The sequence below is a fragment of the Ignavibacteriales bacterium genome (assembly GCA_020635255.1).
Classification (GTDB): Bacteria; Bacteroidota; Ignavibacteria; order Tepidaquicellales; family Tepidaquicellaceae; genus JAEYVS01.
The window spans coordinates 1-57,671 of record JACKAC010000003.1 but is presented as its reverse complement, the minus strand read 5'-3'; the positions used below and the strand labels follow the sequence as shown (position 1 = coordinate 57,671).

Below are 57,671 nucleotides of genomic sequence, written 5' to 3'. Positions count from 1 at the left end.
GCTTTTCCAAAAATGATGTAAAGGCATTCGATGATTTTATAAGGTCGCCCTATTTTAATAAGAAATCTTCTGTTATCAGGCTGTGGGAGATTCTAAGAGATCTGTTTCCGGATTTTCCCGACGAGGAACTTAGGAGAGAGAAACTATATAAGAAATTGTTTCCCGGGAAAGAATATAATTATGGTACAATCAAGAACCTTATTTTTGATATTTCCAAGCTTGCTGAAAAATTTCTAGAGATGGAATTTTATAATAACGATGACTACTTCAATTACTATTATCAGCTTGGTGGCCTTTTGCGTAAAGGACAGATGAGACTTTACAAATCAAGAAGCGCAGAGATCGAAAAAAAACTAATGAATCAGGATGAATTTGATGGTGAAAATTATGACAAACTCTTTAATTTAAAATGGTTCAAGCTAGAGTATATATTTTCTAATATTACCAATGATGACAGTAAAGAAGAAGTCTATGCCATATCAAAGTATTTGATTTATGACTTTGTGGTTAAACTGGTCAAATCTTTTATAAATATTAAAGGGATCGAACTGGAGTTTAACTTTAAAAACGAGAATGCTGAAATTATCAGGTTCTTTGAAAACATAGATCTGGATGGGTTTATTAACAGGGTCGATGGAATTTCAAATAAAGATATTAAAATTCTTTCGATCTATTATAAGCTATATAAGTCGGTATCAAATCCGAGTGATATAAATCTTTATTTCGAACTCAAAGATTCTTTTATAAAAAATGTAAATTTGTTTTCGATAGATGAAAGGAGAGTTTTATATTCGGGATTGAGAATAGCCTTAATATTTGTATCATTCAAAAATGATATCGCCTATGATAATGAAATATTTTTTATTTATAAAGCGATGCTCGAGGATAATTCAATCTTAAATTATTATGGAAATATAGAGCTGATTGTATTTGCAAATTACATTTCATATGCGACACGATCCAATGATGCAGGATTCATAAAATTCTTTTTAGAGAAGTATCTTGATAAAATACCTTCTGAACACAGAGAGAACCTAAAATTATTCGGAGAAGCAAATATATCTTATTTGAATAAGGATTATTCAAGCTCCCTGGAAAATCTTTTAAAGGTTAACGAAAATATATTGGGTATTAAACGGGCTGTAAAAAATCTTGAGATGATCATTCATTACGAGCGTGATGATTATGATTCTTTTCTGTATTCGGTTGATTCCTATAAGCATTACATCTCAAGGAATAAAAAGATCACATCCGATATGAAAGAAAATATTATGAGAACCATACACTACCTGAGCTCAATGTTTAAGCTAAAAGATAATCCAGATGAGTATGAAAGATCGAAGCTATTGGAGCAAGTTAAGAATGATCGGGTACCGATAAAAGGATGGATAATCGAAAAGCTATCTGAATACAAATAGAATTCAGAACATGGCTGGCAGGTGAACTAAATAGTTTATAGAGTTTATTATTACTAAATTTATGAAAAGGAAAATTTGATAGACCTCAAACAAATACTTGCGGCACCCGGAGAGAAGATCTCTTTAAAGGATTATAAAACAGGGTATTGTGGTGATTATAAGGATAAGGATGAGGCTAAGGATAAGCTCGAGGATGACATTAAAAAGCTTCAGAAACTGCAATACCGTCTATATGCAGAGAATAGGCATGCATTACTGATCGTGCTTCAAGCGCCGGACGCGGCGGGAAAAGACGGAGCGATACGTCACGTGATGTCGGGCATCAATCCGCAGGGTACACAGGTTTTCAGTTTTAAGCAGCCGTCGCAAGAGGAGCTGGACCATGATTTTCTATGGCGGTGCACAAAGGCTCTGCCGGAGAGAGGACGTATAGGGATATTTAACCGCTCACATTATGAGGAGGTGCTGGTCGTGAAAGTTCATCCGGAGTATTTGATGAGCCAGAACCTTCCGGGGATCACTTCGGTAAGTGATATACCGCCGGGTTTCTGGAAGAGCAGGTACGAGCAGATAAATAACTGGGAAAAACATCTTAGCGATAACGGAACAGTAGTTGTGAAATTTTTTCTTCATTTATCAAAAGAGGAGCAGAAGGAGAGATTTCTCGCGCGCATAGATGACGAGGATAAGAACTGGAAATTTTCGAAAGCAGATATGTCGGAGCGCGGATACTGGGATGATTATATTAAAGCGTACGAGGATATGCTCAGCTACACATCTACTGAGTGGGCGCCATGGTATATAATCCCTGCTGATAAGAAGTGGTTTTCGCGCACGGCGATAGGTGACATTGTTGTAAGGACCCTCGAGAAAATCAATCCGCAGATACCCGAGGTAAGCGAGGCAGACAGAGCAAAGCTGATGGAGATCAAAAAGACTCTCGAAGAAGAGTAAACCCTTATGGGAAACCAGGCCTTATATATTCTTACAGTTTTTTTTGGATTTTTCGCAATGATGAATCCGATAGGAAGTACACCAATCTTTATAAGCCTTACCAAAGGCATGAGCGCCGGTGACAGGAAGACAATTGCACTCCGCGCCCTTCTAATAGCATTTATAATAGTAGTTGTGTTTATACTTGTAGGTAAGTTTATTTTTCAGCTGTTCGGTATTACACTTCCTGCATTCAGGATCACCGGAGGGATATTGTTATTTATTTCCGGGATGAAGATGCTTCTCAGTGATAATCCCGACCCGGAAGTAAAGGGTATCAATGAAACGGATATGAAGACAAAGACACGGATTGCCGTGTCTCCGCTTGGTATTCCCATTCTTGCCGGTCCGGGAACCTTAGCGGCGGCAATGAACTTTGTTTCCGACGGGTCGCCAATGTCACTTGCAATAACGTCGGGAATCTTTCTTTTATTGTGTATTTTGACTTACCTGCTTTTTATATCAGGTCAGAAGCTGGTTAATTTTCTCGGTGAGAATGTCATACAGGTCATCAGCCGTTTAATGGGATTGATATTATCAGTCATTGGGACAGAGATGATCATAAGCGGTATCAGGTCTGCTATCGAACTGCATTAGTTATTTTACCAGCACCATTCTTTTCGTCTCATTAAATTCACCCGCTTCCAGTCTGTAAAAATATACCCCGCTGGGATAACCCGATCCGTCGAAACTGTATTCATAAACACCCGGCTGTAACTCTTCATCGAAAAGAACCGCTACTTCCTGCCCGAGCGAATTATAAACTGTCAGCTTTGCCTGTTTTTCATTACCGGGTATCTCGAAACGTATCTTTGTGGAGGGATTGAACGGGTTTGGATAGTTTTGATGTAACGCAAATGACACCGGTATCTCGGAGGAGATGGGATCGATGTTGACGGTACTGGCGTTAAGTGTGCGTAATGTATAATCGCCCGATCCTGTCCAGCCGGTATCCTGATTTAAGAAGTATAGATAATTTAATTGCTTGCTAGTATCAACTGATTGAGCATCCCATAAATTGCCACCGTTCGATGTCCAGTATATTTTTCCTTTAGAAGTGGATACAAACCCTATATCACTGGAGGTGAAAAATACATCTCTGAAAAATTCTGTGGCTGACGAAGGACTTAACTGTATTTCCCAGTTTACCCCTCCGTCTGAAGATTTATAAACGCTATTTGAGTATAGTAAAAGAATCCACATGTTATTCTCATTAAAAAAACAGGCCTTCCCAGTTTCAAGTGTGGGGAATAAAGTTGAATTTATTTTAGACCAGTTAATGCCTCCATTTGTAGTTTTCATTATTTCGATCGGATATCCCGCGGAATTATTATATCTTTTCTGAATACCGACCCCTTGTGTTTCATTAAAAAATTTTACCGAGGAAAATTTTATAGGCTGATCCACATTATCAATGCTTTCATATATCGGAATCCAGTTTTGACCGGAGTTTGTTGTCTTTGATAGCATATAATTAAACTTCAAAGCCTGACCGGAAAGCCTACTATAAGTTGTTACAACAAAACCGGTCTGATTATTTATAAAATAAATTTCATCGTGTACTACTTGTTGCCTGCCAACCGGATAATTTATTGCCTGAGCAAGCCAATTATTTCCTCTATTTGTTGTTCTATATAGTTTGTAATCTTCAGCAATCCAACCCGTATCATTATTAGCGAAGAACATTGCCTGATATTCATTTGTATTTAAGGATTTTAACATCCAGTCCATTCCTGAATTTGTTGTTTGAAAAACTCCATCCGGAGTGGCCTGCCAGCCATTTAAGAAATCTGTAAATTGAACAATGTTTGAATACCCGTAATCTGAATTTAGTAATTGCCAAGTTGGCTGGGAAAATGTTAGTTTAGGAAGTAGAACAACAACTGATAAAATTAATATGATTTTGGTAGATTTTCTCATTGTATTTATTTTGGTAGTTAATGTAATATTAGTATTTTTTGACTGATATATCAACAGCAAATAAGCCATTAAGCGGTTTGTATTATTTATACCTGTTTTACCTTTCATCTTTTTCATTTCCTTCTATCTTATTTATAGTTAACAACTTAATCGAAGGAAAAAATACGTGAAAAAAACCCTACTAATTGCAATATTTTGCATCATGGGAGTGAATGTGAATGCGCAGTGGGTATTCGTAAATCCTACTCCGCAGGTAAACGATGTATATGACCTTGCCGTACCGACAGCAGGCAACGTAATAGGAGTGACAAACTGGATAAGCGACATACTTATTTCGACCAGCGGGGGAGCCGGCTGGAATATTGTTTCATTGAACATCGACCGCAATCTCCGCGCTTTATCATTTCTTAATCCATCGACGGGATATGGTGTCGGCGGCGGACCGGATACAAAGCCATGGAAAACCACTAACGGGGGGCTTAACTGGGCCGAACTGACTTCAGCAATAGATACAACAAAATACGATGTAGCTTTTTCCGATGTGAATACCGGCTGGGCTGTCGGATTTAATTCTTTCATCATTAAAACAACCGATGGAGGCGCAAGCTGGATCTCTCAAAGCGCTCAGTATATAATTACAAAAACACTGCGCGGAGCAGCCGCACCAATAGCGAATAATATTTATGCTGTAGGTAATGACAATTGTATCTTAAAGTCAACGAATGGCGGAAGTAATTTTCTTCTATCTTCTTCTCCGCTAACTCCGCAGACAGATGATTTTTACGACATCAAATTCAAGGACGCAACAGTCGGCTGGATAGTAGGACAGCGCCAGAGAATATTAAAAACTTTTAACGGAGGTGTAAGCTGGGATTCGGTTTACGGGAATAATTCCGGCTCGGTAACATTATATTGTATAGACGGTTTTGGGAATACTACACTTGCTTGCGGAACGGGCGGAACAATGCTTCGCTCGACGGATGCAGGCACAACCTGGACTCCCGGTACGATATCTGGATTTTCGGGGACACTTTACACGGTGAGATTTGAGTCGGCAATGGTGGTATATGCCGGAGGAGATGACGGGTGGATGTTTAGGTCAGTGGATGGCGGACTCACATGGTCACCGCTAACTACATATTATACGACCGACCTCCTCGACGGCGCGAACTTTGCGGATAATAACACAGGATACTTTGTCGGAAATAACGGAATAGTAATAAAGACAACCAATGCGGGGGCAAGTTTCGTTACGCAGACCACACCGGGCGGAACGCTGGAGCTGAATAATGTCAGCGCGCCGTCCACAACGACCGCGTATATAGCAGGCGATGCAGGCAGAATATTTAAGACGACCAATGGTGGAACCAACTGGACCGAATTAACTACAGGTTCGACACAGGACCTCCTCGGGATAGATTTTGTAAATGATAATACCGGTTATGCGGCTGGACAGTCCGGCGCAGTTTTAAAAACGACAAACGGCGGGGTAAATTGGACGAATATGCCCGTTCCGGGAGGAGAATTGCTATGGGATATAGATTTTGTGGACGGGGATCACGGCTGGACCGTAGGAGTAGGCGAGGTAATTTACGGAACGACGAACGGCGGCGCTAATTGGTCGTTACAATTTAACGGGTCGCAGCTGGGATGTTACGCGGTGAGTTTCGTTAACACAATGACGGGATATGCAAGCGGTTCGAGCGGATACACATATAAAACGATAAACGGCGGAAATACATGGACACCGACGCCGCAACTTGGTAATACTATTTGGGCAATGGAATTTTACGATGCTGATCACGGCGTGGCAATCGGTTCGAGCGGGTATCCATACAGGACCACCAACGGCGGTACAAGCTGGATAGGCGATCCGAGAAGAACAATTAACACGATGTACGCAGTAGCATTTACTCCAAACGGTACTTGCTTTATAGGCGGAAGCCTCGGCATAGTATTAAAGGGAAATAATTCGCTAGTTAATATTACTCATGAACCGGGAAGTTTGCCGGAGAGGTACTTACTTCAACAGAATTATCCGAATCCGTTTAACCCAACGACAAAGATAAGGTACGAATTACCTGTTAATGGGAATGTTAAGCTGACGGTTTATGACATTAGCGGCAGGGAGGTTAACTCTCTTATTAACGGTTACCAAAATGCCGGAGTATATAGCTTAGAATTTAATGGAAGCGGTTTATCGAGCGGAGTCTATTTTTATAAATTGGAAACACAGGAGTTTACTCAGACCAAGAAAATGATATTGGTAAAATAGTGAGCTTTGAAGTTTATGTTTTGAAGAATTTTGTTTTCGTTAAGAGGTAAATATTTTATAAATTTGGGTAATTAAAGATTTTTTTAAAAAAAAATTAGTAAAAATGAAAAAATGGCTTATAGTTTCTTTGCTGGTTATGCTGGCATCAAGTCAAGGATTTTCACAAGGGTTTAACAGTGTATTTAGCCCGGATGGAAATTATGTTATGGCAGTCGGGGATGGCGGACTTGTATTTGTTTCAACAAATGCAGGCGCAAGCTGGGGACATTTTAATTTGAATATGTCAAATGATCTTACAGATGTTTTTATAGTTGGAAATAAATGCTATATCACGAATTCTGCGGGTAATATTGTGCAGGGTGATATTACTACAAATTCATATTCACAGTTTTTAGCGGGCGGATTACAGTGGAATTCGGTTACATTCGTCGATGGAAATAACGGATATGTTTGCGGTATCAGCGGAAGTGTCCGGAAAACCACAAACGGCGGGAACAGCTGGACGATAAGCAATAATGGGGTTTCACCCAGCGATGTTTTGAATTCCATAAGTTTTAAGGATGCAAATAATGGTGTGGCAGTAGGCGATAACGGAAAGATATATATTACCAGTGACGGCGGCGCTAATTGGACTTCACAATCCTCTGGTACGACCTATAATCTCAGAGATGTGAAATATTTTTCAGGAGGAATAATCGCTGTGGGTGAATACGGAACGTTACTTGTTAAGACAGGAGCAGGCGCATTTACATCGGTAAACTCCAGAGTGATCTCCGATATAATGGGTATAAGCGGAAGCGACATGAACAGCGCGCATCTATGCGGGGGCGGCGGGTTTATAAGGAACAATATGGGCGGAAGCTCATTATTCCTCAACTTTGAGAAGAATCCTATGAATGCAAATCTTACCTCCATTCATTATTATGATGCAAACACAGGATATGCCGTGAGCAGTCTAAACAAAGCAATAATTAAGACGACCGACGGAGGTGCAAGCTGGGCATTAACCGGCGGAACTACCGTTACATATCAATGGCAGACAACATTGACAGCAAGTAACGGTATAGGAAACGGGTTTTACTATGCTCCACCGGATTACCAAAATCCTGAGAGACGTGATCAGGTGTTTATATGCCAGGGTACAAAAGTTTACCGCAGTTATGATAAGGGAGCTACATGGACGAATATTGCTACTGTTTCGCTTGGCTCGAGGGCACACTCTTTTTATGTTAATCCACTGGACACAAATCAGATGATAGCATCAATGGACCAATCCGGCGGAAGAATAATGAGGAGTACCGATTACGGTCAGACCTGGACACAGACATGGACGGGAAATCTCACTTCATATGGTATGCCACTGGAGATGGATCCGAATGACCCAAACCATATGGTACTCGGACCGGATAACAGTCAGCTGTTAAAGTCAACAAATTTTGGTCTTAACTGGACAACATTGAGCTCAACAGTATTTGTTAGCCCGTGTGACATTACAATTCATCATGGAAATCCGAATCTGATGCTACTTGGAGACAGCGGACCCTCTAAGCTATGGAAATCAACAGATGGTGGTCTTAATTGGTCTTTAAAGAATTCACAAGGAACATCAGAAGTACCCATGATAGGAATAAGCCAGCTGGATACAAACCTGTCCTTTCATACAGTGTGGAGCACCGGAGGAGTTTTCCGGAGTATGGACCAGGGTGATAATTATTCAAATGTCACCTCCACAGGAAGTGCATGGGGGTGTGATATTGCAAGAGATGACCCGACCGCATTCTCTTTTGTGACGTATGGCAGATCGGGATACCTAACAAATAATACGGGCGCAAATTTCGATTTTGTTGGATCGATAGGAAGCGCTAATGCCGGGGTGCTATTCCTGAATAAAGGTGAAGTGCTAGCACAGGGTACAAGCGCATTATATAAACTCCAGATCACTTATAATGTAAACTCGACCCAGATCACAGTGACAGGAGTTACGCCCTCAGCAGGTAATATACCGGACAATTACAGACTCTCACAAAATTATCCAAACCCGTTCAACCCGTCTACGGTGATAAGCTTTGATCTTCCAAAGAGCGGAAATGTAAAGTTAAGCGTATTCGATGTGAGAGGGGTAGAAGTAGCAACGCTTGTTAACGGACAACAGAATGCAGGTTCATATAATGTTGAATTCGACGGAAGTAGGCTTTCATCGGGGGTTTATTATTACAGGCTCGAAACAGCCGGGCTGATCGAAACTAAAAAGATGATATTAGTGAAATAAGAGGAAATTTAATAATTGCAGAAAAGCGGGCAATTAGATTTGTCCGCTTTTTTTTATGCTTTTTATTTATAGTTCTCCACTGATAGATTTGTATAACCAAATTATACATATTCTATTATGGAAACGAACAAAGAAAAAAAAGCAGGGTTTTTTGAGACGACTGCCAGAAAAATCACAAAACTCAGCGGTTCAACAGGCGCTTTCGTAACGGCTTTTCTGGTGATAATAATATGGCTGAGTACCGGTCCTATTTTCAAATTTTCGGATACATGGCAACTCATCATCAATACAGGCACGACGATAGTAACTTTTTTAATGGTTTTTTTAATACAGAGAGCGGCAAATAAGGATTCTCTGGCAATACAGCTAAAGCTGAATGAGTTGGTAGCCGCGCATGAAGGTGCGAGTAACAGGCTGGTAAATGTGGAAGATCTTTCCGAGAATGAATTGAATTTGCTCCATAATTTTTATGTATACCTTGCAGAACTGTCGAAAAATGAAAGGAGTTTAACTAAGTCTCATTCGATAGATGAAGCAAAGAAAAGACATTATATTAAACATAAATACGAACCAGATGGAAATAATCCCGACGGGCATTGAGCAACCATATTGTGATTATTTGACAAGAAGCATTTTTTTTGATAAGAGTATATTCCCGGCTTTTAGCGTGTAAAAATATACTCCGCTCGGCAGCCCTGATGCGTCAAGGGTATATTCGTAAGTTCCGCCCTGGAAGCGGTTATTTACAAGTGTGAGTATTTTCTTTCCTTCGATGTCGTAAACAGATAAGTTTACCTCAACATTATTAGGGAGATCAAATTTTATGTTAGTGGACGGGTTAAATGGGTTCGGATAGTTTTGGTATAAATGAAATTTATCAGGTATATTAGTTAAAGGGTCTGTATTTGTTATAGCGCCACCTCCGTCTGTTGTTTTTAAGATCGTTCCATTATCACCTACCGCGTAACCGGTATTATCATTTAAATAGAAGAACGTTGAGTTAAGGTCTTTGGTGGTCCCACTCTGCTGGAAGCCCCATGTTATTCCATAGTCAGTAGTCTTTAAGATAGTACCGCTGTCCCCTACACAATAGAGTCTGCTTGTGTTATTAACCGAGTATTCGACTGAATTAAGATTGTTAGCGGTATGGCTATTTTGTGTGTACCAGTTGGTCCCCGAGTTTGTACTTCTTAATATCAAGCCATTGTCACCTACAACAATGTCGATACCTCCAAATAAAGGAGTTCCTTTAAGGTTGTTCGTTACTCCACTTGCTGCCAAGGTCCAATTTGCCCCGGAACTAACACCCCTAAGGATAGTTCCGTCTTCACCGGCCGCATATCCGCCAAAGGTAGCACAAATGGTGTAAAGATTTTTTGTAGTTGGAGAGGAGATTGGAGTCCAGGATAATCCAGTGTTGATACTTTTTAGTATTATACCGCTATCCCCGGCAATCAAAAAGTTGAACTCTGTGATATCATGAAGGTCTCTTGTTGTAGTGGAAGGGATCAACGTCCAGTTCTGCCCGTTGTTTGATGTTCTGAGGATCGTTCCATTTTGTCCAACCGACATTACCGATCCTGACCCTTCCATAAAAATAATGGCATAAAGATCGTTTGTCGTTCCTGAGTTTTGTATGACCCAATTAATCCCGCCATTTGAAGTGTGGATGATCGTTCCATTGTCTCCGCAAGCCCACGCTAAATCCTCACTGCCATGATGGAAATTTACTCCATTGAGATTAACGGATGTAGGGCCAGTCTGATGTACCCATCCTGCAAAAAGGGGGGAATGAATAAATGAAAATATTAAAATAAAATAAAATTTTATTTGCCTGCTCGTTCCCATTTAATTAAAAATTCACATACTCGTTTAAACATTCAAGCAAAATAATAGTTGAATCGTAGGTTTCAAAGATAAAAAAACCCTCAAAAAGAGGGCTTAAAATAATTACCAGATCACAACCCGTTCGGACTCTTCACGATACATAGGATCTCCCGGTTTAATATTAAACACATCGAAGAACGCTTCCATGTTGGAGGGCGGTACAATAGCCCTGTATAAGCCGGGTGAATGGGGATCCGTATTTATTCTCAGGCGGAGCTCCTGGTCAGTTATATTCTGTCTCCATATTTGAGCCCATGAAATAAAGAACCTCTGTTGAGGGGTGAAGCCATCAAGCATTTCAATTGTTTTTGCTTCCTCTGTATTCATGAATGCAAGATAGGCAAGCTTTAAACCGCCAAGGTCAGCGATGTTTTCACCAAGTGTAAGTTTACCCTCTAGGTGAACATCGTCAATTACAACATAACTGCTGTATTGATTGGCAAGTTTATCGGCGCGCTGGGTATATTTTTGAGCATCTTCCTCTGTCCACCAGTCACGGAGATTACCTTCCCAATCGTATTTTCTGCCCTGGTCATCAAACCCGTGTGTTATCTCATGTCCGATCACAGTTCCAATACCTCCATAATTTATAGCGTCATCGAAATTTTCCGAAAAAAACGGCGGTTGTAAGATCCCCGCTGGGAATACTATTTCATTTCTGGATGCATTATAGGAAGCATTTACAGTCTGTGGATTCATAAACCATTCATCCTCAACGGGCTTTCCTATTCTGTCTTTATTTCTATTAAAATAAAATATGCTTGCCCTCATTGAATTATTGAACAATGAGCTTCTGTCAACCTCAAGCTTTGAATAATCTCTCCATTTGTCTGGGTAACCGATTTTTGGTTTAAATGCGGCAAGTTTCTTTTGAGCCTCTTGCTTTGTTGCATCGCTCATCCATTCAAGTTCATTTATCCTCTTGCTTAATACTTCCTTTATATTATTAACCATTTCAAGCACACGCTCTTTTGCGGCAGGGCTAAAAGATCTCTTTACAAATTCCTGCCCCATGATTTCGCCAAGAGAGCCTTCCGTATCATCAAGCGCGCGTTTCCATAAGGGTTTCATTTCATCTATGCCTCTAAGCACGGTGCTGTAAAAATGGAAGACCTCCTTTTCAAGATCTGAACTTAACTTATTTGCCGTCGAAGCTATAAGCTTATATTGCATGTAAGTCTTCCAATCGTCGAGACTTACATCTTTCATCATTTTGTCTACTTCTTTTAAGAAGTCAGGCTGCCCAATAATAACACCATTTTCAAAATCTCTGTCCATATTAAATCCAGCTTCCCGAAAAAAATTCTTCCAGTCAAAATCCGGAGTGAGTGCCTGAAGTTCATCCAGTGTCATTTTATTGTATGTCTTTTCGGGATCGCGTCTTTCCAGTCGTGTCATAGATGCACCGGCAAGCCGGGTTTCCATTGCCATTACAACGTTAGCCATATCTCTTGCCTGTTCGGGGCTGTATCCCGTAAGTTCAAACAACTTCTGAATATGCTTTACGTATTCGGTTCGTATGTTTTTATATTTTTCACCTTCATCTAAATAATAATCTCTGTCAGGCAGTCCAAGTCCTGACTGGAATACTTGTGGAACAAAAATAGAGCTATTTTTATCATCCTGACCAACCCAAACAAAAAAGGGAAGTCTTAGCCTTCGTGTAAGAAAACTAACCATAACGTTTTGCAGATCAGCAGGTGAAGATATTTGTTCTATTTTATTTAAATCGGGTTTTAATGGCTCGATGCCCATTTTATCCCTGCCTTCAACATCCAATGCCGTGTAGTAAAAGTCACCGAGCTTTTGGGTGTTACTTCCAGGAACGGGGTTTGGGTCATCAATTGCAGTTGTGAGTATGTCCTGAAGGATAGCTTCATTTCTTTCCTCCACTTCGCTGAAACTGCCCCAGCGGGAGTATCCTGGAGGTACGGGGTTTTTTGCTAACCATCCACCATTGACATACCGGAAAAAATCAACACCCGGGCTGACTGTCTGATCCATATTTGCAACATCTATAGGCAAGATATCGGTACTTCCGGTCTCAGGTTGGGCATGACCAAGTACTATTAGCCCAAAGAAAACTAAAAATGTTAGTTTTACAAATTTCATAGCTTTGCTCCTTTTGAAACTCTACGTTAATTTTCTACATTGTACTGCTGAACGTCATACCAGGGATCTATATAGTCATTGCTGGCGTTAGAGATACCTTTGGGAATTATTCTATAAACACCGTCCTCATCAATAAATTTAAATACAAGTAAATGCCCCCAGCTTTCTCCTCTTATTTGGGCGACAACATACCTATCAAAGATAAGTTCTATCTCATAAGAAGTAGGCGCGTAAGAGTTTATATTATAATTTTTAAGGTTTATGTTGTTTTCTTCCAGCCATTCCTGTGAAATGTGTTTTCCGATCGAGGATGTAGAGACTGAGCTCATCTGAAATGAGTTCAAAATCTCCTGCACTACGATCTTCATCTTAAGCGGAGGATATACTTCTTCACTCTGAGCGTTTGCAAATACGGGAATTGCGAAAAATAAAATAAGGAAAAAAGTTTTTTTCATGACATTATATTTTAATTACGAATTATAATTACGTCGTTTAATGTATCGCCAATAAGGATCCTGTCAACTACGTCCATTCCGTTTACTACTTTGCCAAAAATGGTGTATTTACTATCGAGATGAGGCTGACGAGAATGTGTAATAAAGAACTGACTCCCTTCTGTATCTTTTCCCGCGGAAGCCATTCCAAGCGTACCCCTTTCGTATGGAAGCGGCGAATATTCCCCACGTATAGAGTAACCGGGGCCGCCAAAGCCTGTGCTGGTCGGATCGCCCCCCTGAATTACAAAGTTACCTATTACCCGGTGAAACTCGGTTGCATCGAAATAATTTTGTTCGGCAAGCTTAAGGAAGTTCATCACCGTAAAGGGAGCCACGTCAGGATATAATTCAATTTCGATTTCCCCTTCGCTTGTGTTTAATATTACGGTTACTGTCTGATTTGCATTAAGGTAATCCCAATCGAAATCTGTGTGACGTGAATAGTCTGCCGGGTTAACGGTTATTTTTTCCCCTGTTATTTTTTCAATTGCGCCTGCGGAGGTAACTGCAAGATCATAATTATCCCTGCCGAGGTTCTTTCTGAGTTCAGGAAGCATTACCGTATCCTGTAATTCGCCGAACGCATCAGCAAAGAGTGTCATGTCATCAACATTTTTCGGATATTCCAGCCCCGCATATTCGAAATTAAGAACTTCTTTATTTTCGAACATCCAATCCTGCCGTGCTTTCATTTGATCGGACTGCAATCCCTGTAAGGAATAATAAACTATGTCGGGTTTGCGTGAGTCGGCAAATTCAATAAATGACAGGCGGGCAAGATTTAGGCTTTCCTCCGATTTCATATTCGGAAGAAGATTAAGAGCTGTCTCTATGTAAGCTCTATAAATTTTAGCTAATGCAAGATTAGGTATCATTTCCCCGGTTGTATTTGGGGCAACTTCATTGAATCTCATAACAATGACGCTGATGCTATCCCTAAGCTTGCCAATTATATCGCCATTTTCGAAATAACTGAAGGCATTTATTATATCAACAAGGTTATCCACACTGGTATAATAATAGAATTCTTCCCATAGCACATTTTCGGACCTGTCTTTCATTATCTGTGCATAAGCATCTATAGCGGCTCCAAAGACCTGTGATGAATACCACCCTTTCGATTCGATGACCATCATAGGAACTTTGGTACCGGGGATGACGACAGGCTTATCACCTGATTCAGGAATTTTGTATTGGGAAAATAATCTGCCATCAGCGTTTAGAGCAGCAATCTTTACATGGTCGCTGGGGTCGGCGAGAGATCTGCCAAATACACCGGATATTTGCTCGGTATATTGTCCGATCGAATCGAGCGTGTAACCTCCAAGTGTATTCAGGATATTAACCTTCACTCTCCAGTCATTTTCGGATTCGAACATGTCTATGAGAACAGGAATGTCGGAAGGCTCTTTGATAGCATTTAGTGCGTAAACGGAATATGCCCTTGTCTCCGGATCATTTGAGCGGATTAGATTCATAATGTGAATCCTCTCCGGAATGAGAAGATCCCGGTCACGTATCCTCCAAAGTGCGTAGGCGAGATACTTTTCAATCCCGGTGCGTCCATAAGCAAACAGCGCCTCGAGGTGTCTTATTGAGTTTTGATTTTTTATGTTGCGTAAAGCAAAACGCGCGACTGCCATTGCGACGGCGTTATGGTATCTCGCATCATCTATCAATAAAGGGACAATTTTGTTCAACGCTTCTTCATCGCCGGTCTTTCCAATATTTTCCAGTATAGCAACGAGGACATCTACATCCTTTTCCTTTTTGCCAGCCTCCTGTAAATACTCAGCGGAAAGGCCTGTTCCGATCTGTCCGAGTGCAAATGCCGCCATAGACCTTACTTTCGGAGAGGTATTATTCATCAGTTGGACACTAATTGTATCTATAGTTGTGGAGTCAGCAATATTTGCTAAGGCATACAACGCCGCGGTAACAACACTTTCATCACCACTATTAAGAAAATCAAGTAGTTCATTGCCCGGACCGAGCGTCCTTTCGTCCTGGAATTTGAGAATTGTTTTAATGTCGTCAGAAAGCGGCTGAGCATGTGCACTACTAAAAAGAAACAGAAAGACTGTTACGCAGTAAAAAAAATATTTCATAATGTAAAAACTATTTAAAAATATGGGCTATTTCATATTTTCCGGCAGAGGGATTAAAATAAATGACTGCATCCGCACCGGAAGAGAGATATTTTATATTCATTTTATTTCCAAGATCGTAGGTCTGGGTTCCTGTTGACTGCGAGATACCCGTTACCTTTTCATTTGGGAATTTGTAAAACAATTCAGGATCTCTTGCGAACCACTCTTTTTCATTATGCGCAAACTCTTTTGAGTCGATACCTTCAAATTGAAATTCAGTACCCTGAGGCAGCGTAACGAATATAAATACGGTATCACCGTTTATATCGGATGTTAGATCAAACCCGCTTACACTTTGCGAAGTGATATCATCAAAAGTGATTGAATTGATCTTTATAATTCTCCTATTCTCACCCGTAAAGCTCTCCAGAGATCCGGATCCGAATCCGGCTGTGATATCATTTACTAAAAGCAGATCTCCTGTTGCTGTCGAATTCTCGTTTATAAGGTCTATAAGTTCGCGGGAGTTTTTATATTTCATTTTATACATATCGATCGTATCCGCACCAAAGAGGGTAAAATAACCAATAAGTCCATAAATTACTATAAAACCAACATATGCATAGGAGGAATACTTGTAAATTTTCGGAAATGATCTAATCGCAAGATAAAGAACAAAAGGGATTCCGAGCAGATAGAGTGTTTCCCCAAACCGGGTCTCAAGCCCCAGCACTATTATCATAATATAATATATAAATAGCCAGCTTAAAATAACCAAAACCGAAGTATTCATATTTTTATAAAGGCGCTTTTTGGCGAACATAACCGAATATATAATAAAGAACGCATTCATTACGAGATTGAAGAGAGAAGCAAGGAGGTAGAATATGTTCACCTGCACAAAATCCATGGAAGTAAAGCTTTTAAAATTTGTAATGACGTCAACCCTGTCCGGAATGCCGAGAGGCCAGCTCATTACACTTTGAATAAGTGTAACAGCAAAAAATTTCGGGTTCGATAAATGTTCTGTGTAAGATGCCCCCTCAAAGACGTAAGAGAGGGAGATTCTCACTCCTATCCAGACAATATATGGTAAAAGTAAATAAGAGAGCACGAGAATTTTACTTACTTGTTTGCCGTCACGTCTTTGTAAGATAAAGTATGTAACCGCTAGCGCGAGGGGCAGGAACATCATTGTCTCCTTCAAAAACATACCAAGGACTGAAATGATGAGAGCCGGATAGAACTTTCTTTTAAGTATCAATATAAAGACAATTCCGGACACAATCGCGGCAAACAGATCGAATGCAAATGAAGGGTAGAAGTAAAACTTTCCCAACAAGCCGGGATTTAGCAGGAATAATGCTGCCGATATAACAGAAAAATTCTCGCTAAGCCGAAGTATTCTTTGAGCTATATAATAAACGAGCGAGAAAGCGATCCCATTCAGAAGATAAGAGAAGAGAAAGTAAAAGCCATAGCTGTTTCCGAAGATTAGAGAATTAACGTAATATACAATATTAACAATAGGGCGCATTACATTCTGGTAGTAGGGCGTCCATTCAGGATAAACAGTGAAGTATTTCGCAAAGCCGATAGTGAACCATCCAGCCGGATCGAAACTATTAAACATAGGTGTAGAATGAGCGAGGAGAGCAAGTTCATCTTCTGCTGGATAGTAGTAGGTAAGAATGTCTTTGAAGAAGAATATCTGGAGAAAGAGAACCAGCAGTGTAAAGAGGACCAGCTTTGATCTTATACCTGCTTTTTTATGTAATATGTTATTTTGGTTTTCCAAGAAGATCGAACATATTTTTTTTGTATGCTTCAACACCGGGTTGATCGAAAGGATTGACACCAAGCAAGTACGCGCTCACAGCGCATGCGCGTTCGAAGAAATATATCAGCTGTCCTATGTAATATGGAGATAGTTCAGGTACATTAATTAGTATGTTGGGTACTCCGCCATCGAGATGTGCCATTTTAGTACCTTCCATGGCTTTTGTGTTTACCTCACTAAGACGTTTGCCGGCGATATAATTAAGTCCGTCGAGGTCATCCTTATCTTTGGGAATGACAACAGTGTGCAACTCGTTTTTTATATTAAGAACTGTTTCGAAGATATTCCTTACGCCGTCCTGCACCATCTGTCCCATAGAGTGGAGGTCAGTTGTGTATATTACTCCGGCGGGGAAGATGCCTTTGCCGTTCTTTCCTTCACTCTCGCCGTAGAGCTGTTTCCACCACTCAATAAAGTATTGCATTTTAGGAGTATAGCTCACCATTATTTCTATTGCTTTACCCTTTTCGAGCAGTAGATTTCTTATTGCAGCATAAAGATTAGAAATATTCCTGTCAATTTCTTGGCTTCCGTTGAGAATATTTTCCATACCTGCTGCTCCGTGAATAAGTTCATTTATATCAATTCCCGCGCATGCGATTGGAAGTAAACCGACAGGGGTTAGCACCGAGAAGCGTCCGCCGACATCATCAGGAATGATGAATGTTTTATAATTTTCTTCATCAGATACTTTTTTTAGCGCGCCTTTTTCTTTGTCGGTTATTGCGACAATACGATTGACGGATTCGTCTTTACCGTATTTTTTTTCGATATGCTGGCGCAGGATGCGGAATGCGATCGCAGGTTCAGTAGTAGTACCGGATTTGGAGATAACAATTAGTGAATAATCCTTTGTGCCGAGCATTTCGATAAGTTCGCCGAGGTAATCTTCAGAGATGTTATTACCTGCGTATAGTATTGACGGATTTCCATTTGAATTTTTTTGGAAATAGGGGGAAAGTGCTTCTATGACTGCTCTTGCACCGAGATAAGAACCACCTATTCCGATGACGATTATTACGTCGGATCTTTGTCTTAAACTTCCGGCAGTGGTCTTGATGTCTTCCAAAAAATCGTTTGAAGTAGCAGAGGGTAAATCAAGCCATCCAAGAAATTTCGCCCCGCGCCCGGTACGATTGGTCATGGAGTGATGAATGTCGCCTACTTTCTCCTGGAACGAATCAATTTCGGTTTTAGTTAAAAAATCTTTAACGCCGTCGGTATTGAGTGTGATATTGTCCATAAATTTTATAAGCGTAAACCGAATCCAAAACTGATCTCGGTATCGTGATTATCTTTTTTTCTTTCCTTTTCTATCTTTGCGTTAACGGAAGACCGCTCTTTCACATCGAGATAGATGCTGATAATGCCGCCATATTTATAATAAGATGGCATAACATTATCGAACTGCTGATTATAGTCGCCATATACCGTAAATTCCAGATAATATCTTTTTAGTGATGCGCTTATCATGGCAACATTATAGAATGAACGAACATCATCATCACTGTCTTCTTCCATATCATGTTCATATCCAAAACCCACGATCGGGTTAATTCCAAAAACCCAATGGTTATCTTTTCCATTATATTTGAACTTATAATGGGTAACGTTACGAATTGGAATGAAGAACCCGTCATAGCTTGGATTAAATAAAATCTTGCTTTTTAGTATCCTCTCTTCGCTGAAAAAGTCTTTTGAATATGAAACAGAGGGTTCGAGTCTTCCTTTGCCTTCACTGTTTTTATAAAGGAACAAAAGTCCGAATAGGGAAACTTCTACAAACTCCCGCTTTTTCTTTCCTCCGCTGGTGTATAGGAACTGCAGTGCAGGGAAGATTGCAAATTCATTGTAATCAAATTTACGGTAAAGTACAGCGGCATCTACGGTATAGATCGCGGGCTCATCCTCTAATTTCTTGTAAGAGAATAACGCCGGTTTTGTTGTCTCGGTTCTTGAATCAAAGGTTTTTCGTATTTCAATATATTCAGCTACTTTGTCGATGATCGATTCTTCAGCCGGTTCGGAATCCTGTGCATAGATGTAAGGTAAAGAAAAAATAAAAACAAACAAAGAGAATGCTATTACTCTCAATGCTAATGTTTTCATTTATAGGTTAGTTTGATTTCTGAAGCAAGTTCAGCAGCTTTTTTTCTGAGTTCGTTTGTGTCAGAATTAAGATCACCATAGACAATTATTACACCCATCCTTCTATGCGTCCGAGTTGTAGGTTTGCCGAATATTCTGAAATCAGTATCAGTCTGTGCTGAAACTTTTTCGAAGCCAGAATAGGAAGGTTCATTAGCACTTTCCTCACCGGCGAGTATTACAGCGCTGACGCCTTTTCGCTCAAGGATGATGCCAGGTATGGGGAGACCCAATACAGCTCTTAGGTGAAGTTCAAATTCATTAAAATTCTGTGTACCGGCGAGTGTAACCATCCCAGTATCGTGCGGGCGGGGAGACAGTTCGGAAAAGTATACGCCATCCTCTCCAAGGAAAAACTCAACGCCCCAAATACCTGCCCCTGTTAGCGAAGCAGTTACTTTTGCAGCCATGTCTTGTGCTTCCATGAGTTTATCAAGTGGGATGTCAGCAGGTTGCCAGCTTTCCTGGTAGTCACCTCTTTCCTGTCTGTGTCCAATGGGAGGACAGAAGAGGGTTGGACCTTCTTTTTGTGTTACTGTAAGCAATGTGATCTCTGTATCGAACTTTATAAATTCTTCCACAATAACTTCGTTAACATCTCCGCGTCCCTTGGCCGAAGCGGCTTCCCATGCTTTTTCTATATCGGCTTCGGTTTTAATAGTGGATTGCCCCTTGCCGGAAGAAGACATAAGAGGTTTAACTACGCACGGGATACCAATATTAGCAACCGCACTATTCAGTTCATCGAGTGAGGAAGCGTATTCATACTTAGCTGTTTTAAGCCCAAGCTCTTTTGAAGCAAGATCACGGATGGCTTTTCTGTTCATTGTAAAATTTGCCGCCCGGGCTGAAGGAACAACCTGTATGCCTTGTTTTTCGTAATCATAAAATCGCTCTGTGCGAATAGCTTCTATCTCCGGAACAATTATATCAGGCTTGTGTTTAGCAACTATGCGGTCGAGTTCGGCTCCGTCGAGCATATTTATGACTTCGCGTTCATCGGCAACCTGTTGGGCTGGAGCATTATTGTAAGAGTCAACCGCGACAACTTTCTGACCAAGGCGTTTAGCGGCAATAACGAACTCTTTCCCAAGCTCTCCGGAGCCAAGGAGCATTATCTTTTTTATCATGTAGTGGAATTACTTATTAATTTTTTCACCCTGTATCCTGACAGGGATCTCTTCTTTTTTTTCAGGAGGAGCTTCAGGGGCTCCGTTCTTTTGGAGGCGCCTCATTTCACGTATAGGCTCCATGTCGGTATAAACGCGCCATTGGTTTATCTTTCCATTTTCCGTAAGGACACGCCATGCTGATCTGACATTCCACTTTTTCCCATCCATGTCTTTATCACCGACGGAAAAGGTGCCGGAGATCTCACCAAATATCACAACTTCACCATCCTCGACAAGAATTTCCTTTGCTTCGATCTTGTAATCCGGGAAGAGGGAAAATAATCCGCCCCATGCATCCTTAAGTTTGTCTATGCCGGTAATATTAACACCCATTGAATCATAAAAGGATAGATCTTTTGTTACACTTGTCAAAATACCGTCCAGATCATGTTTATTTATCAGGTCAATAAACATGCTGATTATACTTAGAGTTTGAAGAGTCTTTTCAACAGAAGCTTTTTCTTTGACGGCAAGTTTATCATCACCAAGATACATTCCGGGAATTTTAACTTCATTGATCTTCCTTCCGCATTTTTCTATATGATAAGCATTTACCCCAATACGTGAGGTGACGACACGAATGAGTTCACCGTCAACAAAATGAAGAGCGGCTCCATCGTCAACACCGTACCCGCTTTTGATAGTACCCTTTGCAATCAGATCGTGAAAAGTCTTCCTGAGATTAGTGCCTTCGTCATTAAAATGCGGGCAGAAGCTTCCTTTTAACAATCCCAGACAAGGAAGGCGTTTAAGAGTGTCATCTTTATCGTGGTATATGCCGTCATCGAACCAGCATATTGCGCCGGCGCTCATGCCTGTCATAATAACCCCCTGTTCGTACGCTTTCTTAATAATTTTATCCGCGCCGAATTTTTTCCAAGTGTCAATTATCTTTCTGGTACTTCCCCCGCCGACGTGAAGTATATCCATACCCATAATAAAATCTTCCATATCAGGTGGAGGCTCAACAAATGATAAGTGAAAGGGTTCACATTCGAGGTTTTTGTAGTAGTCGTAAAATTTTTCTCTATATTCTAGTCCGTCATCACTTGCAGTACCGAGGAAACAAATTCGGGGTCTTTTTACCAGAGCAAGATTAAGCATGTATTTATCTAGGATCCCATTTTCAGGCTCCATGGAAAAAGCACCGCCGCCGAGCGCGAGTATCTGCTTAGGTTTTCTTTGTTTAAACAGCATAGCAGAGAGTTAATTATTACATAACATTGAAAGATAATGAAGCTAATTGTGTTTTTCAGTGGAAAAGGGAAGGGTAACCTAAATCACATAATAGAACAAAAAAAGCCCTTCTATTGAAGGGCTTTGGTATACAGGGTAATTATTCGTTATTTGACCAAGACCATTTTACTGGAGAGTATCTCATCTCCGAAATCTACGACGTAGAAGTACAAACCTGAAGGAGCAGGCAATCCGTCGAAGAGTGTACCATCCCATCTTACTTCATAGGTGCCTTTGCCTGTTATATTGATTGAAAGAACTTTTACCAATTGGCCTACCACGTTATATATTTTAATGTTCACGATCTTAGAGATATTCTTACCTACGATGAATTTGATCGTGGTGGAAGGATTGAAAGGATTGGGGTAGTTTCCGACAAGTTTATAAGAGCCTGCGATATTTACTTCCTCAATTCCTTCTTCATTGGTAATGCCCGTGATAGTACCAAAGCTGGTAAACGGGCTGATGACTCCGTATGCGATGCTTAATTGAATAATTTCCTGTTTAAGTGCAATAGCCTGAGGATCGTTTGGATTCAGACTATAATATAGGATCAATAAATGTTCTATTTTTTGTTTAGCCCAGATCTTTGTTAGGAACTGGTAACTGCCAACCGCCGTATGGGATAGATTTATGTTATAGTTATAGTTCACATTATGATTAAATGCCTGTCCCGATAAAGTCACTGTTACTGGACCGGGATTTGAATATCTGCCTGTTACAATTAACTGCTGTCCAATATACAAATTAGAAAGTGGAGCTGGATACACCTCAGTTATTACTCCGGGTGGTGCAAATGAGATCTGGGTATTGAGCAGTACAGGATTTCGAATAAGCAGGTAAAACTCAGAAATTCTGGATTCCAGTTCGTCATTACCAAGGAATTCAGCTAGTCCCTTATTATTAGAGGATAGAAGAGTGAGAAGCTGTTGGTTTGCGTCTGTACCAATTCCGAAACAATACAGGAAGATTTCTGTTTCGGTGGATTGAACGAGTTGGTTGACGTGTGCTACCAGCTGCTGAGTGTTTGTAATTCCAATGGTAGCCTGACCATCGGTGAAGAAAATAATAATATTAGCTGTGCTGTCCGAAGCTGTTGAAAACTGAGGAATAGCTGTACTGAAAGCCCCGGATATATTAGTTCCTCCGCTTGCAATAAAAGTCGAAATATAGGTGAGTGCCGAATCGCGCGACTGATTAGTATATGGAACATGAGTAGGTCGGAAACTTAAAACATTATCGGAGTAATCCACTATATTAAATTTATCTCCTTCATTCAGATTATTCATGATGAAGCTTGCGGCATTCCGCGCCTGTATTATTTTTGTACCCGACATACTTCCCGACCTGTCTACGATAAGTGTAAACACTTTATCGATAATATCGTTCGATGCTCCAGGGTCTGGTTCAGCGACAAACATAAAGAATCCACCCAATGTATCCGGTAATAGGGTATCAGGAATATTTGAGCTGAAATCGAATAACCCCAGCTGGGACGAATTTAACGAATACTTTATTTTATAATCCTGATTTGCGGGTGATTCGAGAAGAAGTGCTTTTACTGTAGCTATATTTCCGTTATTAGTCAGTTCCGTGAGCGGATGTGTGCTGAGAAACCGGATACTGTCTATAGTGCGGGTTGAATTTAAAACAAAATTCAATTCCTGAGTATTAAGTATGGTAGATTGAATTAAGTGATAATCATTCGGATATGAGAAATTTACATCTCCGAATTTATACGGGAGCAATTGAACGTAAGTTAGCTCTACTATGATAGTAGAATCTTTCTTTACCCTATCGGGTATGTGGAAGAACAAAGGGGTATTGCCCAGATAGGTTTTTAGATTTTGGTTGGTTGTTCCTCCGGGGAGAGTTGTATCCTGCGGAGTGGGGGAAATGGCTGCCTGGTACCATACACCACCGACAAACCATCTCAATCCTGTAGCGCTTGCACCCTCCGGGAGAGGAAATGCAAACGACATAACAGTATCGGTTGGCAATTGGTTAAAGAAAGTTTGGGAGGTTGTGATGACTGCAACCTGGTTTTGCACAGATACATTAACTTGCGAAGAATTTAACTTAAGATAAACTCCGGTGCCTGCATTAATAACCCCGACACCGTTTGCAATGGTAGTACCGGAACAAAGGAACAAACTAGTCACTGCTGCGAAAAGAAAGATTAATTTTTTCATAAAGCCTCCCGCTTTAGAAATTTTAAATTAATCTCCTTTTATACTAATCTCCTATGCTTGCTCCTTAAATTTTTTCTCTATATAAATATAGATAATAATAAATTAATAATACAATAGTTTTTTTGTTAAAAAGATAGGAGTTGGTAAAAATGCATGAAGAAGGAATGAAATTAAAGCTTTTTACCGGCGGCGTCCACGATGACAGGAGAAAAAAATACGGCATCCGGGTTTTCACGATGTGCCTGCCAGTCATTGCTTAGAGCTTCTCCTTGTTCGGGAGTGATAAGTCCGCGCTCAACCATGACGGGAACATGTATAGTAAAAAACTTGTGTGCCCATTCCATTACCCCGCTATCGGGACCCCCTGCCATGGAGAATGGTTTGAATTCTATCAGTTCTAATCCGCATTTTCTGTAGATGCCGGGGAGTTTGGATGCAACATAGGGATCGCCTTCTCCTGATTTGTAATACCTCTTCATTATCGAGGGCATCTCATCCCATGCTCCTCCCATCGGGAATAATCCCAAACCGTCGTAATTATAATCTTCTATGGCCAGAATGCCACCGGGTTTTAATGCAGCGGCTAGTTTAGAAACAAATCTCTCGGGATCCGGAACAAAGGATATCACCCAGCGTGAGAATATTAGGTCATAGTAATTTTCGGGAAGGTTGCTTTCCTCTACAATGCCCTGGATGTATTTTATGTTCGTCCAGTTCTTTTCTTCGGCGAAGGCTCTAAAGGAGTTTATATAAAAAGTGGATGGCTCGAGGATGGTGAGCTCACCCTCATCACCAATTGTATCCCGCAGATCCATAGCCACAAAACCCGGTCCTGCACCGGCATCCATACACTTCCATCCCTTTTGTATCCCCAGGCGTTGCAAGAATGGGTCTGTCATGGGACGCCAGACTTCATGCTGGAACTTCAGTCTTTGCAGTTCGGGTTCGTTTGTTCCGAATAAATATTCTTTTTCTTGTTCGGGCATAAAAAAATCTTTGACGGTGTTTTGGGTAATCAGCCACCATCAAAGATTATGAAATAAAATCTAAATATAAAATGGAATTAATTCAGCTTTTTGATCTCTTCCTGTAAGAGTTTAAGGTCTTTATCTATTACTTTATAATCCCAATCTATATATCGTATTACACCTTCCTTATCTATTAAGAAGATCGTTCTATTGTTATAACCGTTGAAGAAGTTAAAGCTATTGTATTTCGCGGATATATCAACGTTAAGATCGCTGACCAGCTTTACATTCTTAAAGCTCATACTTTCGAACCATTTATTAAGCATATCGAGCCCTTCGTTACTAACCATAAGTATCTCGAGGTCTTTTGTATATTCCTCCGGCATTTTCACGTCGTTGTTTTCGCCCGCTACCATGTAGTCGAATGTTGAGAGCTCCATGCCGCATCCCATGCTAAAAGGAGCAGGGTAGAAGCCGAGAAGAATGTTCTTCTTTCCGATCATGTCGGAGAGTGATGCTGACTCGGTAACTGAGCCAGATGCAAAGTCATTTATTGTGACATAATTAAAGCTAAAGTCTCTTGCTTTGTCGCCTTCATATAAGGGACCGTATGATTCGGTTGTCCTCATCTCTTCTATACCGAGGAGATTATTGAGTTTACTCATGACGGTTTGAAGTTTTTCACCTTCACCCCTGTAATACTCATCTACGAGAACGACCTTTTTATTTTCGTCGATAATCATTACGGTAGCGCTTGCATTGTCCCCTGAGAGTTTTATTCCGAAGTCATCGGAAAACTTTCCGTCGGAGTTATCAGCAAAAATATAGTCAAGTCCCATTGTCATTCCATATTGCTGAACTGTCTCAGGTTTATCGCCTGTTGCAACGACGACATTGATATATTTGCCTGAATTATAATACTGCTCCGCATCGAAACCGTAAGACTGAACTATGTATGCCTGTAATGAGGCTGTCATTACATCGGCATATTCGTTTGTGTTTTGTATCGTAGGAATAAAAGCTATCACCGTGATCGAGTTATCTATATACTCATGAAGATTGCTTTTCCCTTCAAATAATCCGTAGCTTGTAAAAAGCTGAACGTTAGAATTAGGTACTTGATCCCCTTCTCTAACGGATGCGTTCGAACAGGTAGCTGACAATACTAATATCAACACCAGTAACGAAGCCATTGTAAAAACTCTCTGCATATATCCCATTGTTTTTGAAATTATGTTATTTTCCTTATTCTACTTTTGTGGACATGTGAATGTTCCCCAAAATGCCCCGATTTTTTTAAAGGAATAATTTTGTTATTTAGATTATTGTTTTATTAACTTAAATTTGGAGTAATAATTTAAAAGAAATTCAGATGATCAACGACACATCCTTAATTTTAATAATATTAACGGTCTTTATCATTGTTTTGCTCCTACAGATCAGATTGCTCAATAAAGTTGCATCCCAAAAATATAATATCCAGGAGCAATTGAGTAATAGTAATAATGACAATAATACACCCGAAAAGTTGAGTTAATTCGATTTTTTCCCGAAAACTTCACTCCATTCACCTTGCCCGTCCGGGAATACTGCAGCTACTCTAAAGAAGTGCTCTGTTTTTGGATCCAGCCCTGAAAGCATATAAATCGGCTCAGTAATTATATCTATCTGTACCCACTTATCCTTTTTGCCCTTTGATATTTGGAGTACGTAGGAAGTAGCCCCATTTACTGCATCCCATTGAAGATTTATTTCTCCGGGGAGGGCACCCTTTGTTGCAAATACGGGATCCGGTATGTTTACTCTCTTTCCTGCTTCTTCGGCTATTTCGTTATCTTTGTTTGACATATACCTTGGATTTTACACCTCAATATATGGGTTTTAAATACTTTTCAAAATAATATCATTTTTTTAGTTGTTTGGAGTAAATATTAATAGATGATTGTCTTTTTACGCTTTTTTTAAGTATTTTTACACAAAAGTCGGAAAATTTTTTTATGTTGTTTAAATTAGTTTTGAAATCTCCCTTCAATTTTCCAGGCATTACTATATTATTTTCAACATATTTCAAAACTAAATGGAAAAAACCACCCTTATAAAGATCCTAAAAACTCTTTCTCAAAAGGAATTCAAGGAGTTTGGCGAATATGTTAACTCACCGTTTTTTAATAAGAACGAGAGTTTGAAAAAGCTGTATGATTATCTAAAGAAGCAGTATCCTTCTTTTGATCCGGAAAAAGTGCAAAAAGAAGTTGTTCACAAAAAGATATTCCCCGGAGCTAACTACAACGATGATTTTATGCGTATGCTTATTTTTAATATGAATAAGCTTTCCGAAGATTATCTTGCCTATTTAAGGATGGTGAACTCGGGATTTGAGATGAAGCGTATGCTGGCTTTTGAACTTAATGAAAGGAAACTCGACAAATCGTTTGAGAAGTTAATGAAGAAAACCATGTCCGAACTTGACAAGACCACACGTAAGAACGGAGACTGGTACCGCGATAAATATTATTTTCAAAATGAGAACGTGAGTTTTTTGAGAAGGATGTATATTAACCAGTTCGAGAAATTTCTTAAGGAAGCACCGCTTGTAAACCTGCACGAGGAGTTTACTGCATATTATCTTATAACGGTTCTCAAGCTTCATACATTTATGTTGAATATCAAAAAGATATACAAGTTCGATAAGGACGTAGCATCTTTTGAGAAAGTCATAGATACACTCGATGAAAAATTCCTTAAAAAAACACCATTGATCGAGATTTATTTTAATCTTACTATGCTATTGCATACCGACAAGGAAGAGTTTCTATTCAAAGCAAAGAAGAAGTTTTTTGATTCGGAGGATAAGATAACTCCTTATGATATGCTCGATATCCTTATTAATATGCAGAATTTTTGCTCACGCCGTCTCAGGAGGGGTGAGATAAAATTTGCCAGAGAGCTTTTTGATCTGTATAAACTAGAGGTAGAAAAGGATCTATATCACCATTATGGCTATCTGCACGATATACTCTATAAAAATTCAATAGAAATAGGGTTTCAGCTTGGCGAGATAGATTGGGTTAAAAAATTTGCTGAAAAATATAAGAATAATCTTCATCCGGATGTAAAGGATGATGTGTATGCTTTTGGAAAGGCTTTTATTGAGTTTTCCGAGGGTAATTATGAGCCTGCTCTGGAGTATCTGGCTAAGATAAAACTATACGACATTCACACAAAGATCGAGGTTAAGGAGCTTACTGCAAAGATATATTTCGAAATGAAAATGGAGGATATGCTGTATTCTCTTACAGATACATTTAGACACCTTATTGCCAATAGCAAATTACTCACCGGCAATAGAAAGACCGCTAATGCGAATTTCATTAAATATATAAAGAGGCTTTATAAAATAAATATTCATCCCACATCAGGTGACCTGGCTGAGATAAGGCAGATGGTAAAGAAAGTGGAATTGCTGGAGAATAGAATGTGGCTGAATAGAAAAATAGACGAGATAAGTAAGAGGGTAAAGAGATAATTATTTAGGCTTTTTCTTGCGAGGCTTTTTTATACTACCTGCTACCAGGTTATATGAGTGGTCTGTCAACTCTTTAAGAAGTTTGTCGTTTATTCTTCCGGTGCTTACTATTGTGTTCCAGTGAACTTTGTTCATATGGTAGCCCGGTAATACTTCTTCATATTCTTCTCTTAATTCGATGGCACGCTCAGGGTCACACTTTAGATTTACCCGCAATGGTTTTTCGAAGCCTGTTATAGCAAATATCTTTCCCATTGCCTTGTAAACGAGCGCATCAGGTCCGAATGGTGTTTCTTCGGTCGTTTCTTCTTTTGCCAGGCAGTATTTTCTAAACTGGTCCAGGTCCATCAGGTTTTCTCTTCAATTTGCTTACCCTTACGGTTTTCGATATAATGCGCCTGCATCTGTTTTAAAAGCCTTTTGGGATTATCGTCTACTAGTATAATATTGCGGTCGGGTTTTTTTATAAATCCTTTCTTCACAGCCCGGTTAAGGAATTTTAATAATCCGTTATAATATCCGTCAATATTCAAAACTCCAATAGGTTTTTTATGCAGGCTTAACTGAGACCATGTCCACACCTCAAAGAATTCTTCCATAGTACCCAGCCCTCCGGGCATCACCCAAAAAGCATCTGATAGCTCAGACATTTTTGCTTTTCGCTCGTGCATAGATGAAACTATTATAAGTTCGGAGATCTTTAGATCGGCATGCTCTCTTCTCATGAGAAATTCCGGCATTATGCCAGTAGCTTTGCCACCGCCATCCATTATAGTACCGGCTAGCACACCCATTAACCCGACATTGCCACCGCCATAAACGAATTCGATACCTTCTTTCAGAAATAACTTACCCACTTTTTTTGCTGTCGAAGCAAAGATCTTATCTGCTCCAATACTTGAACCACAGAATACACAGATAGATTTCATTAATGTCCTTCCATAAAGTTCTTAAAATTTATTATGCTTGTCGGTTCACCGAAAAGATATAAGACATCCTCTTCTTTGAACTCAGTGTCGGGAGGAGGATTGTTTATTAGTTCCTTCTCTCTCTTTATTGCTAACAAGGTAATGCGAAATTTGTTTCTCAGATCAGTTTCACGGATAGTTCTTCCAGTCAGTTTACACTGAGGAGGAACTTTTAAATTAGCGAGATTAACCTCAGACAAACTGCTCTCAATAGACTCGATAAATCCCGGGCGAGGAGAGATCGATCGCAGCATTTCATAGCCGTCTGCACGTATTACGTTCACGAGTTTTTCAACCTCATTCTCAGGTATCATATATATAGAAAGCACTCTAGTGAATATTTCTATCGATGTTTCGAACTCTTCGGAAATGACTGCGTTCGCGCCAAGTTTTTTCAGTTCTTCTATCTCGGCAACGTATCTGGTGCGGACGACTATTTGCACGTTGGGGCTTTTGCTTCTCACGTTGGCAACTATTCTTCTTGTGGCAATTGGGTCCGATACTGCTATTGCGACGACCTTTGCGGAATTTACGCTCACGATATCCAGCACTTCCTCATTTACAGCATCGCCGAAATAGATCGGCTCTCCTTTCTCCCGTTCTTTTTTAATTGTATCAGCATTTATATCCAGTATTACATATGGAATAAGGGCATAATGCGCCGCCTTTACTACATTTCTTCCGTTTAGTCCGTATCCGATAACAACAAGATGATTCTTATACGTCTTATCTTTCTCACCATACTTACTGTTATATCTCTCTGATGTCAGGAATTGCTTCAATTTATGCGGGAGAGGAGCTTTCATTATCAGGTCGGTGATTAGCTGTCCGGATTTGAATATAAATGGAGTTACTCCCATTGTGGTTATAGAAACAGCAAGAAAGTATTGATAGATATCATTATCAATAATACTGTTTGCAATTCCAATAGCGGAAAGTATAAACGCAAACTCACCAACCTGCGCGAGTGATAGGGAAGTCATTATTACCGTACGTTGAGCCAGCCGTAATGACAATGCCGCAATTCCTGTTACAAATGCTTTAAGCAATATTACACAGAGCGCAAGCAGTAAGACCATCCAGATATGGTCAAACAGGAAATCCAGATCAAGAAGCATGCCGACTGAAACAAAGAAGAAGCTCTCGAATACAACCCTGAAAGGAATAATATTACTGATTGCCTGATGGCTGTATTCCGATTCGGAAATTATTATTCCTGCAAGGAATGCTCCCAGCGCAAGCGACAATCCCAGCATTCCCGTTATGCCTGCAATTGCAAAACAAATAACAAGAACACTCAATAGGAACAGCTCTCTGCTTTTTGTTTTCGCGATCTGGTAAAGAATGTATGGCATAATAAACTTAGCAAGCAAGACTACAGCAACTATTATGACTATTCCTTTAACAGCGAGGATCAATAATTCACCAGCTATATTACCGCTTGCTCCTGCAAGCATCGGAGTGAATAGCATCATTGGAACCACAATAAGATCCTGAAATATGAGTATTCCTAGGGATGCTCTACCGTGAGGTGTGTTTACCTGTCCAAACTCCTGCAGCATCTTTAAAACGATTGCAGTACTGCTTAGAGAAACAAGGAATCCGATGAAGACCGCCTCTCCTGAGCCAACTCCGAAGTAACTTACAATTCCAAACACAGCGAGTATCGTCAGTCCAACCTGCAGCGAACCACCTAAGAAGACAGCCCTGCTGATATTCATCATTTCGGTAATAGAAAACTCGAGACCGATCGTAAATAATAACAGAACCACACCAATCTCGGCAAGTATACCAACCTCATCCGATTGGACCAGTCCTAATACAGATGGACCGGCTATTATACCGGTCAGTAGGAATCCGAGGATTGTGGGGAGCTTGAGTTTGCTTAATGCAAACATAACCACCGTGGAGAGTCCAATAATGAGAATAATATCTATTAATAGCGGTGGTACGTGCATTTAAAATTGGGGTTTAGTAAACAGGTAAATAAATATAAAACGTAAACAGATGGGATTAAATGTTAATCGCACATATGAAAATAAATAAAATGTTCCGTGTCCTTTTCCCAGCCAAGCTTTTCATAAAGTTTCTGCGCTTTTGTATTTTCCATCCCTGTTTCTAGAGAGACATAAAGTGCTCCCGTACTTTTACCGAACTCCAGTGATCTTTCCAGCAAAGCGGTAGCAACTCCTTTCTTTCTGTATTTCTCATCGACGTACAGATCGTTCAAAAGCCATATTCTCTTCATCCCAACAGATGAAAACAACGGGTAAAGTTGTATGAAACCCATTCCGCTTCTGTCCTCGTCTACAGCCAGGAATATTACGGATTCGTTATTTTCCATCCTCTGCTTCAGGAAAGCCATTTCCTTATCAGGTTCAGTCTCCCGTCCGTAGAATATCCTGTATCCTGAATAAAGCTTTGCCACGGTTTCCAGATGTTCGGGGTGTGCCTCTACTATTTTTATATGTTCATCCATAATTAATATAAAAATAACAAAAATTTAGGACTTTAACCCATTTTGAACGAATACTATATGCTTGGTGTTATTTTAGAATAAAGTGGAGTAGGATAGTCATATCTACCTTAAAATTTAGATAGTTTTTACTTATTTTTGACTTTCTTATCAGGTTAAATACGACTATTTTAGTCTTATATAAATAAGTGTAAAGTATCTGTTTAATAATATTATGAGCGACCAAGATCAAATACTGGAAAGTGTAACCAAGGGCGATTACAAGTACGGATTCGTTTCGGATATCGAGCAGGAGTTCGCAACCAAAGGGCTTAGTGAAGATACCGTACGATTTATTTCCGCGAAGAAAAATGAACCTGAGTTTATGCTTGAATGGAGACTAAAGGCGTACCATCACTGGCTAAACATGAAGGAGCCTACGTGGGCTAACCTGAAATATCCTCCAATAGATTACCAGGATATAATCTATTACGCAGCTCCAAAGAAAAAGAAGGAGCTTGAAAGCCTCGATGACCTCGATCCGGAAATTAAGTCAACATACGACAAGCTCGGCATACCGCTCGAGGAGCAGAAGCTTCTCGCCGGCGTTGCTGTCGATGCTGTAATGGACAGCGTCTCGGTTGCGACTACATACAAAAAAGAACTTGCCAAGCATGGTATTATATTTTGTTCTGTTAGTGAGGCAGTGCAGAACCACCCAGAGCTTGTTAAAAAATATCTCGGCTCCGTTGTGCCGATCACGGATAATTTTTTCTCCGCATTGAATTCAGCTGTATTCTCTGACGGGTCATTCGTTTACATACCGAAAGGTGTACGATGCCCGATGGAGCTATCCACATACTTCAGAATTAATGCGCAGAATACCGGGCAGTTTGAGAGAACTTTGATTATTGCCGATGAAGGAAGTTACGTCAGCTACCTTGAAGGTTGTACAGCTCCGATGAGAGACGAGAACCAGCTTCACGCAGCAGTTGTGGAGATCATTGCTCATGATAATGCAGAAGTGAAATACTCTACAGTGCAAAACTGGTATCCGGGTGATAAAGAAGGTAAGGGTGGAATTTATAACTTCGTAACAAAACGAGGTATCTGCGCCGGAGTTAACTCAAAGATTTCATGGACGCAGGTGGAGACAGGTTCGTCTATCACATGGAAATATCCGAGTGTAATATTAAAAGGAGATAATTCGATTGGGGAATTCTACTCCGTTGCATTAACGAACAATTATCAGCAAGCGGATACCGGTACCAAGATGACGCATATCGGCAAGAACACTAAAAGCCGTATCGTATCAAAAGGTATCTCTGCAGGTAAGAGCAATAACAGTTACCGTGGGCTTGTTAAGATAATGGGTAATGCAGATAACGCTCGTAATTTCTCACAGTGCGATTCGCTTCTTCTAAGCGACCGTTGTGGCGCGCATACATTCCCATATTTCGAGGTTAAGAATAAGACTGCTATTGCCGAACATGAAGCCACAACTTCAAAGATCGGTGAAGATATATTGTTTTATTGCAACCAGCGCGGGATGGATGAAGAGCAGGCTGTTGCCCTTATTGTTAATGGTTTTGCCAAGGAAGTTATGAACCAGCTGCCTATGGAATTTGCAGTCGAAGCGCAGAAACTGCTTGCTATCAGCTTAGAAGGAAGTGTAGGGTAAATGTATTATAGAGGAATTAATAAATTTCAATATGAAGCTGAAAGAGGGAAGTTGCTCCCTAAGGGAAGACATTTTGTTTACTACATAAAGTTCGGAACTTTTAAATTTGGTGAGACTAAATTTGGGAAATCAGATGCTGATTCAGAAAGAAAATCACTTATAGGTCACCAAGAAAACTCTAATGTATTTAAAACTTCTGGTGTTTCATTTACACCACATTATAAAAGAGCTCTTTATTATGCCTTCCATAACAATAAGTTTGATGAAGGCTATGTTATTGCCGTTGATAGAGACAGATTTATCAAATATAGTATAACAGAGTTTATAGTAAAAGAGAAAGCAACTAAATATAATTTCGATGTTAAATTTCCGGAAGATGATGAAGTGATTTTGGTTCACAAGGATGATGGAGAATTGCCAAAAGGAATTATAACGGATATTTTTTTTGTAAAAAGAAATTAATTGATACAATAAATGCTTACTATTAAAAACTTACATGCAAGAGTAGAAGAGAAAGAGATTCTCAAGGGTATCAACCTGCAGGTCAATGCAGGCGAGGTACATGCTATTATGGGACCTAACGGTTCGGGTAAAAGCACGCTGGCATCTGTATTAGCCGGTCGTGAAGGATATGAAGTAACCGAAGGTACGGTTACATTCGAAGGACAAAACCTGCTAGATATGGATCCTGAAATAAGAGCCAGAGAAGGTATCTTCCTCGCGTTTCAATACCCGGTGGAAATACCCGGTGTATCCGTTACTAATTTCATGAAGACTGCTATTAATGAGATAAGAAAACATCGCGGTAAAGAACCGATGAAAGCGCCGGATTTCCTTAAACTCTTAAGAGAGAAAGCAGCGCTTGTGGAAATTGATCAGACAATGCTAAGTAGATATCTGAATACAGGTTTCTCCGGTGGTGAAAAGAAACGCAACGAGATATTTCAGCTGGCTATGATGGACCCTAAGCTCGCAATTCTCGATGAAACGGATTCCGGTCTGGATATAGATGCCTTAAAGATAGTTGCCGAAGGTGTCAATAAAATAAAATCTGATAAAAACGCTTTTATTGTTATCACACACTATCAAAGATTATTAAATTACATAGTCCCGGATCATGTACACGTGATGTATGACGGCAAGATAGTTAAATCTGGCGGCAAGGAGCTTGCACTCCAGCTCGAAGAGCAGGGCTATGACTGGATCAAAAAGGATGAAGAGGTTACTGCGTAAATGGAAACGGTTAATAATCCTGAATTAAAATATCAGCTTTTATCCGACTTTAAGCATTTCGAAGACCATATGAATGGCGAAGCGAACAGCCCAATTCACAAGATTCGCCAGGATGCCATTTCGGTTTTCGAAAAACTTGGCTTCCCGGTGAAAAAGATGGAGGAGTGGAAGTATACAAGTCTAAATGCGGTTACAAAACATCATTACAGGCAGATACTCATTCCGCAAACTAGTAAGATCACAGAAGAGGATCTGAATAAAATTCCGCTTCCCGAAGGCGACTCAAACCTGCTGGTACTAGTTAACGGAAGATATTCGGAACGCCTTTCGAGAGTGATCACTGAACAGAACGGAGTTTATATCGGAAGTTTTGCGTCAGCCTATGGCAAGAATCACGAGTTGATAATGAATCACTTCGCTAAGTATGCTGATTACAAACGACACAGTATGGTGGCGTTGAACACTGCATTTGCAAGCGATGGTGTTTTTATTCATATACCTAAAAATATAATTGTAAATGAATCTGTTGTTATTCTAAATATCGCAGATTCACGAGAAGATAATATTCTACTTCAGCCGAGGAACCTGTTCATTCTAGACGAAGGAGCTACAGCAAATATTACTGAGATCACAGCAACACTCGGAGAAAATCCCAGTCTTAATAACACGGTCACAGAGATCTCTGTAGCGCCAAATGCACGGCTGGAACATTACCGTATTCAAAACGACGGGCATAATGCATACCAGGTGAATACGACAGAGGTTAACCAGACAAAGGATAGCTATTATTCGTCGACTGTTATATCATGGGGAGGAGCGTTGTTGAGAAATGACCTGAACGCTCTGCTTAATGGTGATAACGGCGAAACACACTTCTTTGGACTCTATCTTTTGGATGATAAGGAGCACGTCGATAATCATACTCTCGCAGATCATGCTGTTCCGAATTGCTTCAGCAACGAACTTTATAAGGGTATCATGGGTGGTGATTCGACAGGTGTTTTTAATGGAAAGATAATGGTCAGACAGGACGCGCAGAAAACAAACGCATACCAGTCGAATAATAATATTTTATTATCGGATAACGCGACAATAAATACCAAACCCCAGCTGGAGATATTTGCTGATGATGTGAAATGTTCACACGGAGCTACGATAGGTCAGCTGGATGAGAACGCGATGTTTTACCTGCGTTCACGCGGGCTCGGCGAAAAGGATGCAAAAAATTTATTGCTTTATGCATTTGCCAGTGATGTACTTGATTCGATAAAAGCTGATTCTATAAGAGAGTACGTAGCAGGAATGTGCCATTCGAAGATCGATGAGAGTATTTCCTAGGAGAAAATCATGAGTGAGGTAAATGAAAATATTACAGCTAAAAGTACTTATGATGTTGCCTCGATACGAGAAAAATTTCCGATCCTAAAACAGACCGTAAACGGAAAACCCCTTGTTTACCTCGACAATGCCGCGACCACACAAAAGCCAAAACAAGTTATAGATACCATCTCCTGGTATTATGAAAACATAAATGCAAACGTGCACAGGGGTGTTCATCATCTCAGCGGTATTGCAACTGATGAATACGAAAAAGCCCGCGATAAAGGCAGAGTTTTCATAAATGCGGAAAAGAATTCCGAGATAATTTTTACACGAGGCGTAACAGAGGGTATAAATCTTGTTGCTTCCTCGCTGGGAGGTACGATACTAAAAGAAGGAGATGAAGTTATCATCTCCGGGATGGAACATCACTCTAATCTTGTTCCATGGCAGATCGCGTGCGGTAAGGCGAATGCAGAACTTAAAATAATCCCGGTAAACGAGAAAGGCGAGCTTGAAATAGACAGCCTCGGTACATTGATCACTGAGAGGACAAAGCTGATCTCTGTTGTACATGTTTCGAACTCGCTCGGCACTATAAACCCTATTAAAAAGATTACGGACATCGCTCATAAACACGGTATTCCTGTAGTTGTCGATGGTGCGCAGGCAGCGCCTCATTTAAAAGTAGACGTGCAGGAGTTGGGTTGCGATTTTTACGCGGTGTCAGGTCATAAGATGTTCGGACCAACCGGTATAGGATTTCTTTACGGCAAAGAATACCTTCTCGAAAACATGCCGCCATACCAATCAGGCGGAGAAATGATCAAGACGGTTGAATTCGATGAGACAGTCTTTAATGAACTTCCTTATAAATTTGAAGCCGGCACGCCTAATATAGCTGGTGTGATCGCTCTTGGTTCTGCAATCGATTTCATAAATGAGACCGGCCATGAGAATATTTCGGCATACGAAAAAGAACTGCTTGCATATGCTACGGACAGGCTTCTTTCGACGGGGTTTGTCCGGATTATAGGTACGGCAAAGGATAAAGCAAGCGTAATTTCATTTTTGATAGACGGAACGCATCCCTATGATGTGGGATCCATTTTAGATAAAATGGGAATTGCAGTCCGGACAGGATATCACTGTACACAACCGTTGTTCGATACCTTTTTTGAACTAAACGGCACAATAAGAGCTTCATTCTCATGGTATAATACCAAAGAGGAAGCACATGCATTAGTCGAAGGAGTAAAAAAAGCAAAACAGATGTTAACGTAAATATGGAAAGTATTACCAGCATAGAGGATCAGATTGTGGAAGAGTTCAGCGTCTTTGATGACTGGATGGATAAGTATGATTATATTATAGACATCGGGAAAAACCTTCCTCCGCTTGAAGATGCTTATAAAACGGATGAAAACAAAGTAACCGGATGTCAGTCACAGGTATGGCTGACCGCTGAAATGAAAGATGGGGATCTATACTATAAAGCTGACAGCGATGCAATAATAACTAAGGGCTTAATCGCCTTATTAATAAGAGTATTATCCGGGCATAAGCCTGAAGAAATACTGGATACTAAGTTAGATTTTCTCGATAAGATCGGGATGAAAGAGCATCTTTCGCCGACACGCTCGAATGGGCTCGTGTCTATGATAGCCCACATGAAAAAATATGCTGAGAAAGCTAAACTGAACGAACCGCTTTCTTTGAATTAAAAAGAACCATGGAAGAGAACAAAAACGAACCGGAAAATAAAGAAGAGCAGAAAGAAGAAAAGGTTATTGCCAAATCTTCGACAGGTGAGGAAGAGGATCTTGCTAATATAATGACCGAAGACGGTAAATACACGATGAAGGAACTTTATGACGAAGTCGTTAAAGTTCTCCAGTCATGCTATGACCCTGAGATCCCTGTTGACATATATCAGCTTGGGCTTATATACGACATTAAGCTCACGGTTAATCGCGATGTACTGGTTGTAATGACATTGACCTCACCCGCATGCCCGGTGGCAGGAACACTACCCGGAGAAATTGAAGAAAGATTGAAAGCCCATCCTATGATCAATGATGCGAAGATCCATCTGACCTTCGATCCGCCCTGGGATATTTCCATGATGACCGAAGAAGCAAAGCTGGAACTTGGAATGCTGTAAAATTATAATTATTAATGTCTCGAAAATACCATCCATTAAAAGTCTCGAAAGTCGTAAAAGATACTAAAGATGCCGTTGCGATAAGTTTTGATATCCCCTCCGAATTATCAGATTCTTTTAAATACAAACAGGGACAATTTCTCTCTCTTCAGCTTAAAATTGACGGCAATGAAGTAAGGCGTGAGTATTCGCTTTCGAGCAGTCCCTACCTGGATGAACCCATAACCATTGCATCAAAGAAAGTGCCAAAAGGATTTGCATCGAAATTTCTTTATGACAGCGTAAATGAGGGTGACATTATAGAGGTTTTTCCCCCGCAAGGGAAATTCTTCACCGAGCTTGACCCTGAGAACGAAAAATTCTACTTCCTGATTGGAGGAGGAAGCGGGATAACACCTCTGTTCTCGATTCTTAGATCGATACTTAAGGTTGAGCCCAAAAGTAAGGTCATCCTCTATTACGGCAATAACAGGGAAGAGGATATTATGTTTTATGATGAGCTAAGAAACCTATCCTCTGAATATCCTAATACATTCAAGCTTTACCTTACTCTTAACGAACCCGGAAATAATTGGACTGGCTTATCCGGTATTATAAACAAAGCTTACCTTCTACGTATAATAGAAGAGACTATTTATATAGATAAAGAATCTGTCGAGTATTTCATTTGCGGTCCCGAGGTAATGATGGTGAATGTAGTTTCCTGGCTGGAAAGTATAGGCATTCCGGCTGAAAAAATTCACAGGGAATATTTCACTGCTCCTTATCATCACCAGCAGGAAACGGTTGAAAAAGAAGATGGTGTTGTCACCGCAGAAGAAGGAGAACCGGCATCCGAGCTAAAACCCCGCGTGGTAAAAGTGAAGCTGGATAATGATGAGTTTGAAGTGGACGTTAAGCCCGGGCAGGTCATTATCGATGCCGTAAAGGACGCGGGATACGACCCGCCTTTCTCATGTCTAAGCGGGATTTGTACCACCTGTCGCGCACGCCTCAAGTCTGGAAAAGTTGAAATGGACGAGCGTGAAGGATTATCCGACGCAGAGATCAATGACGGGTACATTCTTACATGCCAGTCACACCCTCTTTCCGATGATGTTTCCATCGATTACGAATAAAGACTACGAGTAAGATTCCCTGTTGCAATTATAATTCATTTTCCTTAAGTTTTTCACTCAAGGAGGATTCACACTATGATGTCTCTTATATTTGGTATTTACGCTGCTTCTCTCATAGTAGCATACCGCGGCAAACGCAAGCTTTCAATTATTCTTTTTGTTATTGCACTTGTTGCGAGCGTCCTCATTTATAAATACCACGCATCTTCTCATTTAACAATAGACCTGTAAGATATGAGCCCTTTATTTGCAAGAAATCTTAATATTGCCGGTGCAATAGGACTTTCTTCCGTTTTGATAGGAGGTTATATATTCCAGTTTGTTTTATGGGAATTTCCATGTCCGTTGTGTTTACTTGTCAGGATGGGTTTCCTGGGAATGATACTCGGCTTTATGCTGAATCTTAAGTTCGGCATACGCCCTTCGCACTATGGAGTTACCCTTGTAAGCAGTATATTCTGCGGGATGGTAGCAATGAGGCAGACGTTGCTCCACATCGTCCCGGGAACTGGAGAATATGGTACACCTGTTTGGGGACTTCACCTATACACATGGGCTTTTATTATTTCCGCTGCGACGATACTGATAGTAGGTGTGATTCTGATGTTCGATAAAAAGCAATTTGATGAAAAAACAGAAGAAACCGGCGTTAAGCTTACCGGTTTCCCAAGGATCGTATTCATTGTTATGATATTACTTGCGGCAGCAAATGCCGTTACTGCATTCTTTGAATGCGGAGTGACTCCTTGTCCATCAGACCCGACTGAATACAAGGTTATAAAAGAGATCGAGCATAAATAATTAGTCCAGGTCTTCCGGATTTTCAATAACATCCTTCAGTAACTCCCTCGCGTATTTTTCGTCTTCTGGCATTACTTTGAATTGCACCGGTCCCGTTACCGGGTTGAATCCAACTCCAACCACTCCTACACCGAACAGGTCCTGCACTCCGTCACCCTGTGCTAAGTATTGAATCTTTGCTTCATCCAGAATAGATTTTACTACCGCGACCACTCCCTCATGCCCGGTCTCAAAGACCGTAACAAGTCTCTCGTGGTCATACTTTTCATGTTGTTTTTCGTCCATTGTTATATTTTTAATTTTTTAGTCTATTGTTGCGATGCACTTCAACTCGATTGCGATTGGCGTCGGCAGGCAGTTTATCTCCACTGTCGTCCTGCATGGCTGGTTGTCCTTAAAATACTCCGCGTATATCTTATTGTAAATGGGAAAGTCATCTTTCATGTTAGTGAGGAACACCGTCACGTCAACGAGCTTATCCCATCCCGACCCCGCGTCCTCGAGAATAGCTCTAACGTTCTTAAAAACCGAATGGCACTGTGCCTCTATATCGTATGAAATTATATTTCCATCATCATCCAGTTCCACGCCTGGAATTTTCTTTGTACCTCTCTCCCGCGGTCCCACACCGGAAAGGAAAAGAAGATTACCGACTCGCCGCGCATGTGGGTAGAGACCAACAGGCTCGGGAGCCTTTTCCGAGTTTATTTTGTCATTACTCATGTTTAAATTTAACCTAATTAATCCTTCATTTAAAGTCTAATTCTATCAATATGATAGATAAATCCCACATTACTCAATCCATAATCCGACAGCTCGACTTCAATCTTGCCTATGCAAGAAAACTTGTCGAAGACCTCACGGATGAACAGATGACCACAGTCCCTGCGAAGGGATTCGAAAATCATCCGGCTTTTACGCTTGGACACCTTGTGAGTGGCATGTCACTTATGGTCATAAACGATATTGAAGATGTTAGAAAGCCCGGATTTATGCCTGAGGGCTGGAAGGAGCTTTTCCTTCGGCGCGGTCCCGGTGATCCGCGCATGCCCGAGGAGGACATATCCAAATATCCCTCCAAAGAAGAACTTCTTACGGAGCTTGAACTAAAACATGAGATGTTCAAACTGTGCTTGCTGAAATTTACGGATGATGAACTACTTGGCGAACAGGAGTGGAGGTTTTATAAACACATGCCGAACAATCTTGACTCTATAATCTTTATGTGTGTTAATCACGAGGCAATGCATCTGGGTCAGCTATCAGCATGGAGGCGCGCTATGGGATTGGAATCTGCGCTCGCTAAATTATAATCCGTAATGCAGGATATCATAGACAAATTATTAAATTCCTCCGAACCATCTATCCGCTATAAAACCCTTGTTAACGTACTCGGTGAATCTCCTTCATCAAAGAAAATAAAATCTCTCCGCGAAGAGATAAAAAACTCACCGCGAGCAAAAGCCCTTCTCTCCTGCTATAAAAATGGAAAGATACAGGGTGCCCGCCATCTGTATGAGAAGTGGCAGGGCTCTCACTGGATATTTGCATCACTTGCTGACCTTTGCTATCCCGATGCTGACAAATTTCTTATTCCGATGAGGGATGAGATATATGGTCACTGGCTTAATCCCGGATTCTATAATGAGTATGAAACAAACAGAAAAGCGAAAGTTTATGGAAGATCGGGGGTCCCTTTGATAGTGGGTCGCTACCGCCGGTGTGGTTCGCAGCAGGGAAACGCGCTTTATTCCTCGATAAAGCTCGGACTTGCCGATGAGCGCGTGCATAATATTGCCGAACGGCTTATGTACTGGCAATGGCCCGACGGGGGTTGGAACTGCGATCGTGAACCTACGGCAGATACTTCATCTTTTATGGAAACTCTCATTCCGATGAAAGGTCTTTATTTCTATGGGAAAACATTTAAAAAACCAAAAGCCGTAAACGCCGCCAAAAAAGCCGCGGAAGTTTTCCTCACACGTAAACTTTTTAAAAGAGTAACAAACAACGAGGTAATCCATCCGGAATTTACATTCCTGCACCATCCTCTCTACTGGCATTATGATATTCTTGGCGGACTGAAGGCAATGTCGGAAATGAACCTTATTAAAGATAAACGATGTGGTGAGGCTCTTGATCTGCTGGAAAGCAAACGATTAAAGGACGGCGGGTTTCCTTCAGAAAAGAAATACTATAAAGTTGGGAAATCCATCTCACCTAATACAGATTACGTCGAATGGGGACCTACCGGGAAAACAAAAATGAACGAATGGACGACTGTGGATGCATTGTATGTGCTTAGATCTGCAGGAAGGTTCAAAGTGTGACAAAATTTATTGAATTAGTTTACCACATATAATATATTATCCTATCTTCTAATCAAATCTTCATTTGTTAGACCGCGAGAGAGAATTCGAAAAATTCCGCATAGCTATTGAATCCGTTTGTCACTTACAGCCGGGTGCATGGGATGACCTTTCTGAGCTTCTCACACTTAAACAATATAAGAAGAATGACTATCTTTCCCGGGAAGGTGAGATGGCATATAATGCAGTTTTCTTACTGGATGGTATAGTTCGCGTATTTTATAGGAGTAAAGACGGTGCGGAATATAATAAGACATTCTTTGTGCCGGGAATGTTTCCCACTCCGCTCACTGCTCTGTTGTCAGGTGCCCCGAACCTCATAAACTTCCAGGCATTAACAGACTGTGACACTGTCGAATTGAATTTTGCTGAATTCAAAGAGTTGTTTAAAAAGTATCCGTCGTTGGATTCATTTATGCGTATTGTACTTGAGATAGAATGGATAAAAAAAGAACGCCACGACATTCGGATGGTTACTAATTCAGCAGCCGAGAATTATGAGATTTTTCTCAAAGAGCATCCCGGGCTCGAACAGCGCATCCCTCAATATCATATCGCTTCATACCTTGGTATCACTCCAATACAATTGAGCCGCATACGATCCTCCAAGTAGATTAAGCAGTATTTTATCCATTTATTGGACTATTTAAGTGATATTTCCATTTATTAACATATGTTAATGCCCCTCCGTTGTGGTCGTTTTAATTTTGTATTAAACAAATTAAACGATTATGAACTCATCAAAAACAAAAATCTTTCTTACCTACTTCGCCGCTGCCCTGGTTTCGCTGGCTGTAATGGTAACTATCGATTACAGCCTGGGAGATGAGGCAGAATTTCTGAACGCATGGATAATAATCAATAAGCTTTTTGGCACTGGCAGTCACATGTCGGACAGCTTCGTTATCAGGAAGTTTGGTCTTATCCCGGCAGCAATAATTATGATTGTAGCAAATTTCCTAATCGGCGCATTGCTTGTCCAGCTTTTTAAATTCATCCGGAATATCACTTTAAAATTTAAAAATAATACAAATGCTTAAGAAAACTTTATTATTCGTATTTGTTGCGTTACTCTTATCATCAGCTTCATTCGCCCAGGAAAATCAATTAAAAGATCACTGGCAGATCGGCATTGGCTTTGGTGAACTTCCAATGCATGGCAGTTTTAAACCGAGCATCACTATCGGGTACTATCCATATGAAAAACTTTACATCGGTTTTACTTATCAATTCAAAGACAGGATACAGCGCAATGGCACCTCTTTCAATGCTTCGTCAACAGGGCTCGACGGTTTAGAATCGGCTTATGAGGATGTCGCACAAAGGTTTTTTATTCAGGGTCGTTACACTCCCGTGAAATACGGTCCGTACATTTCATTCGGTATCGTGTATAACGGAGAGGATTCCGAAACGATGGAATTTGACAACAGGGGAAGAACTATCGGTGGTCAGGAATATTCAGGTAATATCAAGATTAATCAGACGCGTGAAGCAGGTTGGGGTCCGGCGCTCGGGATAGGTTACCAGTACGATTTTGACAATGTATCATTGAATGCAGAGTGGTCGCCCGCATGGCTGAATGGTATCCCGGAGCCTGAATATAAATTCAGCGGTACATCAAACCATTCCGATGATGCTAAAAGAGAAATATCGGACAAAATGACTGAAGAATTTAAATCATCCGTCACTAACCTCTATAAAGTATTTCATATTGGCGTATCTTACAGAATAAAATAAAATCGAAAAATGAAAACAACAAACAATAGCACAATATTAATAACCGGGGGAACATCCGGAATTGGTAAAGAACTTGCACACATACTTAACTCAAAAGGTAACACCGTAATAATAACCGGTAGAAATGAAGAATCACTCGAAGAGCTTTCCAAAGAAGGAATTGTAACTTACAAATGTGACATAACAAATTCTGCAGATATCGATTCACTTTTATTGAAACTCGAGCAGGAACATCCCGGACTGAACGTCCTGATAAATAATGCTGGAGTGCAGTATAATTACAGCATGCTCAATGATACAGCTTACCACGAGACAATTAAAAATGAAATAGATTGTAATTTCACCGGGCACGTTCTTTTGACATCGCGTCTGCTGCCTCTGCTGCTTTCCAATGCTGATCCATTGATAGCTAACGTTACATCAGCTCTCGCGGTTACTCCAAAAGAGAATGCGATTGTGTATTCCGCGACAAAGTCGGCTTTCAAGAGCTTTACCATTGGTTTAAGGTATCAGCTGGAAGAGGAAAAAGCCCGCGTTGTTGAGATTATTCCGCCTGTTGTCGATACTAATATGACATCCGGCAGGGATACTGATAAGATGCCTGCTGAAGAGATGGCTGAACTTATTACTAAAGAATTATGGTCTGGTAAAGATATCATCACAGTTTCTAAGATAAAGAAGATGAATTTTTTGTACAGATTCTTTCCGGGTTTGATCTCGAAAATTATTAGAAAAAGTTAATAATCTTGAAATTGTTCTCAATAATTCGAATTTTACGGGGTGGCGGATTTTAAAATAATACATACTTTCCTGGAAAACGGAGTTAAAGTTCTTGCGCTTGAGGATGCTCAGATGTACGATACCGCCTCCCCCTATAAATACTGCGCTGTTGCTCTCTGGAAGATCGGAAGGAAAATAAATGAAGGAATTCAGATAAAGATAATCTCAAATGGAAATGAATACAAACCCGCTTCTCTGGATGAATTTAAACAATGGATAGAGGATCACTTCAACAATGAATACAACGGCGGGTTTGAAAAATATATCGACTCTGAAACTCAACCCTTCTCATAATCCGGAAAGTATATCTTCAGCGCTTTCTCCTGAACCGGTACGATAAAATCCGTCTTTGCCCATGCATAATCATTATTCTCATCCCATACTTTCTTTGCCAGCTCCTTCTTTACCCTGCAGTACTCATCCCTTACATCGCAATGGTCACGAAGGTAATTACGAAAGGCGATATGCCTGTTCCAGAACCATCCTCCTGTCTGCACGCTGTGGACGTGGTATTTGGTGATTACGCCTTCACCGGGTTTATTAAAATACCGCCTGTATGGCATAGTGTGCTCGAATGTGTCGATGTAGTTATATCCGGCTCCCGTAATAAGTTCGACTAGCTTTTCACTGTCTCTGTCGAAATTCTCCAGCCCGATCATAACATCTATAACTGCCTTTGCTCCTAGTCCTTTTACTGAAGTGCTTCCTATATGCTCGATTTGATGATCGATGTCCGCTAGTATACCGTCGATCAGCCCTTTTTCCTTTTCATATATCTCGGGCCACTCAGGATTGTAATCGACTATTGTTATTATCTTTTGACCTTTCACCTTTGACTTCTCACTTAAGCATCATGTACCATCTCTCGACGATCTTTGGCGGATGTAGCCTGAACCACAAGTCATCGGGCAAGTATATCGTCGATTTACAAAATTCGCAGTCTATCATCCTGTTTGAGCCGTCCACCTTTAGCGCTCCTCCGCATGATGGACAGGAAAATATCACAGGCTTATCGAGCTTGGGAGGTTCATATCCTTCCTGTCCCTTTGCCAGCATGTTCTCGTCCTCCGCTACCAGGTATTCCATATTAGAAAACCTCTTCTTAAGGAATTCCGGCGCTGGTCTCACAGAAACATCATTGTCGCAATTAGCGCATTTGTAAATTCCTGCCTGTGTGAATTCGGTTATCTTCTCCTCCGGGACGGAGGTCTTACACTTTTCGCATCGCGCTTTTTGATTACCGTACATCGAGCTGAATTGATACTGCCCCATAAAATGTGTCGTCGTCTGCCCCTCATTCTCCGCAAGCCTTGGTCCCTCTTTTACTGCATCTTCCAGCAGAGAGTACCAGTTATCTTCAGTAATTTTGTTCATTGTATTGCAGATCTTGCAATATACATCTGTGACGGCAGCATTTACAACCAGCGGGTTTCCGCATGCATCGCATTTAGTTTTTAACTCATAGCAGACTGAATTCATGATGTGTATGTTTATTTAGAAGAGATTTTAAAATAAGTTTTATTATCTTTAATTTCACTCGAATTTTAATTCATTATGCTCTACCATTTCAGCGATGACCCTGACATAAAGGTTTTTTCACCAAGGAGAATTGCAGACAATCCGCCTCTTGTATGGTGCATCGATGAAGAACACTGCGTGAACTACTTCTTTCCCCGTCAATGCCCGCGTATAATTTACGGTAAGTCGGTTAATTCGTCTGCGGAGGACATAGAGAGATTCTTCAGAGATACAATTGCTGATAAGATAATAACCATTCCCGATTACATGGAGGAGGAATTAAACTCCACTGTCATCTATAAATATACTTTCAGCGAGGAGGTTTCTTTCTTAAAGATAAGATTGCCGGTTATTATTGTAACCCAAATGAAGTAGTACCACTCTCGGTTGAACCCATTGATAATCTTCCGGAAAAGATCAGATTATCCGGTGCCGAGCTCCGTTTCTCCGACGACTTGCTTGCATTACGAGATGCTATACTGAATTCAACTATTGATAATTTTTCTATGATTAGACTGAAGAGATTGAGAGTGGGGGATTAGATCATTTCGGCAACTTCCTGACCCGTTAAACTACTTAACGCAACACCCATACCATTACAACTCATCACCATCATCACGCCATCATGTTTTTCTACGACGGGAAGTTTGTTCTCGCTGAATGCCATTATACCTGTCCACGCATCCGAAATACCATAGTCCTGTCCCGGAAGAATGATCGTGTCAAGTATCCATTTCAGGTGCATCAGTATTTCGTGGTTATGTTCGAACCTGTCAGTGGCTTCTTCTTCTAATGCTGTGTTCCTTGCCCCGCCGAATATCACTCTTTCACCATAATTCCTGAAATAATAAAATCCTTCATCGAAGTGGAATACTCCTTTGAATTTCAATCCCGGTATAGGGTCTGTTACGAGTATCTGCCCCCGACCGGGCCTGAATGGCGCTGACGGCACAATGTATCTTGTAAAAGCATTCGCGCATATAACCATGTTCTTTGCCTTGAAAACAACGTCTTCATTTAGGATGCTGTGATATGTAGTGACATCCGCTCCGTCGGTTGTTTGTTCAAAGTGCTTTACCTCACACCCGTTTATTATCTGTATCCCTAGCGTCCCGGCGTATTTGATATACGACCGCATCATCTTTCCCGTATCGAGCTGTGATTCGAGCTGCGAATATACCAGCCCCTTCACATAACCCTTATTGAACCCGTACTGGTCGATTAGCTCGTCTCTTCTAGTAAAAACTTCTCCTTTAAAAACCCCTTTCAAAAGCTCATTCACGTAGTCTATCTGATCCACAATGTTTATGTTCCTGTCGAAAACCAGCTCGCTCCCGCCGTAATTTTCGTAACCTATATTCTCATCGCCTAATCTTTTGCGAAGTTCATCGATACCCCGCCATCTCTTCTCAATAATTTCAACTGTCCTCGATTCACCGTTGGCTTCGATATCACTCAATATCTCGGACAGGCTCCCGAAGCAGGCAAACCCCGCGTTCTTTGTGCTGGCGCCTGTCGGGAATATACCCTTTTCAAGTATTAGAACCTCCGCCTTTGGGTTCTTCTCTCTAATAGAACAGGCAACGGAAAGCCCTACAAGCCCGCTGCCTACTATTATATAATCCCAATTTAAAAATGAATTCTTTTCCCAGAATGAAAGCATAAAAGAAGTTAAATTATAAAAATGCAGGCGACGTCACGCGACGTCGCCACATCCTAGATAATCTCCGCATAAATCCATATCAATAAAATAATATCTATTCTCTCTAAGATTATGTTTAATCCATTGGTTTTCAATATATTCTAAATGTTTTTTAAAATCAGCATCATCCCTTATGATATGATCGTTATATGATTTTTGCCATTTGAATCTCTTAATCTTCTTTTCTGGAGCAAAGGTAATAAGTCTATTAATGTTTCTTGAAGAATTAGTCTTTAACGATCTCATTATTTCAGAAATATTTGCTTGGGTACCGGGTTTTAATAAAATATGAATATGATCGGGATTAATTTTATAACTAAACAAAGCAAAGTTTTTTAATTCTTTGGTTAAGTGTATATCTGCTTTCAATACTTCGCATAATTGATAATCTTTGAAAAAAGGATAAGAATTGTGAGTGTTTGTAGTTATAAAATAGATGGATTCTTCTAAAACTATTCTTTTTTGAGAATTCTTGTGCATAGTAAAGAGCGACGTCACGTGACGTCGCCTGCTATTAAATTTAGAGTAAAATTAAGAAAGCAATTTGTGCAAATTCGTGGTATTACTGTATTGGTTCTACTTTATCTTTACGCACACGTTCTTTGCTTCCGTAAAAAACTCCAGCGCTTCGTATCCGCCCTCTCTGCCTACACCGGAAGCCTTGACTCCGCCGAATGGTGTACGCAGGTCCCTCAGCATCCAGCAGTTCACCCAGACTATTCCGGCATCCAGCTGTGAAGCGATCCTGTGCGCGCGTGTTAAATTCTCTGTCCATAATATCGATGCCAACCCGTATTTTGTACTGTTTGCCATCATTACAACTTGTTCTTCGGTTTCGAACGGAATCAGCGTTACCACCGGTCCGAATATCTCTTCCTGGTTTACCCTGCAGGTATAATCGAGTCCCTCTATCACTGTCGGCTCAATGAACCATCCGTTCTGGCATCTTTTCGAACGGTGTTTCTCGAAGCTTATTATGTCTCCTCCGGTAAGTATCCTTCCTCCGTCTTTTATTGCAAGATCGATGTATGATAATATTTTCTCATAATGTTCTTTTGAAACTATCGCGCCTATCTTTGTGTCAGGCTCGAGCGGATCGCCCACTTTTAGCTCTTTTACCTTTGCAACAAAATCTTTCCTGAACTTTTCATAAAGCGGCATCTCGATGAATATCCTGGAACCGCACAAACATATCTCGCCCTGGTTGGAGAATGATGACCGTATCGTGGTTTCGAGCATCTCCTCATAATTACAGTCTGCGAAGATTATATTCGGATTCTTCCCGCCGAGCTCTAGAGACAGCTTTTTAAATTTTGGCGCCGCCGCTCGCGCTATTGCTTCACCTGTCGCTGTTCCCCCCGTAAAGGTTATTGCATCTACACCCGGGTTTTCCACTATCGCTGCTCCCGCCTTATTGCCGTAACCATGTATGATGTTTAATACTCCCTCCGGAAACCCTATCTCTATACATAATTCCGAAAGCAAATACGCTGTCATAGGAGTAATTTCGGACGGCTTTGCCACCACGCAGTTACCCGCGGCCAGCGCAGGTGCTATCTTCCATGAAAACAGGTACAATGGTAAATTCCACGGGGAGATCGCTCCCACTACTCCAAGAGGCTGTCTTATCGTGTAATTAATTGCCTCGCTGTCTGTAACATGTGCTTCGCTTGCGAAGTGCCTTATAGCTGTTGCGTAAAACTCGAAATTCTTTATTGCGCGCGGAATGTCAATCTCTCTTGCCATCCAGAGTGGCTTCCCGTTATCGTTGGCTTCAGCCAGCGCGAACTTTTCTAGATTTTCCCTTATCTTGTCCGCTACTTTCATCAGCCAGTTAGAACGGTCATCCGCCGGCATGTTCGACCACATCGGGAATGCCTTCTTCGCCGCCTGTACGGCAATCTCCACGTCGTCTGCTGTCGAGTCCGGTATCATTGTATATACTTCGCCCGTTGCCGGGTTATGGTCATTGAAATAGTTGCTGTTATATGGCGTCGTGAATATCCCGCCGATGTAGTTTCGTATTTTTTCCATTATTATACCTGTTCTAAAATTGTTCTGAATGCTGTGAACTTATCTTTATACTTTTCCGAATGCTCTTTTTGTAATCGGGGCGCATGTTCGCTTTGATATTTTTCATAGTCATCCATCGTATTGCTGAAGTATTGTATCGAGTATGTGTTTCCCTCATCTCCTGTATGTATCTTGAATATCTTACTATCGACAAATAACCCGGTTGCCATTACATCCGGTATGTGAACACCCTTCATCCACTCCAGCCACTCATCATGTATCTCATCATCCACGTTAATTGTAACATTATATAGTATCATAATTTTTTTAGCCGCTAATTTCACTAATTACACGGATTTTTTTTATAAAACTACTCTTTTGTATTTTAATGATTTTTCTCCGAAATTAATAATTAAGGCCAGTTTAAATTTTGAAACAGCAAGATAATTTATTGCTTGAGCTACATGCTCTTCAGCTATTGAATTTTTTGATTTTATCTCAAGTATAATTTTATCGAATACCACAAAATCTGCATAATAACAATGGGGAAGCATGACTTCTTTATATCTTATTTCAAACTCTTTCTCTCTTTCAAATGGTATATTCCTTTTCTTGAACTCATATGTTAAAGCATCCTTATAAACAATTTCTAAAAACCCTTTTCTAAGTTCATTGTAAACATCCATACAAATTCCTACAATTTCATAACTTTCCTCTTTATATGTTAAGTTGGTCAAAGCTTAGCAATAAAAACTTGTGAAATTAGTGCAATTCGTGGCTCAAGATTTTTCATAAACATCCCATCCTTCCGCCGTCCACCGCTATACTGACACCGTTAATATAAGCCGCCTTATCTGAGGCGAGGAACGTCGCTGCGTATGCTAGCTCATTCGGCTCTGCGAACCGTCCCGCCGGAATCTCCGCGAGCATCTGCTTTCTCACTTCGTCGATACTCTTTGCGGTTTTCTCGGCTTTTTTATTAATAATATCCTCGATTCGTCCTGTCTGTGTGGCGCCGGGAAGAAGGTTATTTACCGTTATCCCGAATTTCCCCAGCTCGTTCGCCATGGTCTTGGACCAGCTTGCTACTGCCCCGCGTGTTGTATTTGAAACACCGAGCCCTTTTATCGGCTGTTTTACAGATGTTGAAATTATATTGATTATCCTTCCGTATCCCTCCTTCATCATTCCGTCCATTAATGCCTGCACAAGGATCTGGTTGCATATCACATGCATCTTAAATGCATTCTCGAATTCTTCCGGGCTCGCGTTTACAATATCGCCTCCCTTGGGTCCGCCTGTATTGTTCACAAGTATATGGACAGAAGGATTATGACTAACGTAAACTTCCAGCTTTCGCTTCAGATCTTCCGGTTGTGTGAAATCCACGGCAATGCTCTGATGTCGCTGGTTCGCATGATCGGACAGTCCTTCTTTTACTTCATTAAGCGCGTGTTCGTCTCTGGCAATAAGCGTTACGCACGCGCCCGACTCGGCGAATTGCTCGGCGATTGCTCTGCCTATTCCTTGTGTGCTTCCGCAGACAATAGCATTCCTTCCCTCGAGGGATATGTTCATCTTGTGCTCTCCCTTTCTTTTAAGTAGGTATAGTAGTAACCAAGTTCTACTTTTAGATCTTCGGGGAGTACCGGAAGTGATGACCGCGGTATCATAAACGTCGTCATATCGAAGAGGTCTCTAAAGACCTTATGCTTCTCAGCCGTTTTTAGCAGGTAGCTGTGTCCCGATGAACCTCCCGTACCTATCTTCGCGCCTATCATTCTGTGTACCATCAGTGCATGCTTGTATCGCCATGTGGTGAAGTTCTCATCTATATCTACCAGCAAATTAAGAAACCTGTACGGCATGTGAAGTATCGGCTCGTCTCTGTAGAGATTAATGAAGAGTGCCGCCAGTGTCGCCTTATATGAAAATTTCTTCTCTCCTTCCACGATGAGCTTGTTGTATTTCTCTTCGTCGAATAGTGGTGCGAAGCTCTCTCTTGTTCCTTCATGCGCGACGAACTGCTTCTCCCTCTTCTCATCCGTAAATTCCGGGTTCGTTGCTATAACATCCTTTTCCCAATCCAGCATCTCATTTACTGCTCCCTTATACTGCTCTATGAAATTAAACCCGTCAACTTTAAGGAACGGCGTTCTCTCCAGCCACCCGTTTACAACTTCCAACAGCGACATGTTCTTTTCGGAATTAATGAGCTCCTTCTGATGTGACTCAGAAACCAGCTCGTGATATTCCTTGCTTCCGAATGTTACCCGCATGTCTGTGCGCAGACCCAGCTTATTCTCTATTGTTCTAAACTGTACGCTTTGAAATCCCGACGCGGGCACCAGGTAATCCCTGAAGTCCAGGAAGTCCAGCGGTGTCATTGTTTCCAGCACCCTCAGCTGATCTATCAATATTCTTTGTATCTCCGTTATCCTGTCCAGCCTCGAGATCGCTATACCGATGTTCCTCTCATCCACTTTATTATCATCGAACATATCTACTACCGAGTTCAGCTCGAATATTATCTGCTTAAACCACAGCTCATACGCCTGGTGAACTATTATAAAGAGCATCTCATCGTGAGCCGGGTGCCCGTACTCCTCGCTTTTCCTGTGTTGTGAATCCAATAGCTTATCCAGATCCAGGTAGTCACCATAATATACGGGAGGATATTTCTTTGCCATTTTACGTGTTTTCTTTATGGATATTTAGTAAAATACCTTAACGGAATGACTATTTAAAGATAGATTGGAGTAATGTGAATTTTAGATTTGAAGTTACATTTAGATAAACTTATTTTAAAAATCTATTAGATAACTATTAATTAACATGCTTAGATTATATTTAGTGGTTTTTTTGGCATTACTTAGCACTCAAGTAAATGCTCAATTTAGTTACATTTGGATGTCAAATTACAATGGCCAAAATCATATGGATGTTCCAGTTTGCATGGAAAAAGATAGTGCTGGAAATTTATATATTGCGGGAAGGTCGGAGGGAACTCCAAATCCCCAGAAAGCTGTACTTCTGAAATATAATACATCAGGTAATTTAATTTGGTCATCTACTTATACTAATTTCCATTTTGCTCAATTTACAGATATTGCCATAGATAATGAACAAAATGTTTACGTTGTAGGCTATGCCGATTCTATCGCATCAAATAATGACCTGATTGTATGGAAATTCGATTCAACTGGAACGGTAATCTGGAATTCAAAATATGTAACTGGAAGTAGCGAAGAAGGACTAGCCATTTATGTTGATTTGAATGGAAACGTTTATGTTACAGGCGAAGGAAATCATACAACCTTAACAATTAAGTTTGACTCAAATGGTCAATTACTTTGGCATGAGTATTATTTTACTGCTTCGATGTATTCTGAAGATATAATCGTCGATAGTTCAGGAAATTCATACATATTAGGATATAATGTTGATGCAGATTCCATGGCAATCGTAAAGTATGATCCGAACGGTAATTTATTGTGGGTAAGACAATCACCGTCAGCTAATCCTGGTGAGACGGCCAACTTACATTTTGATAAAAATGGAAATATTATTGTTTGTGGATATGGGGTTTTTCTAACGGTAATAAAATATTCCCAAAATGGAGAAAGAATCTGGAACTACAATCATTTCCCCGTACCATTTTACGCTACAATGCCCTTTAGCAGTATATTAGATGAAAATGATAATGTCTTTGTAACTGGTAGTATCTCATCCCCAAATGGAATAATCGTTACATTAAAGTTAGATTCGAGTGGTCAACTAATCTGGGATAATTACTATTCAACCTCTTCTAGTGACAATGGTCTTGGAAGCGATATCTGCCTTGATGATTCAGGAAATGTATATATTACAGGTTTCTCTACAGAACAAAATCTGGGGTTCATTTTTGACGAAGATTACATTACAATTAAATATTCCCCTCAAGGAGATATTCTCTGGAAAAAACTTTTTAATGGAGCTAGCAATACCCTTGACCGTGCATGGGGTATCCAAGTTGATTCAACCGGAGTATATGTTACCGGTGAGGCTGTTATTAGTGGATTAACCACTGACATCGTTACAATAAAGTATTCTCTCATTACAGGCATTCAAACCCTCTACAATGAGTTACCCGGTAATTTTTCTCTTTCACAAAATTATCCAAATCCGTTCAACCCGTCGACTAATATCAATTTCGAAATTGCACGAACGTCTAATGTCAAACTCGTGGTCTATGATGCTCTCGGCAGGGAAGTCTCTGTCCTCGCAAACGAAACGATGAAGCCCGGTATTTACAGTGCAAATTTCGACGCAGAGGAATTGAACAGCGGTGTTTATTTCTACTCGCTCATAACGGACGGTTTTAAAGAGACGAAGAAAATGATTCTGTTAAAATAAGTATATGCGGACTTTCGTTTCAATAAATCTGCCCTCCGAAATAAAACAGCAACTCAACGGCGTTACCGGGGAGATAAAAGCCGTCCTGACTAACCGCGAACTCTCATCCATGAGGTGGGAATCAAACGAGAAACTTCACATCACGCTCTTTTTTATTGGGGATATTACTTCCGGTGAACTAAACCGCGTAAAAAATTCTCTCAATTCTATTGATTACAATAAAGGAAAGTTAGCGTTGGATCTTCATTCTATTGGAGCATTTCCGGATCTCCGTTCACCGCGGGTACTTTTTGCAAATATTAAAGATGACGGCAAACTACTCCAACTTGCGGAGAGTGTGCATAAACAAATGTATGACCTTGGATTTGAATCGGATAAGAAATTTCATCCGCATATTACTCTGGGAAGAGTGAAACGTGACAGGAAAGTTAATTTAACCAGGTTATCCGAAATGAAGTTTGATATAAAATTTGAAGCGGAAGCGTTTTATCTTATGGAGAGTAAATTAAAGCCAACCGGCTCCGTGTACTCCAAACGCGAAAGATTTGAGCTGTAAAAAAAGAGGGTCTTCCACCCCCGGAAGACCCGAAAAAGAACATACAACATGAAAAACTTCTAAATAATATAAAAAATTACCTGTTATTTCAACCCTAATGCAGTATCCACGTCAGTGTAATCGAATCCGAATGCATCCGCCACACCCTTATATGTTATCACTCCGTCTATTACGTTAAGCCCCTTTCTTAGTTCAAGGCTGTCCTTCAATGCCTGCATGTAACCCTTGTTAGCCAGCTGTACTGCGTACGGCAGTGTTGCATTTGTCAGAGCTATTGTTGAAGTGAATGGTACTGCTCCCGGCATATTTGCTACTCCGTAGTGTACAACGCCGTCTATTACGAATGTCGGGTCATCGTGTGTTGTTGGTTTTGTCGTCTCGATACATCCTCCTTGATCTACCGATACGTCCACTATTACCGATCCTTCCTTCATCAGCGAAAGCATTTCTCTTGTTATCAGCTTCGGCGCTTTTGCTCCGGCGATCAATACTCCGCCTATCACGAGATCAGCCGTTTTAATTGCTTCTCTGATATTGTACGGTGAGCTCATCATCGTTACAATGTTCTTTGGCATCACGTCATCCAGGTATCTCAGCCTGTAGAGATTGTTATCCATGATTTTAACTCTTGCTCCGAATCCTGCCGCTATCTTTGCCGCGTTCGTTCCAACTACTCCTCCGCCGAGCACTACTACCTCTGCCGGCATCGTTCCCGGTACACCGCCAAGCAATATACCGCGTCCGCCCATTACCTTCTCGAGGAACTTCGCGCCTTCCTGTGTTGCCATTCTTCCCGCTACTTCACTCATCGGTATCAGCAGTGGAAGTGAACCGTCTGCCTTCTCAACCGTCTCGTATGCAATTGCGATACACTTCGTGTTCATCATTGCCTTTGTCAGCTCTTCCGATGAAGCAAAGTGGAAATACGTAAATACGATCTGCCCTTCTTTTATTAGGCTGTATTCGGGAGCTATCGGCTCCTTAACCTTTATTATCATTTCTGCGATACCATAGACCTCCTGTGGAGTGTTCAGTATCTTCGCTCCTATCTCAGTATAATCCTCATCTGAAAACCCGCTTCCCTTTCCTGCATTTGTTTCTATATATACATCATGCCCGTTATTTATAAGTATCTCCGCGCCGCTGGGTGTTACAGCTACCCTGTTCTCAGCCGGTTTTATCTCTTTTGGAACGCCAATTATCATTGTATTATAATTTAATTTTCTGGAATAACCTATCAAATTAAGGGATTTAGGTAAGTTATTCAATTCAATTGCACGGTAAACCGCTCGGTTTAAAAAGTTAATGCTTTATCAGTAACATATTTAGGGATTATTAATTATTATTCGGTATGAGAAAATTACTGATATTTATAATTTTGTTTATTCTTTACTTACCTTCTCTTGGACAAGAGCTTTCACCCGTTGAAATTGCAGGGAAGTACTTTGGAAAAGATACGACTGGGTTAGTCGATTATCTGACCGGCGAGATTCTGAAGAGGTATATGGAAAACAAGGAAAAGGAATTAACAGAAGAAGAAAAACAGGAACTTGATAGTCTGAAAAAGATGATAGGTAAAGTAGAGTTTATTGATCCGTCAGTAAATGCGGAAATAATTGAAATGGATTCAGAGTCAGCAGTTGTGAGTGTTAACATTTCGGAAAACGGAGCTTCAGAAGATCACTACCTTTATTTTATCAATTCGAACGGCTGGAAACTTGAAGCGCATAGAGCCCTGGCAATGTCTGGGCTTCAAATAATGGCTATAAAAGAATGGGAAAAAATGACGCCGGAAAAGAAGGAAGAATATGCCACCCACGGAGGAGATCTTGGGAAGATTGAATTTTTTATAGAAACATCTAAGCTGCTTTTAAAGGATGATAGATCTATCATTGATCATTTTATAGATAATGCGGACAGGTTTGACTCTTTTCTTAGGGAAGCTAAGTATAGAATAATGCCGGAAGATTTTAATCTGGATGAACCTCGTGAACTTCCTTACATAATTGAGTATTACAAAAAAGCTCTTTTAATTACTAATGTAAGTAAAGAATACAACCGTGCGGGAGGAATCTATCCCAATGTGATATTCTTCACTATTGGTGGAATACTCGATGATACAGGTGGATATTTATATGTTGAAGATAATAAAGACTTACCAAAAATTGAAAAAAGTAAATTTATCATGATAAGAGAAATTGGTAACGGGTGGTATTTTTTTAAGACCACATAAAAAAGTATATATACGTATCTAACCCTTTTCTCTTTGCTTTCATTCTTTCCTCACCCTATATTCCCTTATTTAAGGCGGGATTTAC

General features: G+C 40.5%; 57 protein-coding genes (1 of these 57 running past the window's edge). 27 read left to right on the top strand and 30 right to left on the bottom strand.

From position 1 onward, the window contains the following. The 3 genes in view from H6614_12755 to H6614_12745 are tightly spaced (at most 57 nt apart) and all read left to right on the top strand, a layout consistent with a single transcriptional unit that may run on beyond the window. A protein-coding gene (locus H6614_12755) for a hypothetical protein (GenBank protein MCB9244537.1) crosses the window boundary here: on the top strand, positions 1-1,418 show its 3' portion. 34 nt of this gene lie to the left of the window's left edge; the window shows 1,418 of its 1,452 coding nt (coding positions 35-1,452); its start codon lies off the left edge, out of view; it ends in the stop codon at positions 1,416-1,418. A 57-nt stretch (positions 1,419-1,475) separates the two neighbouring features. Beyond that, positions 1,476-2,372 (top strand): polyphosphate kinase 2 family protein, encoded by an 897-nt coding sequence (locus tag H6614_12750; GenBank protein ID MCB9244536.1) that lies wholly within the window; start codon positions 1,476-1,478, stop codon positions 2,370-2,372. A 6-nt stretch (positions 2,373-2,378) separates the two neighbouring features. Continuing rightward, on the top strand, positions 2,379-3,008 hold the full coding sequence (locus tag H6614_12745) for a MarC family protein (protein ID MCB9244535.1): 630 nt from the start codon (positions 2,379-2,381) through the stop codon (positions 3,006-3,008). Here H6614_12745 and H6614_12740 read toward each other — a convergent pair whose 3' ends face one another. Next, positions 3,009-4,448 (bottom strand): T9SS type A sorting domain-containing protein, encoded by a 1,440-nt coding sequence (locus tag H6614_12740; GenBank protein ID MCB9244534.1) that lies wholly within the window; start codon positions 4,446-4,448, stop codon positions 3,009-3,011. A gap of 49 nt (positions 4,449-4,497) precedes the next feature. On the opposite strand from H6614_12740, the gene H6614_12735 reads away from it, so the two are divergent. From H6614_12735 to H6614_12725, 3 genes are all read left to right on the top strand, one after another. After that, positions 4,498-6,606, top strand: coding sequence for a T9SS type A sorting domain-containing protein (locus H6614_12735; protein ID MCB9244533.1), 2,109 nt, complete (start codon positions 4,498-4,500; stop codon positions 6,604-6,606). Between the two features lie 103 nt (positions 6,607-6,709). Beyond that, positions 6,710-8,875: a T9SS type A sorting domain-containing protein gene (locus tag H6614_12730; protein MCB9244532.1), complete on the top strand. Its 2,166-nt coding sequence runs from the start codon at positions 6,710-6,712 to the stop codon at positions 8,873-8,875. Between the two features lie 117 nt (positions 8,876-8,992). Beyond that, a complete protein-coding gene (locus H6614_12725) occupies positions 8,993-9,475 on the top strand; it encodes a low affinity iron permease family protein (protein ID MCB9244531.1) in 483 nt (160 codons plus the stop codon). Positions 9,476-9,490: 15 nt separating this feature from the next. Here H6614_12725 and H6614_12720 read toward each other — a convergent pair whose 3' ends face one another. The 13 genes from H6614_12720 to H6614_12660 form a co-directional block, all read right to left on the bottom strand. Next, the gene (locus H6614_12720) at positions 9,491-10,723 is read right to left on the bottom strand and encodes a T9SS type A sorting domain-containing protein (GenBank protein MCB9244530.1); all 1,233 of its coding nucleotides are present in this window, start codon (positions 10,721-10,723) and stop codon (positions 9,491-9,493) included. A 102-nt stretch (positions 10,724-10,825) separates the two neighbouring features. Continuing rightward, entirely contained in the window at positions 10,826-12,874 is a 2,049-nt protein-coding gene (locus H6614_12715) for a M13 family metallopeptidase (protein ID MCB9244529.1), read from the bottom strand. A gap of 26 nt (positions 12,875-12,900) precedes the next feature. After that, a complete protein-coding gene (locus tag H6614_12710; GenBank protein ID MCB9244528.1) occupies positions 12,901-13,329 on the bottom strand; it encodes a hypothetical protein in 429 nt (142 codons plus the stop codon). A gap of 11 nt (positions 13,330-13,340) precedes the next feature. After that, positions 13,341-15,479 carry a peptidylprolyl isomerase gene (locus H6614_12705; protein MCB9244527.1) on the bottom strand — a complete coding sequence of 713 codons (2,139 nt, stop codon included), beginning with the start codon at positions 15,477-15,479 and terminating at the stop codon, positions 13,341-13,343. Between the two features lie 10 nt (positions 15,480-15,489). Continuing rightward, the gene (locus tag H6614_12700) at positions 15,490-17,292 is read right to left on the bottom strand and encodes a hypothetical protein (GenBank protein MCB9244526.1); all 1,803 of its coding nucleotides are present in this window, start codon (positions 17,290-17,292) and stop codon (positions 15,490-15,492) included. Then, positions 17,243-18,544, bottom strand: coding sequence for a glucose-6-phosphate isomerase (locus H6614_12695; GenBank protein MCB9244525.1), 1,302 nt, complete (start codon positions 18,542-18,544; stop codon positions 17,243-17,245). Before H6614_12695 ends, H6614_12700 begins: the two co-directional genes overlap by 50 nt. Positions 18,545-18,549: 5 nt before the next feature. Further along, positions 18,550-19,410 (bottom strand): hypothetical protein, encoded by an 861-nt coding sequence (locus tag H6614_12690; protein ID MCB9244524.1) that lies wholly within the window; start codon positions 19,408-19,410, stop codon positions 18,550-18,552. After that, positions 19,407-20,579, bottom strand: coding sequence for a formate-dependent phosphoribosylglycinamide formyltransferase (gene purT / locus H6614_12685; GenBank protein ID MCB9244523.1), 1,173 nt, complete (start codon positions 20,577-20,579; stop codon positions 19,407-19,409). Before purT ends, H6614_12690 begins: the two co-directional genes overlap by 4 nt. Positions 20,580-20,588: 9 nt before the next feature. After that, the gene (locus H6614_12680) at positions 20,589-21,818 is read right to left on the bottom strand and encodes a Type 1 glutamine amidotransferase-like domain-containing protein (GenBank protein MCB9244522.1); all 1,230 of its coding nucleotides are present in this window, start codon (positions 21,816-21,818) and stop codon (positions 20,589-20,591) included. Positions 21,819-21,964: 146 nt separating this feature from the next. Next, positions 21,965-24,049 (bottom strand): VWA domain-containing protein, encoded by a 2,085-nt coding sequence (locus H6614_12675; protein ID MCB9244521.1) that lies wholly within the window; start codon positions 24,047-24,049, stop codon positions 21,965-21,967. Positions 24,050-24,219: 170 nt separating this feature from the next. After that, positions 24,220-25,035 (bottom strand): methyltransferase domain-containing protein, encoded by an 816-nt coding sequence (locus tag H6614_12670; protein MCB9244520.1) that lies wholly within the window; start codon positions 25,033-25,035, stop codon positions 24,220-24,222. A gap of 77 nt (positions 25,036-25,112) precedes the next feature. Beyond that, positions 25,113-26,228 (bottom strand): redoxin domain-containing protein, encoded by a 1,116-nt coding sequence (locus H6614_12665; protein MCB9244519.1) that lies wholly within the window; start codon positions 26,226-26,228, stop codon positions 25,113-25,115. 322 nt (positions 26,229-26,550) lie between these two features. Further along, positions 26,551-26,865 carry a fibronectin type III domain-containing protein gene (locus H6614_12660; protein MCB9244518.1) on the bottom strand — a complete coding sequence of 105 codons (315 nt, stop codon included), beginning with the start codon at positions 26,863-26,865 and terminating at the stop codon, positions 26,551-26,553. 229 nt (positions 26,866-27,094) lie between these two features. Between H6614_12660 and H6614_12655 the strand changes: the two genes are divergently transcribed. Continuing rightward, positions 27,095-28,543: a hypothetical protein gene (locus tag H6614_12655; protein MCB9244517.1), complete on the top strand. Its 1,449-nt coding sequence runs from the start codon at positions 27,095-27,097 to the stop codon at positions 28,541-28,543. Here the strand turns inward: H6614_12655 and H6614_12650 are convergent, their stop codons facing one another. The 4 genes from H6614_12650 to H6614_12635 all read right to left on the bottom strand — a co-directional run bounded on the left by H6614_12650 (position 28,544) and on the right by H6614_12635 (position 31,978). Beyond that, on the bottom strand, positions 28,544-28,891 hold the full coding sequence (locus H6614_12650; protein ID MCB9244516.1) for an MmcQ/YjbR family DNA-binding protein: 348 nt from the start codon (positions 28,889-28,891) through the stop codon (positions 28,544-28,546). It abuts the gene before it with no gap. Further along, on the bottom strand, positions 28,891-29,472 hold the full coding sequence (locus H6614_12645; protein MCB9244515.1) for a TIGR00730 family Rossman fold protein: 582 nt from the start codon (positions 29,470-29,472) through the stop codon (positions 28,891-28,893). Before H6614_12645 ends, H6614_12650 begins: the two co-directional genes overlap by 1 nt. Then, positions 29,472-31,469, bottom strand: a complete 1,998-nt coding sequence (locus H6614_12640; GenBank protein ID MCB9244514.1) for a cation:proton antiporter — start codon at positions 31,467-31,469, stop codon at positions 29,472-29,474. Before H6614_12640 ends, H6614_12645 begins: the two co-directional genes overlap by 1 nt. Before the next feature lie 62 nt (positions 31,470-31,531). Continuing rightward, positions 31,532-31,978 carry a GNAT family N-acetyltransferase gene (locus tag H6614_12635; protein ID MCB9244513.1) on the bottom strand — a complete coding sequence of 149 codons (447 nt, stop codon included), beginning with the start codon at positions 31,976-31,978 and terminating at the stop codon, positions 31,532-31,534. 223 nt (positions 31,979-32,201) lie between these two features. Here H6614_12635 and sufB point away from each other — a divergent pair, with 223 nt between their 5' ends. From sufB to H6614_12590, 9 genes are all read left to right on the top strand, one after another. Continuing rightward, entirely contained in the window at positions 32,202-33,647 is a 1,446-nt protein-coding gene (gene sufB, locus H6614_12630; GenBank protein ID MCB9244512.1) for a Fe-S cluster assembly protein SufB, read from the top strand. Continuing rightward, a complete protein-coding gene (locus tag H6614_12625) occupies positions 33,648-34,109 on the top strand; it encodes a hypothetical protein (protein ID MCB9244511.1) in 462 nt (153 codons plus the stop codon). Between the two features lie 12 nt (positions 34,110-34,121). Beyond that, positions 34,122-34,880 (top strand): Fe-S cluster assembly ATPase SufC, encoded by a 759-nt coding sequence (sufC, locus tag H6614_12620; GenBank protein MCB9244510.1) that lies wholly within the window; start codon positions 34,122-34,124, stop codon positions 34,878-34,880. Beyond that, positions 34,881-36,218, top strand: a complete 1,338-nt coding sequence (gene sufD, locus H6614_12615; GenBank protein ID MCB9244509.1) for a Fe-S cluster assembly protein SufD — start codon at positions 34,881-34,883, stop codon at positions 36,216-36,218. Between the two features lie 9 nt (positions 36,219-36,227). After that, positions 36,228-37,484, top strand: a complete 1,257-nt coding sequence (locus H6614_12610) for a cysteine desulfurase (GenBank protein MCB9244508.1) — start codon at positions 36,228-36,230, stop codon at positions 37,482-37,484. A gap of 2 nt (positions 37,485-37,486) precedes the next feature. Beyond that, on the top strand, positions 37,487-37,924 hold the full coding sequence (locus tag H6614_12605) for a SufE family protein (protein ID MCB9244507.1): 438 nt from the start codon (positions 37,487-37,489) through the stop codon (positions 37,922-37,924). A gap of 110 nt (positions 37,925-38,034) precedes the next feature. Then, positions 38,035-38,364, top strand: coding sequence for a DUF59 domain-containing protein (locus H6614_12600; GenBank protein ID MCB9244506.1), 330 nt, complete (start codon positions 38,035-38,037; stop codon positions 38,362-38,364). Between the two features lie 14 nt (positions 38,365-38,378). Further along, positions 38,379-39,482 (top strand): ferredoxin--NADP reductase, encoded by a 1,104-nt coding sequence (locus H6614_12595; GenBank protein ID MCB9244505.1) that lies wholly within the window; start codon positions 38,379-38,381, stop codon positions 39,480-39,482. A gap of 234 nt (positions 39,483-39,716) precedes the next feature. Then, positions 39,717-40,283 carry a disulfide bond formation protein B gene (locus tag H6614_12590; protein MCB9244504.1) on the top strand — a complete coding sequence of 189 codons (567 nt, stop codon included), beginning with the start codon at positions 39,717-39,719 and terminating at the stop codon, positions 40,281-40,283. Here H6614_12590 and H6614_12585 read toward each other — a convergent pair whose 3' ends face one another. Together H6614_12585 and H6614_12580 are read right to left on the bottom strand one after the other, a co-directional pair. Next, complete coding sequence (locus H6614_12585; GenBank protein ID MCB9244503.1) at positions 40,284-40,568, bottom strand: hypothetical protein; 285 nt, start codon at positions 40,566-40,568, stop codon at positions 40,284-40,286. A gap of 18 nt (positions 40,569-40,586) precedes the next feature. Further along, positions 40,587-41,006: a RidA family protein gene (locus tag H6614_12580; protein ID MCB9244502.1), complete on the bottom strand. Its 420-nt coding sequence runs from the start codon at positions 41,004-41,006 to the stop codon at positions 40,587-40,589. 50 nt (positions 41,007-41,056) lie between these two features. Here H6614_12580 and H6614_12575 point away from each other — a divergent pair, with 50 nt between their 5' ends. From H6614_12575 to H6614_12545, 7 genes are all read left to right on the top strand, one after another. After that, positions 41,057-41,596, top strand: a complete 540-nt coding sequence (locus H6614_12575) for a DinB family protein (GenBank protein MCB9244501.1) — start codon at positions 41,057-41,059, stop codon at positions 41,594-41,596. 6 nt (positions 41,597-41,602) lie between these two features. Further along, a complete protein-coding gene (locus tag H6614_12570) occupies positions 41,603-42,613 on the top strand; it encodes a hypothetical protein (protein MCB9244500.1) in 1,011 nt (336 codons plus the stop codon). Between the two features lie 64 nt (positions 42,614-42,677). Then, positions 42,678-43,265, top strand: coding sequence for a Crp/Fnr family transcriptional regulator (locus H6614_12565; protein MCB9244499.1), 588 nt, complete (start codon positions 42,678-42,680; stop codon positions 43,263-43,265). A gap of 118 nt (positions 43,266-43,383) precedes the next feature. Next, positions 43,384-43,692 (top strand): hypothetical protein, encoded by a 309-nt coding sequence (locus H6614_12560; protein ID MCB9244498.1) that lies wholly within the window; start codon positions 43,384-43,386, stop codon positions 43,690-43,692. Continuing rightward, entirely contained in the window at positions 43,685-44,389 is a 705-nt protein-coding gene (locus H6614_12555) for a hypothetical protein (GenBank protein ID MCB9244497.1), read from the top strand. Before H6614_12560 ends, H6614_12555 begins: the two co-directional genes overlap by 8 nt. A gap of 9 nt (positions 44,390-44,398) precedes the next feature. Continuing rightward, the gene (locus tag H6614_12550) at positions 44,399-45,130 is read left to right on the top strand and encodes an SDR family NAD(P)-dependent oxidoreductase (protein ID MCB9244496.1); all 732 of its coding nucleotides are present in this window, start codon (positions 44,399-44,401) and stop codon (positions 45,128-45,130) included. A gap of 39 nt (positions 45,131-45,169) precedes the next feature. Beyond that, a complete protein-coding gene (locus H6614_12545; protein MCB9244495.1) occupies positions 45,170-45,463 on the top strand; it encodes a hypothetical protein in 294 nt (97 codons plus the stop codon). Here H6614_12545 and H6614_12540 read toward each other — a convergent pair. Further along, positions 45,448-45,999: a GrpB family protein gene (locus H6614_12540; GenBank protein MCB9244494.1), complete on the bottom strand. Its 552-nt coding sequence runs from the start codon at positions 45,997-45,999 to the stop codon at positions 45,448-45,450. The two genes, H6614_12545 and H6614_12540, sit on opposite strands and share 16 nt — an antisense overlap. A gap of 10 nt (positions 46,000-46,009) precedes the next feature. Then, a complete protein-coding gene (locus H6614_12535) occupies positions 46,010-46,648 on the bottom strand; it encodes a hypothetical protein (GenBank protein MCB9244493.1) in 639 nt (212 codons plus the stop codon). A gap of 75 nt (positions 46,649-46,723) precedes the next feature. Here H6614_12535 and H6614_12530 point away from each other — a divergent pair, with 75 nt between their 5' ends. Beyond that, on the top strand, positions 46,724-47,062 hold the full coding sequence (locus tag H6614_12530; protein ID MCB9244492.1) for a hypothetical protein: 339 nt from the start codon (positions 46,724-46,726) through the stop codon (positions 47,060-47,062). A gap of 163 nt (positions 47,063-47,225) precedes the next feature. Here the strand turns inward: H6614_12530 and H6614_12525 are convergent, their stop codons facing one another. The 7 genes from H6614_12525 to H6614_12495 all read right to left on the bottom strand — a co-directional run bounded on the left by H6614_12525 (position 47,226) and on the right by H6614_12495 (position 53,092). Further along, complete coding sequence (locus H6614_12525) at positions 47,226-48,350, bottom strand: FAD-binding oxidoreductase (GenBank protein ID MCB9244491.1); 1,125 nt, start codon at positions 48,348-48,350, stop codon at positions 47,226-47,228. Between the two features lie 33 nt (positions 48,351-48,383). After that, complete coding sequence (locus tag H6614_12520; GenBank protein MCB9244490.1) at positions 48,384-48,869, bottom strand: transposase; 486 nt, start codon at positions 48,867-48,869, stop codon at positions 48,384-48,386. Between the two features lie 96 nt (positions 48,870-48,965). After that, positions 48,966-50,423 carry an aldehyde dehydrogenase gene (locus tag H6614_12515; GenBank protein ID MCB9244489.1) on the bottom strand — a complete coding sequence of 486 codons (1,458 nt, stop codon included), beginning with the start codon at positions 50,421-50,423 and terminating at the stop codon, positions 48,966-48,968. 2 nt (positions 50,424-50,425) lie between these two features. Further along, positions 50,426-50,722: a DUF4286 family protein gene (locus H6614_12510; protein ID MCB9244488.1), complete on the bottom strand. Its 297-nt coding sequence runs from the start codon at positions 50,720-50,722 to the stop codon at positions 50,426-50,428. A 42-nt stretch (positions 50,723-50,764) separates the two neighbouring features. Next, entirely contained in the window at positions 50,765-51,139 is a 375-nt protein-coding gene (locus H6614_12505; GenBank protein MCB9244487.1) for a GxxExxY protein, read from the bottom strand. A gap of 52 nt (positions 51,140-51,191) precedes the next feature. Continuing rightward, a complete protein-coding gene (locus H6614_12500) occupies positions 51,192-51,980 on the bottom strand; it encodes an SDR family oxidoreductase (GenBank protein MCB9244486.1) in 789 nt (262 codons plus the stop codon). Then, a complete protein-coding gene (locus H6614_12495; protein MCB9244485.1) occupies positions 51,977-53,092 on the bottom strand; it encodes a tryptophan 2,3-dioxygenase in 1,116 nt (371 codons plus the stop codon). Before H6614_12495 ends, H6614_12500 begins: the two co-directional genes overlap by 4 nt. 265 nt (positions 53,093-53,357) lie before the next feature. Here H6614_12495 and H6614_12490 point away from each other — a divergent pair, with 265 nt between their 5' ends. Beyond that, the gene (locus tag H6614_12490; GenBank protein ID MCB9244484.1) at positions 53,358-54,797 is read left to right on the top strand and encodes a T9SS type A sorting domain-containing protein; all 1,440 of its coding nucleotides are present in this window, start codon (positions 53,358-53,360) and stop codon (positions 54,795-54,797) included. 4 nt (positions 54,798-54,801) lie between these two features. Then, positions 54,802-55,353, top strand: a complete 552-nt coding sequence (gene thpR, locus H6614_12485; protein ID MCB9244483.1) for an RNA 2',3'-cyclic phosphodiesterase — start codon at positions 54,802-54,804, stop codon at positions 55,351-55,353. A gap of 83 nt (positions 55,354-55,436) precedes the next feature. Here thpR and ald read toward each other — a convergent pair whose 3' ends face one another. After that, complete coding sequence (ald, locus tag H6614_12480) at positions 55,437-56,558, bottom strand: alanine dehydrogenase (GenBank protein MCB9244482.1); 1,122 nt, start codon at positions 56,556-56,558, stop codon at positions 55,437-55,439. Between the two features lie 146 nt (positions 56,559-56,704). Here ald and H6614_12475 point away from each other — a divergent pair, with 146 nt between their 5' ends. After that, positions 56,705-57,586, top strand: a complete 882-nt coding sequence (locus tag H6614_12475; protein MCB9244481.1) for a hypothetical protein — start codon at positions 56,705-56,707, stop codon at positions 57,584-57,586. Positions 57,587-57,671 lie beyond the last annotated feature (85 nt).

Coding starts and splice junctions, on each gene's coding strand:
- H6614_12715 (MCB9244529.1), bottom strand. CDS start 12,874: ATGAAATTTGTAAAACTAACATTTTTAGTTTTCTTTGGGCTAATAGTA.
- ald (MCB9244482.1), bottom strand. CDS start 56,558: ATGATAATTGGCGTTCCAAAAGAGATAAAACCGGCTGAGAACAGGGTA.
- H6614_12585 (MCB9244503.1), bottom strand. CDS start 40,568: ATGGACGAAAAACAACATGAAAAGTATGACCACGAGAGACTTGTTACG.
- sufC (MCB9244510.1), top strand. CDS start 34,122: ATGCTTACTATTAAAAACTTACATGCAAGAGTAGAAGAGAAAGAGATT.
- H6614_12725 (MCB9244531.1), top strand. CDS start 8,993: ATGGAAACGAACAAAGAAAAAAAAGCAGGGTTTTTTGAGACGACTGCC.
- H6614_12610 (MCB9244508.1), top strand. CDS start 36,228: ATGAGTGAGGTAAATGAAAATATTACAGCTAAAAGTACTTATGATGTT.
- H6614_12640 (MCB9244514.1), bottom strand. CDS start 31,469: ATGCACGTACCACCGCTATTAATAGATATTATTCTCATTATTGGACTC.
- H6614_12600 (MCB9244506.1), top strand. CDS start 38,035: ATGACCGAAGACGGTAAATACACGATGAAGGAACTTTATGACGAAGTC.
- H6614_12500 (MCB9244486.1), bottom strand. CDS start 51,980: ATGAACATATCCCTCGAGGGAAGGAATGCTATTGTCTGCGGAAGCACA.
- H6614_12525 (MCB9244491.1), bottom strand. CDS start 48,350: ATGCTTTCATTCTGGGAAAAGAATTCATTTTTAAATTGGGATTATATA.
- thpR (MCB9244483.1), top strand. CDS start 54,802: ATGCGGACTTTCGTTTCAATAAATCTGCCCTCCGAAATAAAACAGCAA.
- H6614_12660 (MCB9244518.1), bottom strand. CDS start 26,865: ATGTCAAACAAAGATAACGAAATAGCCGAAGAAGCAGGAAAGAGAGTA.
- purT (MCB9244523.1), bottom strand. CDS start 20,579: ATGATAAAAAAGATAATGCTCCTTGGCTCCGGAGAGCTTGGGAAAGAG.
- H6614_12695 (MCB9244525.1), bottom strand. CDS start 18,544: ATGGACAATATCACACTCAATACCGACGGCGTTAAAGATTTTTTAACT.
- H6614_12705 (MCB9244527.1), bottom strand. CDS start 15,479: ATGAAATATTTTTTTTACTGCGTAACAGTCTTTCTGTTTCTTTTTAGT.
- H6614_12590 (MCB9244504.1), top strand. CDS start 39,717: ATGAGCCCTTTATTTGCAAGAAATCTTAATATTGCCGGTGCAATAGGA.
- H6614_12575 (MCB9244501.1), top strand. CDS start 41,057: ATGATAGATAAATCCCACATTACTCAATCCATAATCCGACAGCTCGAC.
- H6614_12570 (MCB9244500.1), top strand. CDS start 41,603: ATGCAGGATATCATAGACAAATTATTAAATTCCTCCGAACCATCTATC.
- H6614_12515 (MCB9244489.1), bottom strand. CDS start 50,423: ATGGAAAAAATACGAAACTACATCGGCGGGATATTCACGACGCCATAT.
- H6614_12495 (MCB9244485.1), bottom strand. CDS start 53,092: ATGGCAAAGAAATATCCTCCCGTATATTATGGTGACTACCTGGATCTG.
- H6614_12560 (MCB9244498.1), top strand. CDS start 43,384: ATGAACTCATCAAAAACAAAAATCTTTCTTACCTACTTCGCCGCTGCC.
- H6614_12670 (MCB9244520.1), bottom strand. CDS start 25,035: ATGCCCGAACAAGAAAAAGAATATTTATTCGGAACAAACGAACCCGAA.
- H6614_12520 (MCB9244490.1), bottom strand. CDS start 48,869: ATGCACAAGAATTCTCAAAAAAGAATAGTTTTAGAAGAATCCATCTAT.
- H6614_12580 (MCB9244502.1), bottom strand. CDS start 41,006: ATGAGTAATGACAAAATAAACTCGGAAAAGGCTCCCGAGCCTGTTGGT.
- H6614_12475 (MCB9244481.1), top strand. CDS start 56,705: ATGAGAAAATTACTGATATTTATAATTTTGTTTATTCTTTACTTACCT.
- H6614_12710 (MCB9244528.1), bottom strand. CDS start 13,329: ATGAAAAAAACTTTTTTCCTTATTTTATTTTTCGCAATTCCCGTATTT.
- H6614_12745 (MCB9244535.1), top strand. CDS start 2,379: ATGGGAAACCAGGCCTTATATATTCTTACAGTTTTTTTTGGATTTTTC.
- H6614_12665 (MCB9244519.1), bottom strand. CDS start 26,228: ATGCAGAGAGTTTTTACAATGGCTTCGTTACTGGTGTTGATATTAGTA.
- H6614_12510 (MCB9244488.1), bottom strand. CDS start 50,722: ATGATACTATATAATGTTACAATTAACGTGGATGATGAGATACATGAT.
- H6614_12555 (MCB9244497.1), top strand. CDS start 43,685: ATGCTTAAGAAAACTTTATTATTCGTATTTGTTGCGTTACTCTTATCA.
- H6614_12595 (MCB9244505.1), top strand. CDS start 38,379: ATGTCTCGAAAATACCATCCATTAAAAGTCTCGAAAGTCGTAAAAGAT.
- sufB (MCB9244512.1), top strand. CDS start 32,202: ATGAGCGACCAAGATCAAATACTGGAAAGTGTAACCAAGGGCGATTAC.
- H6614_12690 (MCB9244524.1), bottom strand. CDS start 19,410: ATGAAAACATTAGCATTGAGAGTAATAGCATTCTCTTTGTTTGTTTTT.
- H6614_12655 (MCB9244517.1), top strand. CDS start 27,095: ATGGAAAAAACCACCCTTATAAAGATCCTAAAAACTCTTTCTCAAAAG.
- H6614_12720 (MCB9244530.1), bottom strand. CDS start 10,723: ATGGGAACGAGCAGGCAAATAAAATTTTATTTTATTTTAATATTTTCA.
- H6614_12550 (MCB9244496.1), top strand. CDS start 44,399: ATGAAAACAACAAACAATAGCACAATATTAATAACCGGGGGAACATCC.
- sufD (MCB9244509.1), top strand. CDS start 34,881: ATGGAAACGGTTAATAATCCTGAATTAAAATATCAGCTTTTATCCGAC.
- H6614_12535 (MCB9244493.1), bottom strand. CDS start 46,648: ATGAATTCAGTCTGCTATGAGTTAAAAACTAAATGCGATGCATGCGGA.
- H6614_12625 (MCB9244511.1), top strand. CDS start 33,648: ATGTATTATAGAGGAATTAATAAATTTCAATATGAAGCTGAAAGAGGG.
- H6614_12645 (MCB9244515.1), bottom strand. CDS start 29,472: ATGAAATCTATCTGTGTATTCTGTGGTTCAAGTATTGGAGCAGATAAG.
- H6614_12530 (MCB9244492.1), top strand. CDS start 46,724: ATGCTCTACCATTTCAGCGATGACCCTGACATAAAGGTTTTTTCACCA.
- H6614_12650 (MCB9244516.1), bottom strand. CDS start 28,891: ATGGACCTGGACCAGTTTAGAAAATACTGCCTGGCAAAAGAAGAAACG.
- H6614_12605 (MCB9244507.1), top strand. CDS start 37,487: ATGGAAAGTATTACCAGCATAGAGGATCAGATTGTGGAAGAGTTCAGC.
- H6614_12675 (MCB9244521.1), bottom strand. CDS start 24,049: ATGAAAAAATTAATCTTTCTTTTCGCAGCAGTGACTAGTTTGTTCCTT.
- H6614_12730 (MCB9244532.1), top strand. CDS start 6,710: ATGAAAAAATGGCTTATAGTTTCTTTGCTGGTTATGCTGGCATCAAGT.
- H6614_12740 (MCB9244534.1), bottom strand. CDS start 4,448: ATGAAAAAGATGAAAGGTAAAACAGGTATAAATAATACAAACCGCTTA.
- H6614_12680 (MCB9244522.1), bottom strand. CDS start 21,818: ATGCTGTTTAAACAAAGAAAACCTAAGCAGATACTCGCGCTCGGCGGC.
- H6614_12490 (MCB9244484.1), top strand. CDS start 53,358: ATGGAAAAAGATAGTGCTGGAAATTTATATATTGCGGGAAGGTCGGAG.